Source organism: Cupriavidus laharis (assembly GCF_914271435.1).
GTDB lineage: Bacteria > Pseudomonadota > Gammaproteobacteria > Burkholderiales > Burkholderiaceae > Cupriavidus > Cupriavidus laharis.
This window is the reverse complement of record NZ_CAJZAI010000006.1, coordinates 1-56,333: the sequence shown is the minus strand read 5'-3', so window position 1 is coordinate 56,333 and position 56,333 is coordinate 1. Positions and strand designations below refer to the sequence as shown.

The following is a 56,333-nucleotide window of genomic DNA, read 5'->3' as shown; positions in this document are numbered from 1 at the left end:
TCGAGCAAGTGCGGCCATCATCATCTGCTGATCGATGTGGACCTGCCGCCGCTGGACAAGGAAATCCCTTCCGACAAGAACCACCTGCACTTCGGCGCGGGGGAAACGGACGCGCGCATCGAACTGCCGCCGGGCAAGCACACGCTGCAGCTCCTGCTGGGCGATGCCAAGCACGTGCCGTTCGACCCGCCGCTCTACTCCAAGAAGATCACCATCACGGTGAAATAGCGCGAGGGGGGATCCACCATGTTCAAGCTGCTAGCCGCCACCTTGCTCGGCGCGAGTCTCCTGCTGCCGGCCGCGGCCATGGCTGGGGAAACGCCGGCTCCGCCCAACGCCTACCTGTACATCGGCTATCCGAACAACGGTCAGGTGCTCCCGGCAGGCAAACCGTTCCGCGTATGGTTTGGCCTGCGCAACATGGGCGTGGCGCCGAAGGACGTCAAGTATCCGAAGACCGGCCACCACCACTTGCTGATCGACGTGGACCTGCCGCCCATGGACAAGGAAATTCCGAACGATCGCAACCACCTGCATTTCGGTGCCGGCGAGACCGAGACCATGGTCGAACTGCCGCCCGGCAAGCATACCCTGCAGCTGCTGATGGGCGACGACAAGCACATCCCGACCAATCCCCCGGTCTACTCCAAGAAGATCACCATCTACGTGAAGTGATCGCATCCGCGCGGCGGCGCGCATGCCGCCGCGCACATCATGCCCGCGCTGTTGCCTGACAGCCGACAGATATCGCGCAACTGTTGGTCATAGCCCGTCATCCATATGGGCGTGGCCACTGCTCCATCTCGCAGGCGACCATTCGCGATGCCGCTGAAATCCGCTTGTTTTCAGGCATTTGCAGCCAGGACAGCGCGCGCATTGCGAGGCTGGCACAACCTATGCGTCAGTGCTCCGGAAAGCGACACCAGCAATACCATCCTACCGGAGCCCGACATGACCACGCTGCAGAACAATATCTTCAGCTAGGCCGCCGCCGCCGCCGCCGCTGCCGATATCCACGCCGTTGCCGCCGCCCCCATTTCGGGGTTGGAGCGTGCGCCGGCGCGAACCACAATACAGACACGCAATGCAGGTCCGGCCACCACGGTGGCCGGGGTCCCGCGCGTGGTTGCAGGAAGACATCGTGACCAACGCCTCTACCGAATCGCCACTGACTGTTTCGCGGCCGCGCCGGGCTGCTGCATGGGTTGCCGCCGCTGCCTGCGCGGGTTGGCTGGCCGGCTGTGCGGACTTCCGGCCGCCGGTGTACGAACGTCCCGAAACGCCTGCCAAGGCAGAATGGACGCGACAGGAGTCGATCACCGTATCGCCATCCGAGACCGTGCAGCCGAACTGGTGGCAGGGCTTCCGGGATCCGTATCTCGACAAGCTGATCACACAGGCACTGTCCGGCAACTACGACATCAAGGTGCTCGCCGCGCGCATCCGCGTGGCGCAGGCACAGATCGGCGAAGCCAAGGCCGGCGCGCTGCCCGTGGTCGATCTCAACGCGGGCGCAAGCATCACGAAGACAACCAGCCAGCCGACCTTGCGCAGCTTCAACGCGGGCGCCCAGTTGAGCTGGGACATCGATATCTGGGGCAAGGTCGAGAAGGGCGTGCAGGCGCAGACCGCCGAGTTCCATGCCACCGAGGCGGACTGGCGCGCCGGCTACCTGACGCTCGCCGCCAATGTATCGACGACTTACTTCCAGATCCTGCAGTTCGACGAACAGATCGATCAGCAGACGCGCACTGTGCAGAAGAATGGCCAGATCCTCGGCACGTACCAGGCCATGTTCCAGAACGGCCTGGTGCCGAAGATCCGCGTCATGCAGCAGCAGGCGGAAATCAACCGGCTCACCAAGGACCTGATCGAACTGCGCCGCTCGCGCGACGTGACGGAGAACGCGCTGGCCACGCTGGTTGGCGTGCCGGCGGGCAATCTCAAGGTGCCGCCCGGCAAGCTGCAGGACCGCGTGCAGCCGCCGCCGGTGCCGGCGGGCCTGCCGTCGCAGCTGCTGGCGCGCCGGCCCGACATCGTGGCCGCGGAATATCGCGTGCTGGCGGCGTACAACATTGTTGGCCAGGCCCGGCTCGCGCAGCTGCCGAGCATCAGCCTGACCGCGAACGGCGGTGCGGCCAGCTTCGCGCTGAGTAGCCTGCTGAAAACTTTCACATTCGGCCTCGCGCCGAGCATCAGCCTGCCGATGCTGGACCCGAACGTTCGCGCCCGCATCAAGACCACCGAGGCGCAGGTCAAGGTCGTGGAAAGCGACTACGGCCGCACCGTGATGAACGCGTTCGAGGAGGTGGAATCCGCGTTGGTCAATGTCGACGCGCACAAGAAGCAGCGCATCGAGTTGCAGCAACAGGTTGACCAGCTGCGCGTGGTGTCGGCACAGATCGAGGCGCAGCTCAAGGAGGGCGTGGTGTCGCAGCTCGAAGTCTTCGAGACCGAGCGCTCGCTGCTGACCGCGCAACTGTCCTTGTTGGCTGTCCACCAACAGATCCTTGCCGATACTGTCACGCTCTACAAGGCGCTCGGCGGCGGCTGGTCCGACGTGCAAGTGCGCAACGCCGCGTCGAACAGCGCGCCCTGACGGCCGCACGGCGCCGGCGCGCCAGGCAGCGTTCACGATACATCGGTTCCGGAGAGTGCAGGGCACGCCCGCGGTTTGCGCCGCATGGGCGACACCCTGCGCACAACGGCCGGCACTCAGCCAATTGACTAGCGAGAGGCGTCGCCTACTATGTTGATTGACGATTCATCCCCCCGGTGCGGCAGCGGTCAAGGCTGCGCTGTTGGTTTCTTGGAAACATGGCTCCTGACGATGCACTGATCATGGAAATGCCGGTGAGGATGGGTCAGGAGTTCGATATTCTGCTGACGCCCGTCTCCCGTCCGGAGCTGGGCGAGATCCGCATCGGCGAGGACTTGTTCGCCGTCGGCCGGACTGAAGCACCGTTCGTTTCCTACCCCGAAGAGCTGACCGCGGCGCTGTCGCGCCGGCATGCGCGCATCTTCGCCGAGCACGGCGCGGTCTACGTGGCCGACCTGGGCAGCAAGAACGGCACGCGCATCAATGGCGCCGACGTCGCCGGGCACCCGCTGCGGCTGAGCGATGGCGACGAGCTTTCCTTCGGCACGGCGCTGTCGTTCCGTGTACGGCTTTCGCCGCGCGTGCCCGCGCCGGAACCGCCGCGCGTGGCGGTCACGCTGCAGCCCGAGCGCAACGACCTTGGCCTGCAGCCGATCGAGCTGAACGGCTTTCCATACCTGATCAGCAAGGCTGACAACGCGTTTGCGCGCTACCGCGACAGCCATCCGCAGCAGGTCAATTACCTGTCGCGGCGCCACGCGCATATCTACCTGAAGTGCGGCATCCCGTTCCTGGAGGACCTGGGCAGCACCAACGGCACCTTCGTCAACGGCCATCGGCTCGCCGACCACGGCCTGCCGCTCAACGATGGCGACCTGATCGCGTTCGGCGGCAGCCACTTCGTCTACAAGGTGGAAGTGCAGCGCGAAGGCGATGCCGACGCAACCGCCACGCGCACCGTGCTGGCCGGGCCGGAGATTGCCTCCGACGTCGAGCCGGTGGCCGAGCATGCCGTGGCGCCGGTTCCGGACGTGGCAGACGAGGGCGGGGACAAGACCACCTTTGTCGGCGCGGCCGACTCGTTCCTCGACATCTTCTGCGTCGACTACGCGGCTCGGCAGGAAGATGAGGTCAACGCCGATGCCGAGGCGCAAGCCGCCGCGGCTACCGACGCGTCGGCGCGCAAGGGGAACCGCCCGCGCAGCCGCATGGCGCTGCTGGCGGCAGAGATCGCCGGGCGCTTCGGCCTGAACGACCCGGCGCGCTTGCGGCGAGCCGGGCGTTGGGGCGTGGCGCTGGTGGCGCTGGTCGCGGTGGGTCTGGGCGTACTCTACCTGCGCGGCATGCCCGAGCGCGACGTGAAGTCGCTGCTTGCCGACGGCCAGTACGCGCAAGCGGCGAAGGCTGCGGATGCCTATCTCGCCAGGCATCCCGATGATGCGCCGTTCCAGGCCATGGGGACGGAAGCGCTGCTGCGCGCCTACGTGCCGCAATGGGCAGGCAAGCTCAAGGCGCAGGATTTCAACGGCGCCGCCGCGGTACTTGCGGACATGGTCGCGGGCAGCCAGCACAACGCGGACGCTCGCCCCCTGGTGCGCGAGCTCGAGTGGATCGGCAACCTGGAGCGTTACTTCGCGCAGCGCGGCGGTGCCGATGCGCCGATCCACCTCTACACCGACGAGGCAGTGATTCGCGGCCTGCTGACGTACTGGAACCAGGACACCGCCGCGCACCAGCGCGCGCTGGGACGCATCGCCGGCTATGAGCCGGCATTCCGCGACGTCTATGCGAGTGCGCTGAGCGATGTGCGCAAGCTGCAGACGGACGAGTCGGTCTACCTGGCCGCTATCGAGCGGCTCAATGCGACGATCGCGACCGAGCTCGCGCGCGACCAGCCCGAGGCCCTGCAACCGGTGCTGGCCGACTACAGGGAGAAGTACCCGCGGCTGTCCGGGATGGACAAGCTCCAGGACGATCTGCGCCGCTACACCGCGCTGATGCAGCCGCTGCGGGCACGCAACCCGGGGCCGTTGGTGGCGCGCATGGCCGAGGCGAAGTTCGTCACGCCGCCGTTCCAGGCCCAGTACGCGCGGCTCGCGCAGCGCCTGCCCGGTACGGACGTGGCGCGCCAGTACGCGGTGGCCGCGCAGGCCTGGCAGCGCGGCGACAGCGCCACGGCCATCGCGGGCCTGCGCCGCATCAGCGCCGGGCCCTGGGGCGACGACGTGGCGAAGGATGCCGCGCACAAGCAGCAGGTCGCCGCACAGTACGCGGCGCTGCAGGGCGCGCGCGGCGCCGGCGGCTACGAGGACAAGCTGCTCGGCTTCTATGCCATGCTCGATCCCGACGAGGACAAGTACTACGCCAGGGCCGTGGAGGCCGATGTCACGGCCATCCGCGACAGTGCCCTGCGGCGCGCGCGTGAGCTGGTGAGCCGGGCCATCGCCGGGTGGAAACAATACCGCGCCAACGGACAGATCGGCGGCGACCAACGGCTGGAACCCGGCATTTCGCCGAAGTTCCGTGACCAGGCGCGGCGGCTGGCGCAGGCGCAGGAAGACGCGCGGCAGGGGATCCGCATCGTCAGCCAGCTCAAGGCGGGCGAGAGTGCGGATCTTGCGCAATGGAACAAGGCGGAGGAGGAGATCCGCGCGGAAGTCGATCAGCAGCGCCGCGCCTTGCAGGAACTGCGCATGGTGCTCGATCCGGCCGTGCTCAAGGCAAAGCTGGAGCTGCTCGGCGGCGAAGGGCAGGGTGCCGAAGCGCAAGCCGCAGCGGCACCGGACAAGCCAAACGAGGGGCGGCCATGAACGACGCGCAGGGCGGCAACCGCCTCAAGCCCCTGTCCGAGGCGCTCGAGGACCACGGCGGCGAAGGCCTCGCCATCCTCACCGCCGAACCGTGGCGGCTGAGCCTGCTGACGGTGGTGACCACGTTTGCGCTGGTGGTGTGCGCGCTGATCTGGTCGTTCTTCGGCCATGCGGATGTGATCGTCACGGCCGAAGGCACGCTGGCGCCGGAATCGGAAGTCAGGCGCTTCTACGCACCTGTCGATGGCGAACTCGCGGACCTCTACGTCGCGGAAGGGCAGCCGGTATCGAAGGACGACGTGCTGGCCCGCCTGAACGCGCGCGGCGCAATCGAGGCCGCGGCCAATGCATTGGAAGCGCAGCTCAAGCTCGAGGACTCGGAGCGCGAGTGGAAGCAGTTTCCGGAAAAGAAGGCATTGATGGAGCGCCGCGCCGCCGCGCTCAAGCAGCAGATCGACGTGGCCACGCGCCAGCACGAGACGCGCATTGCCGAAGGCACGACACGGCTCACCGAGCAGCAGCGCGCGCAGATACAGGAGGCGCGCAGCAACGTGGAGAACTCGCGGCGCGCACGCGACTTTTCGCGCCAGGAACAGGACCGCTATGCGCGCCTGTTCGCGCTGCCGGGCGGCGGCGGTGTGTCGCAGTCGCAGGTGGAAGCCAAGCGCGCAGCGACGCAGGAGGCCGAGAACAGCCTGCGCGTAGCGCAGTCGCGGCTGGCCGAACTGGAAGCCCGGCAGAGCCAGGAACTGACGCAGGCCAACGTGCAGCTCGAAAGCAGCGGGCAGGAGCTGGCCGGGCTGCGGGTGCAGTATGAGGCCGCGCTGCGCGAAATCGCCAGCACGGAGGACAAGCTGCGCCTGCAGGTGCAGACCGCTCGCCTGGTGGCCGACGCGGCTGCGCGCATCCGCTTCGAGAACATCGACAAGGACAATTTCCTGCTGATCCTGGCGCCGGTGTCGGGCGTCATCACCGACGTCACCTCCACGCAGCGCGGCGACAAGATCCAGGCCAATACACCGATCGGCGGCATCGCTCCCAACGACGCACGCCCCGTGCTCAAGATCGCCATTGCCGAGCGCGACCGCGCATTCCTGAAGGAAGGCCTGCCGGTCAAGCTCAAGTTCAACGCGTTCCCATACCAGCGCTATGGCCTGATCGAAGGCACGCTCGAATACATCTCGCCAGCCACCAAGCCAGGCGGGCCGGACAGGCAGCCGGTCTATGAGGGCCGCATCCGCCTGGCGCGCGACTACTACACCGTGGGCGACACCCGTTATCCGCTGCGCTACGGCATGACCGCCACCGCCGAGATCGTGGTGCGCGAGCGCCGGCTGATCGACCTGGGCCTGGATCCGTTCCGGGAGGTGGCGGGCTAGCGGGAAACGCGGATCTCGTGGAGCACGTGGAGCACGTGGAGCAAATCGCGACTGCCGCAGTGCGGCAGTCAAAGGAGGCAGGGCCATGACTGGCATTGTGCGTATCGACGACGAGGTACTGGGCGTCGAGGAATTCATCCGACTGCTCAAGTTCACCGGGCAGTTCGAAGGGCTGGTCGAGCAGATGGTGCGCGACAAGCTGACCGTGCACGCGGCAAAGCGTGCAGGCCTGACCCTGGCGCAGGAAGAGATCCAGGAGCGCGCCGACCAGTTCCGGCGCGTGCAGGGGCTGCACCGCGCGGCGGACATGAACCACTATCTCGACGCGCTGGGCGTGAGCCTGGACGAGTTCGAGGTCTTCATCACCGACAGCCTCTACCAGGAGCGGATGATGGAGCAGGTCTGCAGCGACGACGCGGTGCATGAGTACTTCCAGCTCAATTCGCCGCGCTTCGACAGCATTGAAGTCAGCCATATCGTGGTGGACAGCGAAGGCAAGGCCAAGGAGCTGATCTCCTACCTGCAGGACGATCCGGACAGCTTTGCCGAGATGGCACGCGAGCATTCCATTGCCGATACGCGCGAGCGCGGCGGCGACATCGGCAAGGTCCTCCGTGGCTCGCTCAAGACCGATATCGAGGCGAAGGTGTTCAACGCCGAGGCCGGCGACCTGCTCGGGCCGTTTGCCGCGCCGGACCGCTCGTTCTTCGAGGTGTTCCTGGTACGCGCCAAGCATCCCGCCACGCTGGACAGCGACGTCGCGGTGGAAGTGCGCCGGCTCCTGCGTGAAGAGTGGCTGATGGCCAGGGCGCAGGAACATGTCATCGAAGCCCGCTAGCGAAGGCGGGGCGGCGGCTGAGCTGCCGCCGCCGTCGGCCACTGCCGCCACGCCGCCTGCCGCATCGCTCGCCGATTTCCTGGCGACGGTGGAGATCCTGTCCGCCCTGATGCGCGACGAGCTGGAACAGCTCGCGGCCGCGGCCCAGACACAGACGTTCGGCTTCGGCGATACCGTGTGCAATGCCGGCGAGCCGGCGCCCGGCCTGTATATCGTCAAGACCGGTTCCGTGCGCGTCTTCAACGAGGAGCACGGCAAGGAAATCAGCATGGGCGTGCGCAAGACCGGCGAAGTGTTCGCCGACATTGCGCTGCTGCGCGAGTACCACCACGAGTCGTCGGTGCGCGCGTCGGGCAAGACCGAGCTGCTGATGATTCCGCGCAGCATCGGCGAGAAGGTGGTAGCGGGCAACCAGGCCGCGCTGGCCTTTATCACGAGCTACGTGGCCATCAGTTCGGCCGGCGGCTTCGTGGCGCGGCTGTTCGACCTGCGCGGCAAGCTGGACCGGCGCGAGCTTGAGGACGCCGTGCGCAGCGTGGGCGTCAAGCGTGTGGCCGCGGGCAAGGAGATCCTGAAGCAGGACGGACGGGACGACCGCCGGCTCTACGTGGTGCGCCAGGGAACCGTGCGCATCGTGCGCAGTGAAGAGGGCGACGAGTACCCGCTTGCGATGCTTGGGCAGGGCGATATCTTCGGCGAACGCGCATGCGTGATGCGGCAGGAGCAGATCGCTTCGGCCGTCGCCGAGACCGACGTGCGCCTGCTGGTGATCCCCGAGAAGACGGTGCAGCTGATCCTGGAGCGCAACCCGCGCCTGCGCGAGGTGCTGGAAGAGCGCATCCGCGTCGTGGACCGCGAACTGCACCGGCAGAAGAAGCTGGCCGAGCGCCGCAAACGGCCGGTGCTGCTGGACCTTCAGTCCAAGCCCGAACTGGGCGAACGGCTGATCCGGCGTTTTGCGCTGGTGGAGCAAGCCGAAGAGATGGATTGCGGCGCCGCGTGCCTGGCCATGATCTGCCGGCACTACGGCATTCCGATGTCGCTGGGCAAGCTGCGTGAGCTCGCCAACGTGACCACGCAGGGCGCGACGCTGGAAAGCCTGGCGCGCGCCGGCGAATCGCTGGGCTTCACCACGCGCGGCGTGCAGTGCACGCGCGATTCGCTGATGGGCTTCGATCTGCCGTTCATCGTGCACTGGGAGGGCTACCACTACGTGATCGTGTACGGCGTGTCGTCGCGCTGGGTATGGGTGGCGGACCCGGGCATCGGCTTCCGCAAGATGAGCACGGAAGAGTTCGAACGCGGCTGGAGCGGCACGTGCCTGCTGTTCAGCCCCGGCGAGAGCATGACGCAGCTGTCGGTGCAGCGCTCGCCGTGGCTGCGCTTCATCAGCTACCTGGCGCCGTACAAGAAGATTCTCGCGCACCTGTTCCTGGCCACGTTCGTGATCCAGGTGCTCGGCGTGGTGCCGCCGCTCATCATCCAGAACATCCTGGACGGCGTGGTGGTGCACCAGAACATCGGCCTGCTGCACCTGCTGATCGTCGGGCTGATCATCGCCAATGTGTTCTCGCAGCTGATGGCGACCATTCGCGCCTACCTGGCCAACTTCATGGTGCGCAACATGGATTTCGCCATGATGTCGCACTTCTTCAAGCACACGCTGTCGCTGCCGCTGTCGTTCTTTGCCAAGCGCAAGACCGGCGACATCTTCGCGCGCTTCCAGGAGAACCAGACCATCCGCGCCTTCCTGACCGAGTCCACGGTGACCACGGCGCTGAACCTGCTGATGGTGTTCATCTACTTCACCATCATGTTCCTCTACAACGTCAAGCTCACGCTGCTGCTCATCGCGTTCGTGATCCCGATCGCGGCCTTGACAGTGGTGGTCACGCCAAAGGTGAAGACCTACGCGCGCGAAGTCTTTGCCGCGTCGACCGACGCCAAGGCCTATCTCATGGAGACACTGGGCGGCGCCGAGACGGTCAAGGGCATGGGCATCGAGCGGCCGGTGCGCCTGCGCTGGGAAGCCAAATACGCCAAGGCGCTGGAGAAGCAATACCAGGCGCAGGCCTTCCATATCCTCATCGGGATGATCAGCCAGCTGCTCAACGCTGCCACGACCATCGCCGTGCTTTGGGTGGGCGCCACACTGGTGTTGCAGCGCGAGCTGACCATTGGCCAGCTCATCGCCTTCAATGCCTTCATGGGCAGCGTGCTCGCGCCGCTGATGGGCCTCGTGGCGCTGTGGGGGCAGCTCAACGATGCCGGCGTGGCGATGGAGCGGCTGGGGGACGTACTGGACCTCGAGCCCGAACAGAAGCCGCAGGACGTGATGTCGCGCGTGATGCTGCCGGACCTGCAGGGCGAGATCGAGATGGACGGGCTCTACTTCCGCTATGGCGGCGAGGATACGCCCTATGTGCTCGAGAACATCAGTCTGCATATCAGGCCGGGCGAGATGGTGGCCATCGTCGGGCGCAGCGGCTCGGGCAAGACCACGCTGGCCAAGCTGCTGGTGGGCTTCTACCGGCCGACCGACGGTTCGATGAAGGTGGACGGCTATGACATCGGCGTGATCGACACCGAGTTCTACCGGGCCCAGGTGGGCTACGTGATGCAGACCAACCTGCTGTTCTCCGGCACCATCGCCGAGAACATCGCCTGCGGCGACGAAAGCCCCGACCGCCGCCGCATCGAGGAAGTGGCGCGGATGGCCGACGCGCATCCGTTCATCACCAAGCTGCCGCTCGGCTATGAGCAGATCGTGGGCGAGCGCGGCATGGGCCTGTCGGGCGGGCAGATCCAGCGGCTGTGCATTGCGCGCGCGCTGTACCACGACCCGCGCCTGCTGGTGTTCGACGAGGCCACCTCCGCGCTCGATACGCAGTCGGAGAGCAACATCCTGGCGAACATGCAGGAGATCCTGCGCGGGCGTACGGCGGTGATCATCGCGCACCGCCTCAGCACCATCATGCAGGCCGACAAGATTTTGGTGCTGTACGAGGGCGCCGTCGTCGAACAGGGCCGTCACGAGGAACTGCTCGATCGCAAAGGCATGTACTACCAGCTGGTGCAGAAGCAACTGAGTGCAGCATGAAGCTATATAACCAGGGCGCCAGGCCGCCAGCCGCTACCTCCGCGGTTTCTTTCGCCGGGCTGATCGAGAAGCTCGAGATCCTGCGTTCTACGCTGCGCTGGTCTTCGCGGCTGGAGCGTGCGGATATCGAGAAGCTGCTCAAGCAGGCCACCACGCTGCGCGACGAGGTGATGGGCCTGTCGCACAAGGAGCGCTTCGTGCAGGCCGCCGGCGGCAGCGAGGCGCCGGCGCCGGAAGAAGTCGAGCGCATGCCGCGCGAGCGGCGCCAGGCACTGCTGGAGCGCAGCTTCATCTTCGAAGGCACGTTCGGCGACAACCCGAAGCTGCTTGAATCGCTGGAAATCGCGGAGAAAGCCGCACCCACCGACCTGCCCGTGCTGATCGACGGGGAAAGCGGCACGGGCAAGGAACTGATGGCCAAGGTGATCCACGCCAACGGCTCGCGCCAGGACCGGCCGTTCATCTCGGTCAACTGCGGCGCCATCCCGGACAGCCTGCTGGAGTCCGAGCTGTTCGGGCACAAGAAGGGCGCGTTCACGGGTGCCAGCAACGACCGGCGCGGCAAGTTCGAGAGCGCCCATACCGGCACCATCTTCCTGGACGAGATCGGCGAGCTGCCGCTGACTGGCCAGGTCAAGCTGCTGCGCGTCCTGGAAGCGCATGAGATCCAGCGCGTGGGCTCGGACGAAGTGATTGCCGTCGATACGCGCATCGTCGCCGCGACCAACAAGGACCTGCGGCGCATGAGCCAGGAAGGCACCTTCCGCGAAGACCTGTTCTACCGGCTCAGCGTGATCCACGTGTCCCTGCCCGCGCTGCGCGAACGGCGCGACGAGATCCCCTTGCTGGTTGCGTATTTCAGCGACGAGGCGGCCGGCATGCTCAAGCGGCGGCCGGTCAGGCTGACGCCGCGGCTGCGCGACTTCCTGATGCACTACGACTATCCGGGGAATATCCGCGAGCTGCGCAACCTGCTGTACCGGGTGTCCTGCCTGGCCGGTGATACGGCAGACCTGGCCCACCTGCCGCAGGACATCCGCCCGAAACCGGCGGCGCTGGCCGTGGTGCCGATCGGCCCTGTCGGCGCCGTGTCAGCGCTGGCCACGTCGCTGAGCGAAGCCAAGCGGGCTGCCAGCGACGAGGCGGAACGGGCGTTTCTGGAGCGGGGCCTGCAGGAAGTGGGCGGCACGGTGGCGGAGCTGGCGCGGCGCTGCGACATGAACCGCTCGCATCTGCAGATGCTGCTCAAGAAGCATGGGATTCATTCGAAGGATTTTCGGGGGGCGAAAGCGTGATGCCGGAGGGAGCGGGGTTGTAGTGACGGGATGCAGCACCCGGCAAGATCGACAACGACAACCCGCTACACCTCTGGATTCACCAACGTCATATCCCCTCCGTAGGGGTCCTCCGCCCGTACTACCACAACGGTGACGTTGTCATGGCCGCCATGGTCCAACGCCATCTTCACAAGCGTCTGCGCGGCGGTGGCAAGGTCGCCGCCGGCCGCCAGCACGGACGCGATGGCGTCGTCCTCGACTTCGTTGGTCAGCCCATCGCTGCAGAGCAGGAACAGATCGCCGTCGGCGACATCGACGAACAACTGCTCGGGCAACAGCGTATCGGCCGCGCCGACCGCCCGCGTGATGGTGTTGTGCGCGGGATGGTGGCGCGCTTCCTCGGCCGTGATCAGGCCGCGTGCGAGTAGCCGCTCCACCTGGCTGTGGTCGCGCGTCAGCCGCTGCAGCCGCTCGCCGCGCATCCGGTAGAGCCGGCTGTCACCGGCCCAGAGGCAGCCGCAGCGTCGGTCGCCGGCGGCCAGCGCCACCACGGTGGTGCCCACGCAGCGCACCTGCAGGCGCGCGGCTTCCGCGATCAGGGCGCGGTTGACATCCTGCAGCGCGGCGCCCACGTCGGACAGCCGTTCTTCCAGCGATGGCCGTGCCGCCAACGCCGCCAGCGCCTGCGTGACGGCCTGGCTGGCGAAATCGCCGACGGCGTGGCCGCCCATGCCGTCGGCCACGACCCAGATGCCCTGGTCAGGCAGATCCAGGCAAGCGTCCTCATTGCGCTCGCGTACCCGGCCCACGTCGGTGCAGGCCGCCGATGCCCAGCGGAATTGCGTCACGCCAGTCAAGATGCCCTCCGTCTGCGCAGGATCCGGCCACGTCCGGGTCCTGCGGCACAGTGCTCAGTTCAGCCGGCCGTCATTGCGCGTGCCCTGGTCGACGTTGACGCTGATGCTCGAATCGGGCGCGCTGTTCCTGACGTCCACGGCCTGGAACGGGTTGTTTATCTGATCAGCATAGAAGTTGTTGCTGGTCTCGTAAAAGTTGATCACCGTGGCGCCCAGGGTGGCCATGGTGAGACCTCGGGTCTTCTGGAGCGGATGCCCGTCGTGCCATCGATCACGCAAGCACTGTGCCATCGGCGCCGGCGATGGCGCCGCAGTGGCGGGCGCCTTGTCAGGAGAGGGATGGTTGGCGGCTAACCAACAGAATGGCCGTCATGTCGTTGGTTGCCAGGCAACAGTCGCTGGGACTCTACGACGACACATTCCCCGCAATCGTTGAAATGGCGGGAGGGAAACGCACTGGCACACCTCATGCAGAGGGTCTGGCAACGACGCAGCAATGACTGCAGCAACCAGACACCCGAGGCCAGCCATGCCACTCGAGCACGCACAACAAGACAAACACCGCCACAGCGAGAGCGATACCGTTGACCTGCCGCTGGGCGCCCATCTGATGACGGGGCGCCACGGCTATGTGCATCACGGCATTTACGCCGGCCAGGGCCGCGTCATCCACTATGCCGGCTTCGCCCGCGCGCTGCAGGCGGGGCCGGTCGAGGAAACCAGCCTGGAAGCGTTTGCGGCGGGTCGTGCCGTCATCGTCCGGCTGGAACCATGCGCCCGTTTTGTCGGCATCGAGACAGTAGCGCGTGCCCGTTCCCGCCTGGGCGAGAACCGCTACCGCCTGTTTTCCAACAACTGCGAGCACTTCTGCTCATGGTGCCTGTCCGGCGAAAGCCGCAGCGAACAGGTGGAAACCTGCCTGCGCCACCCTCGTGCCGCGCTGCGCGCCATGCTGCGGCTCGTGGGTACCGTCCTGCAGGTCAGCCTGCGGGCGGCCTGAAACGTTTCCTGTTACAGACACGAAGGAGCCAGCCATGTCCGGACTGATCGTCAGAGCAGATTGCGCCGTGTATGGCGGGCGCCAGTGCCACCGAAACGGCCAGCCTGCCGTCGCTGCCACAGGCGGCCGCCACGCCGGTAGCAGGGCGGGGCGTCATGCACCGCGCCGCGCGCGGCTCGCTTCCCAGGGGCGGCCCCCGATCGCGGGCGAATGCCGGCGGCGGTGACTAGTGGCGCTTGGGGAAGATCCGGTGTGGATGGAGCGAGGGCTTGGTCCCGCCGACAGGAATCGAACCTGTATCTAGCGCTTAGGAGGCGCTCGTTCTATCCATTGAACTACGGCGAGGGACAGAGCTGTCAGGACCGTCGTTCCGCAGGGCTGCGGTGATCCTGAAGACGGGGCGGAGTATATCAAAAACCTCCCGCCCGGGGCATGTTCCGGGGGCGGGGAGCCAGGGCGGGCGGCGCAGGGTGCTGCTGCTCCCGGCGTCGAGGATGTTGCCGGGGATCCTTGGTTCGCGGTTGCCAGTACAGGCCGTACGGAACCGCTATGGCGGCTTTCGCGCCGCCGCGTCAGAAGTGCCAGCTATTTCTTGTGATGCACCAGCCGGTTCCACCAGTACTGGACTGGGTGTTCATGTTCCGGATAGAACGGCGATTTGTGGAAGAACTCGGCCCTGACGGCAAGGATGTACAGGACAATGATGGCTGCGGCGAAGAGCAGGGCGGTAAGCATGGCAGTCTCCCGTGGCACATACAAGATTCATTCTAGGCGCCACAGCTGCTAGTGCCCGCTGGTTTTCGAGAAAAGCTGGATCACCGCCACGCCGGCGATGATCAGCCCGATGCCCACGCAGGCCGCCACATCCGGCACCTGGCGGTACAGCACCATGGCGATCAGTGTGACCAGGACGATGCCGGCGCCGCTCCAGATGGCATAGGCCACCCCGACCGGCACGGTCTTCATGACCAGCATCAGCAGGTAGAAGGCGCAGGCGTAGCCGGCCACGACCAGGATGCTGGGCACCAGCCGGGTGAAGTTTTTTGCAGCCTTGAGGCTGCTGGTCGCGATGACCTCGGCAATAATGGCCAGGGCGAGGAGCAGGTATCCGTTCATTGGTGAAAAAAGCTGAAACAAGCGGTGCGGGTGGCGGGCAGCCCCAGTGGCTGGTGACCGCCGCAAATGTTGCATAGTCACCGCTCGGGTGCTTGTATGCCCTCCCTTGCGGTGGTTGTGCGAAGCGGTATTGCAGTCTTGAATGATAGTGTGCAGTCTGCGTGACATGCGGGCAGTCACGGCACTCACGGCAGTACCCGACCAGGCCGGTCATCCATAACAACGGCGGCGGGTGTTTTTGGTTCCTGGGGGGAGCGGTATGAGCAATCAAGGCATTGACGGGGTGACCGTCTGGCCCGCGACACGCACGGCAGCCGCCGAGGCTGACGAATCGGGCGTCTGGCAGAACACGATCGCGGCGGCGGACTATGCGCTGGAGGAAGCGACCCGCATCCACCGCGGGGTGCAGAGCAATCTCAAGCTGATGCAGGAAGTCCGGGCGCTGCGCGAGGAATTGCGCAAGGCGCATGCTGAGGCCGATCGCTACCGCGGCATGCACGCGCGCGTGGTGGTCAGCATGCGCCAGCTCGAGGAAGAGCATGCCGTCGAGGTAGGCCGTCTGCAGACCGAGAACGAGATGCTGCTGGTGCGCCACCGCGTCTACAAGCTCCTGGCCGAGCACTATGGCATGGCGGCGCTGCGCTTCGACACCCCCACGTTCTGCGAGCACCGCGACCGCGTGCTCCAGCACGTGCTGTTCCAGCGCCGCAAGGGCGTGGCGCTGGAAGACATCCGGTTCCGGGACATCGCCTTCCTGCTGCTCTGAGCCGGCAGCGCGTCAGGCGGCTTTCCGGCGCAGCACGAACAGCGCCAGCATGCCGCCGGCCACGCCCCAGAAGGCCGAGCCCACGCCGACGAGCGTCATGCCGGACGCGGTGATCATGAAGGTGATCAGCGCGGCTTCGCGTTCATCCGGCGTCTGCATGGCCACGGTCAGGCCGTTGGCGATCGATCCCAGCAGCGCAAAGGCGGCCAGCGCCACCACCACGGCCTTGGGGAAGGCTGCGAACAGCGCCGCAATGCTGGCGGCCAAGACGCCCGCCACCAGGTAGCCCACGCCACAGACGACGGCGGCGGTATAGCGCCGCGCCGGGTCGGTATCGGCCTGCGGCCCGGTGCAGATGGCCGCCGTGATGGCAGCGAGGTTGATGCCGTGCGAGCCAAACGGCGCTAGCACGGCGGAGGCGAAGCCCGTCACGGCAATCAGCGGCGATGCCGGCACGTGGTAGCCGTCGGCGCGCAGCACCGCCAGGCCGGGGATGTTCTGCGAGGCCAGCGCCACGATGAAGAGCGGAATGGCGATGCTGACAAAAGCCTGGAGCGAGAACGCCGGGGTGGTCCACACTGGCACTGCCACTGCCAGGCGGAACCCTTCGAAATGCAGCTGGCCCAGCGCGCCTGCCAGCGCCACGCCGACCAGCAGCACGCCCGGCACGGCGTAGCGCGGCCACCATCGGCGGCCGGCCAGGTAGGCGGCGAACATCGCCAGCATCAGGAAGGTCTGGTCCTGGGCCAGCACGAACACGTCCACGCTGATCCGGAACAGGATGCCGGCCAGGAGGGCCGATGCGATGCTGGCTGGCAGCGCGCGCATCAGCTTGTCGAACCAGCCGGTCAGCCCGGCCGCCGTCATCAGCAATGCCGCCATCAGGAACGCGCCGATCGCTTCCGGGTAGGGCACGCCGGGCAGGCTCGCGATCAGCAGCGCGGCGCCAGGCGTAGACCACGCCACCACCACGGGCACGCGCATGGCCAGCGACAGGCCGATGGTGGTCACGCCCATGCCGATGGACAGCGCCCACAGCCACGACGAGATCTGCGCGCTGCTCAGGTGCGCCGCCTGCCCGGCCTGGATCATCAGCACCAGGGAACTGGTGTAGCCGGTCAGCGTGGCGATCAGGCCCGCAACGAGCGCGGAAACGGACAGATCGGAGAGCTTGAGGGAGTTTGCGGGCATGGGCGGTAGGGCGGGGAGACGTAAGCGGCACAGCCGACATCTTCGCATGAGTGCCGGCCGCGCGGCCATTGCTCCGGAATTTGCCTTCGCTGCCTCAGTCCGCCACTTTGTCGCTCGGGAAATGGAACGAATCGCGCAGCAGATTGCTCATGGCAATGTCCAGCGCGATCCCCAGCGGCGGCACCGGCGACTGGAACCACCGGCGGTAGAGCTTCTGCGTTTCCTGCTCGTTGATGGCCGCCGTCAGGGTCTTGTCGACCAGCTTCTTGAAGTCGTCGTTGTGCGGGGGCAGCATGATCGCATAGGGTTCGACGGTCAGCATGGAGCCGGTAATGCGGTAGTCGGCGGGGTTGCGCGCGCGGGTGCGCTGGCTTGCCAGCAGGACGTCGTCCATCACGAACGCATCCGCCTGGCCGGATTCGATCATGGCGAAGGCCTGGCCGTCGTCCCGCGCTTCGACAATGCGGCCGGTGTCGACCAGTGCGCGCAGCATGGCCAGCGACGTGGTGCCCGCCGTGGACACCACCGTCTTGCCGCGAAGGTCCGCCCATTTGGCGATGGCCGAATCGCTCCTGACCAGCATGCGCGTGCCCGCGATGAAGTGTGGGATAGTGAAGGCCACCTGCTCGCGGCGCTGCCGCGTGTTGGTGGTCGTGCCGCATTCCAGGTCGGCCTTGCCGTCGACCATGGCCGCGAAGCGGGTCATGCTGGTGACGGACACCCATTCGACCTTCAGGGCGGGCATCCGGAGTGCCGAACGCACGGCGTCAACAACCTTCAGGCACAGGTCGATGGAATAGCCGGCCGGCTTGCCATCCAGCAGGTAGGAGAACGGGACTGCGTCCTCGCGATAGGCCAGGCGGATGGCGCCCGACTGATGGATGCGCTGCATGACTGGCGCATGGGTTTGTGTGGCCGCGGCCGGAGGTGCCGCGAGGAAGGCGGCGCAGGCCGCGGAAACAAAGACAGACGCCGGCTTCCGTAAGGAAGCGCGGCGCGGCAGACCCGGATTCATGAAAAAACACCCCGCAAGAAAGTCGACTGGCCATGGCTCAGGCGTGCGGCCTTGTTGGGGATGTGTCCCCTGGCTCTGCTCTGATGCCCTGCGCTCCACCCCTGGAGGATCAGGGGCGAGAGGCGCGCATTCTCCACGTGCGATGGCGCATCGGCAAGTGTCGCTCACGCAGGCGTGGCCCGCGCGAGACGACATTTCCTGGGCGGGTTGACGGGCTGCGGACCCGCTTCGGTGTCAGTCCGCGTGGGGCATGACACTCAGTCCGCGACCTTGTCGCTGGGGAACTTGAACGAATCGCGCAGCAGGTAGCTCATCGGGATGTCGAGCGTAATGCCGTGCGGCGGGATCGGTGCCTGGAACCACTTCTTGTAGAGCTTGGGCGTTTCCTGGTCGTAGACCGCGGCGATCAGCGTCTTGTCCACCAGCTTCTTGAATTCCAGGTCCTGTTTGGAAAGCATGATGGCGTAGGGCTCGATGGTCAGCATCTCGCCCGTGACCTTGAAATCGGCCGGGCGGCTGGCATTGGCGCGCAGGCCGTAGAGCAGCACGTCGTCCATCACGAAGGCGTCGGCCTTGCCGGATTCCACCATGGCAAAGGCCTGCGCATGGTCCTTGGCCTCGATCAGGCGCCATTGCATGACGCCGCCTTCATCCATCTTGCGTAGCATGGCCAGCGGCGTGGTGCCAGACGTGGACACCACAGTCTTGCCGCGCAGGTCGGCCCACCTGGCGATGCCTGACTCGCTCTTCACGATCATGCGGCTACCGGCGATGTAGTGCGGGATGGTGAAGGCCACCTGTTCGCGCCGCTCGCGGTTGTTGGTGGTGGAGCCGCATTCGAGATCCGCCTTGCCCTCGACGATCGCGGGAATGCGGTTGGCCGGCGTGACCGGCACCCATTCGACGCGCAGGCCGGGCAGGTGCAGCGAGGTGCGCACCGCATCGGCAATCTTCAGGCACAGATCCACCGCGTAGCCGACCGGCTTGCCGTCGGCCACGAACGAGAACGGCACCGAGCTTTCGCGGTGGGCGATGCGGATAACGCCGGTTTGCTGGATATGCTGCAGGACCGGCGCAGTGGCGGCCTCGGTGGAGCCGGTGGCCAGGACGCCGGCGCAGGCCAGCAAGGACAAGACAAAGGCGGCTTTCGGGCGCGAAGCCCGGCGCAACAGACCCGTTTCGATCATGGAAACCCCCGTCAAAAGAAAGCAAGAATCAAGTGGCGGCCGTTAGGTGTGGTTCCGTGCGGCTCTGAGTTGTCGTTGTCGCGCTGTACCCCGGGGCAAGACTCATGCCGAGAAGGATGCTGCCGGAACACGAGTGCTGCGCGGGCTATTGTTCCATGTGCGCCGGGGTGCAGACAACTATGGGACAGGATGGCCGTGCAACGCATGCAACGGCAGTCCGCAGATCTCGTTGACGGGGGCTTTCCCTTACGGATATTTCCGAACTGGAGAGACGCGGCGGCGGTTGTTATGCTTCGTTCCGTGCCTTGCGAGCAGGGCACCGAGGAGAGACTCTTGGGCCCGCGCAGCGGGCCCTTTCTTTTGTGCCGGCCGCCTGGCGATCGGTACCCGGGCGGGCACCCGCGCCGGTGTTCTACAATGCGGCCTGCTTCGCGCCGAAGCCGCCAGACCGTTGGCCGCCGGCGCGCCTTCCGAATCTGCCGCCCGATTTCCTCCCATGGCCCTGTTTTCCATTACCGATGCCCAGCTTGCTTTCGGGCACGTGGCCTTGCTCGACCACACCGATTTTTCGCTGGAAGCCGGCGAGCGCGTCGGCCTGATCGGCCGTAACGGCTCGGGCAAGTCTTCGCTGCTGAAGATTGTGGCGGGCCTGGCTGCGCCGGATGACGGCCTGATCGCGCGCCAGTCCGGCGTGACCTCGGCCTACGTGCCGCAGGAGCCCCAATTCGAGCCAGGCATCACGGTGTTCGACGCCGTGTCGCAGGGCATGGGCCAGGCGCACGACCTGCTGGTGCGCTATGAAGCCGCGGCCGAGCGGCTGGCCGACAGCCATGACGAGGCCGCGCTGGCCGAACTGCACCGGCTGCAGTCCGAACTCGACGCTGCTGGCGCCTGGCACCTGCGCACGCGCGTGGAAACCACGCTGGCCAGGCTGGGCCTGGATCCGCACACGCGTGTCGATGCGCTATCCGGCGGCCTGCAGAAGCGTGTGGCGCTGGCGCAGGGCCTGGTGGCCGAACCCGACATCCTGCTGCTGGACGAGCCGACCAACCACCTCGACGTGGAAGCGATCCGCTGGCTTGAGGATCTGCTGCTCGGTTTCCGGGGCAGCGTGCTGCTGATTACCCACGACCGCGCGTTCCTGGACCGTGTGGCGACCCGCATCGTCGAACTGGATCGCGGCCGCCTGTTGTCCTTTCCCGGCAACTTCGCTGCCTACCAGGCACGTAAAGAGGAGCTGCTGGCCGCGGAACAAGTGGAACAGGCCAAGTTCGACAAGCTGCTCGCGCAGGAAGAGGTTTGGATCCGCAAAGGCGTGGAGGCACGCCGCACGCGCAGCGTGGCGCGCATCCAGCGCCTGGTGACGATGCGTGCCGAGCGTGCGGCGCGGCGCGAGGCGCAGGGCAACGTCAAGCTGGAAGTCTCGCAGGCCGACCGCTCCGGCAAGATCGTGGCCGAGTTGACCGACGTGAACAAGTCGTATGGCGACAAGGTCGTGGTGCGTGACTTCACCGCCACCATCATGCGCGGCGACAAGGTCGGCCTGATTGGCCCCAACGGCGCCGGCAAGACCACGCTGCTGCGCCTGATCCTCGGCGAGCTGCCGCCCGACAGCGGCACCGTGCGCAACGGCAGCAACCTGCAGGTCGCGTACTTCGACCAGATGCGCAGCCAGCTCGACCTGGAAAAGTCGCTGGCCGATACCATCAGCCCGGGAAGCGACTGGGTCGAAGTCAACGGCCAGCGCAAGCACGTCATGAGCTATCTGGGCGACTTCCTGTTCGCGCCGGAACGCGCGCGCTCGCCGGTCAAGTCGCTGTCCGGCGGCGAGCGCAACCGCCTGCTGCTGGCGCGCCTGTTCGCCCGCCCGGCCAATGTGCTGGTGCTGGACGAGCCGACCAACGACCTCGACATCGACACGCTGGAACTGCTGGAAGAGTTGCTGCAGGACTACAGCGGCACCGTGTTCCTGGTTTCGCACGACCGTGCCTTCCTGGATAACGTGGTGACCTCCACGATTGCTGCCGAGGGCGACGGCCAGTGGCGCGAGTCGGTCGGCGGCTATTCCGACTGGGTCGCGCAGTCCGAGCGCAGCGCCGCGCTGCAGGCAGCGCGCAAGCCCGAGCAGAAGGCCGCCGAGGCGGCGAAGGCAAAGGACTCGCGCGAGGCACGGGGCGCCAACCGCACGGTCAAGCTGTCATACAAGGAGCAGCGCGAGCTGGACGGGCTGCCCGAGCGGATTGCGTCGCTCGAAACCGAGCAAAAGACGATCGCCGCGCAGCTGGAAGACGGCTCGCTCTATGTCAGCGACGCGGCCAAGGCCGCCGAGCTGGCGACCCGGCACGACGAGATCGAGATGGAGCTGCTGGAGGCGCTGGAGCGGTGGGAGGTGCTGGAGGCGAAGACGAAGGGCGAGGGAGCAGGCGCTTAGCTTCCGCTCGCCAATTGTTTGCTCCCTCTCCCCTCAGCGGGAGAGGGGAGCAAACCGGCGTGTCACGACTTCATCCACACCACGCCAACACCATATTGGTCAGGTCGACCATAAACGACGGCCGCAGGTACCCGATAAACCCAAGCCCCAGCGCCGCCGCCAGCACCAGCAGGCCGGCGGCGCGCAGCATGCGCTGGCGTGCGACGGTGGTCATGCCGCGGCCGGCTGCGGGCGCGCCAGCGCGTGCTCGCGGATCGGCAGGTTGACTAGCGCCGCCATCACGCCCAGCGCCATCGCAATCATCCACACGGTGGTGTAGCCACCGGTGCGGTCATACAGGTAGCCGCCCAGCCACGCGCCCAGGAAGCTGCCGATCTGGTGCGAGAAGAACACTACGCCGGACAGCATCGACAGGTATTTCACGCCGAACACCTGGGCGATGATGCCGTTGGTTAGCGGCACGGTCGACAGCCACAGGAAGCCCATCAGCGCCGCGAATACCCAGGTGCTGCCCGTCGTCAGCGGCAGCAGCAGGTAGCCCGCAATGACCACGGAACGCGTCAGGTAGATGGCCGACAGCAGGTAGCGCTTGGGCAGGCGCTGTCCCATGGCGCCGGCGGTGTAGGTGCCAAACACGTTGAACAGGCCGATCAGCGCCAGCGCCACGGTGGCCACCTTGGGGTCGGTCAGGCCCTTGTCCTTCAGGTAGGGCGCCAGATGCACGCCGATGAACACCACCTGGAAGCCGCATACGAAATAGCCCAGCGTCAGCAGCTGGAAATTGCGGTTGCCGAAGGCCTCGCGGATGGCCTGGCCGATGGTCTGATGATGCCCGCCGTCGTGCGCGGCCATCTTCGGCTCACGCAGCGTGAACGCCAGCGGCAGCATGACGCAGGCCATCAGCGCCATCACGAACAGGGCGTTTTGCCATCCCAGCCCGGAGATCAGCGTCTGCTCGACCGGGATCATCAGGAACTGCCCGAAGGAGCCCGCCGCGGCGGCAATGCCCATGGCCCAGATGCGCTTCTCGGCGCTGGCCACCCGGCCGATCACGCCGTACACCACGCTGTAGGTGGTGCCGGACTGGGCGATGCCGATCATCACGCCGGCACCGCCGGCGAAGGCTGTGCCGCTGGTCGACAGTGCCATCACCACCAGCCCGGCGACGTACAGCGCCACGCCGATCAGCATGATGCGCAGTGCGCCGTACTTGTCGGCGAGCGCGCCGGCAAAGGGCTGGCTGGCGCCCCACATCAGGTTCTGCAGCGCCAGCGCGAAGGCAAAGGTCTCGCGGTTCCAGCCATGGGCTTGGGTGATCGGCAGGTTGAACAGGCCGAAGCCATGCCGGATGCCCATGGAAAGGGTGACGAGCAGGCCACCGCACACGAGCACAGTGGTCAGGGAGAGTTGTCGATTCTGCATATCGGGCTCGCTGCGGGCGGCGGGGTGCCTCTGTTGTTGTGGTTCTTGTTGTGCTGGCCGGGCGCGGCATTGGGGGCCGGATCCGGTCTGCGCGAGTTTACCCCGGCTTGCCGGAACGCGCCGGGCACTGCCCGCAAGTCCGGACGGGCGGCATGGTAATCCGGACGGCCGGCAAGGAAGCGCGCTGGCGTCGCGGTCTTTTTGCCACGATTGCCGGTCCGGGCTTCCATTACAATGCAGTGCCCGGCACCCCGGCGCAGCCACGAATGCGCGCCGCAGTGGCCGGGATCTCCACTTTCGTAGCGACTCCATGGCGAGCAAAACCAGTCAGTACAGCGAATCCTCCATCCGGGTCCTGAAGGGCCTGGAGCCGGTCAAGCAGCGTCCCGGCATGTACACCCGCACCGACAACCCCCTGCATATCGTGCAGGAGGTGATCGACAACGCGTCCGACGAGGCGCTGGGCGGCTTCGGTTCCGAGATCCTGGTCACGCTGCACCGCGACGGCAGCGTCAGCGTGGAGGACGACGGCCGCGGCATCCCGGTCGGCATCCACCCGGAAGAAGGCGTGCCGGTGGTCGAGATCGTCTTCACGCGGCTGCACGCCGGCGGCAAGTTCGACAAGGGCAAGGGCGGCGCCTACGCGTTCTCGGGCGGCCTGCATGGCGTGGGCGTGTCGGTGACCAACGCGCTGTCCACGCAGCTGGACGTGACGGTCTGGCGCGAGGGCATGATGTCCACGCTGACCTTCTCCGGCGGTGATGTGACCGCGCCGCTCACTTCGCGCAAGCTCGAGCGCGGCGAGAAGAAAAATGGCACGCGTGTCCAGGTGTGGCCGGACGCGAAGTATTTCGATTCGGCCGCCATCCCGCAGGCCGAGTTGCAGCGCTTGCTGCGCAGCAAGGCGGTGCTGCTGCCCGGCGTGAAGGTGACGCTGGTGATCGAGAAGACCGGCGAGTCCCAGACCTGGCAGTACGACCAGGGCCTCAAGGGCTACCTGGTCGAGGCGCTGGCGCAGGGCAGCGGCGCCGAACTGGTGATCCCGATGTTTGAGGGCGAGCACTTCGCCGACCCGGATGCCAACCCCGGCGAAGAAGGCTTTGCCGACGGCGAAGGCGCTTCCTGGGTAGTGGCCTGGACCGAAGAGGGCGCGCCGGTGCGGGAGTCATACGTCAACCTGATCCCCACGCCGGCCGGCGGCACGCACGAGTCCGGCCTGCGCGAAGGCCTGTTCCAGGCGGTCAAGAGCTTTATCGAGATGCACGCCTTGCAGCCCAAGGGCGTCAAGCTGATGAGCGAGGACGTGTTCGCGCGCGCCTCGTTCGTGCTGTCGGCCAAGGTGCTGGACCCGCAGTTCCAGGGCCAGATCAAGGAACGCCTGAACAGCCGCGACGCGGTGCGCCTGGTGTCGACCTTCAGCCGCCCGGCGCTGGAGCTGTGGCTGAACCACCACGTCGAATACGGCAAGAAGCTGGCCGAGCTGGTGATCCGCCAGGCGCAGGCGCGCACGCGCGCCGCACAGAAGGTGGAAAAGAAGAAGGGCTCCGGCGTGGCCGTGCTGCCCGGCAAGCTGACCGACTGCGAATCGACCGACGTCACGCGCAACGAGATCTTCCTGGTCGAGGGCGACTCCGCCGGCGGCTCGGCCAAGATGGGCCGCGACAAGGAGTTCCAGGCCATCCTGCCGCTGCGCGGCAAGGTGCTGAATACCTGGGAGACCGAGCGCGACCGCCTGTTCGCCAACAACGAAGTGCACGACATCGCCGTGGCCATCGGCGTGGACCCGCACGGCCCGAACGACGAGCCTGACCTGTCCAACCTGCGTTATGGCAAGATCTGCATCCTGTCCGACGCGGACGTGGATGGCGCGCACATCCAGGTGCTGCTGCTGACGCTGTTCTTCCGGCACTTCCCGAAGCTGATCGACGCCGGCAACGTCTGCGTAGCGCGCCCGCCGCTGTTCCGCGTCGACGCGCCCGCGCGCGGCAAGAAGCCGGCGCAGAAGCTGTATGCACTCGATGAAGGTGAGCTGGAAGCCATCCAGGACAAGCTGCTCAAGGACGGCGTCAAGGACGGCAGCTGGCAGATCTCCCGCTTCAAGGGCCTCGGCGAAATGAGCGCCGAACAGCTCTGGGAAACCACCATGAACCCGGACACGCGCCGCCTGCTGCCCGTGGCGCTCGGCGAATTCGACCTGCCGCAGACCGTCGAGATGATGAATATGCTGATGGGCAAGGGCGAGGCCGCCCAGCGCCGCAGCTGGCTGGAAGAGAAGGGCAACGAGGTCGAGGCCGATATCTGAGGCACGCAATGACGACGAGGCTGACACGCGGACCATGGCGACAGGCGGCAGCAGCCGTGCTGGCGCTGGCCGGCCTCGCCTTTGCGCCGGCGGCGCATGCCGAACTCTATGGCTTTATCGATGCCGATGGCGTCGCCCACTTTGCCGACCACAAGCTCGACGAGCGCTACAAGCTCTTCATGAAGGACGGCGGCAGCTTCGATACCTCCCGTGATTCGCGCGAGGCCGGCGCTGCCGCGGTAGATCTCGAGCAGCACAAGCTGTACCGCTATATCGTCAACCACCCGAATATCGCCAAGGTCGAGCCGATGATCCGCCAGATCGCGGACAAGCAGGACGTCGACCCGGCGCTGGTCAAGGCGGTGATGGCGGTGGAGTCCGGCTTCAACCCGTCGGCCGTGTCGCCCAAGGGCGCCATCGGGCTGATGCAGGTCATTCCCGGCACCGGCACGCGTTTCGGCGTCAGCGCCGATGCGCGCCGCAGCGTCGAGGAGAAGCTGGCCGACCCGCGCACCAATATCTCGGCCGGCGTGCGCTACCTGCGCTGGCTGATGGAGCTGTTCCCCGACAACCTGGAACTGGTGCTGGCCGCCTACAACGCAGGCGAGGGCGCGGTGCAGCGCTACAACAACCGGATTCCGCCGTACCCGGAGACGCAGCAATACGTGAGTACCGTGCTGCAGTTCTACCGGCTGTACAAGCCCGGCGGGCCGGTCGTCAGCCGTACCAGCGCGGCAGCCGGCGGGCCGTCACGCGTGAAGATGGTGATCGGCGGACGGCGCAACATGCCCTGACCAGGATTCCCGAACAACAAGCCACCCGGCGCGCCGGCTTTACATCATGGCGCGCCGTCTTCTTGCCAATCCATGGAACAACAAGACATCTCGTTTCAACCTGAAGAGCCGGCGGATTCGCTGACGCTGGCGCGCTACGCCGAGCGGGCCTACCTTGACTACGCCGTCAGCGTGGTCAAGGGCCGCGCGCTGCCCGAGGTCGCGGATGGCCAGAAGCCCGTGCAGCGGCGCATCCTGTTCGCCATGCACGAGATGGGCCTGCGCGCCGACGCCAAGCCGGTCAAGTCCGCGCGCGTGGTCGGCGATGTGCTCGGCAAATACCACCCGCACGGCGACCAGTCAGCGTATGACGCGCTGGTGCGCCTGGCGCAGGACTTCTCGCTGCGCTATCCGCTGATCGACGGCCAGGGCAACTTCGGCTCGCGCGACGGCGACGGCGCCGCGGCCATGCGTTATACGGAAGCGCGCCTCACGCCGATCTCGCGCCTGCTGCTCGACGAGATCGACCAGGGCACGGTCGACTTCATCGCCAACTACGACGGCTCGATGGAAGAGCCGAAGCTGCTGCCTGCGCGCATGCCGTTCGTGCTGCTCAATGGCGCTTCGGGCATTGCCGTGGGCATGGCGACCGAAGTGCCGCCGCACAACCTGCGCGAAGTCGCCGGCGCCACCGTCGCGATGATCCGCAACCCCAACATCACGCTGGCCGAGTTGCTGGCGCTGATGCCGGGCCCGGACTATCCCGGCGGCGGCCAGATCATCTCGCCGGCTTCGGACATCGCCCAGATCTACGAGACTGGCCGCGGCAGCTTGAAGGTGCGCGCGCGCTGGACCATCGAGGAAATGGCGCGCGGCCAGTGGCAACTGGTGGTGACCGAGCTGCCACCGGCCACGTCGGCGCAGAAGGTGCTCGAAGAAATCGAGGAACTGACCAACCCGAAGGTCAAGGCCGGCAAGAAGGCGCTGACCCCGGAGCAGCAGCAGCTCAAGGCCTCCGTGCTGGCCGTGCTGGACGCCGTGCGCGACGAATCGGGCAAGGACGCGCCGGTGCGGCTGGTGTTCGAGCCCAAGAGCAAGAACGTCGGCCAGCAGGAATTCATCCAGACGCTGCTTGCCCATACCAGCCTGGAGTCAGGCGCGCCGGTCAACCTGGTGATGATCGGCACGGACGGCCGCCCGCGCCAGAAGGGCCTGCGCGACATCCTGCGCGAGTGGATCGACTTCCGCTTCGCCACCGTCACGCGGCGCACGCGCCATCGCCTGGGCAAGGTGGAGGACCGCATCCACATCCTCGAAGGCCGGATGCTGGTGCTGCTGAACATCGACGAGGTGATCCGCATCATCCGCGAAAGCGACGAGCCCAAGCCTGCGCTGATGGAGCGCTTCGGCCTGAGCGACCGCCAGGCCGAGGATATCCTCGAAATCCGCCTGCGCCAGTTGGCCCGGCTGGAAGCCATCAGGATCGAGAAGGAACTGCAGGACCTGCGCGAAGAGCAGGCCGATCTCGACGTGCTGCTCAAGTCCGACACCATGATGCGCCGTCGCATCATCAAGGAGATCGAGACCGATGCGAAGCAGTACAGCCCGGAAGACAAGGACCCGCGCCGTACGCTGATCCAGGAAGAGCGCCGCGCCGCCGCCGAAGTGCGTGTGGTGGACGAGCCGGTCACGGTCGTGGTGTCGCAGAAGGGCTGGGTGCGCACGCGCCAGGGCCATGGTCACGATGCGCAGCAGTTCACGTTCAAGGCGGGCGATGCGCTGTACGGCACCTTCGAATGCCGCACGGTGGACGTGCTGCTGGCGTTCGGCACTAATGGCCGCGTGTACTCCGTGCCGGTGGCGGGCCTGCCGGGCGGGCGCGGCGACGGCGTGCCGCTCACCACGCTGATCGAACTGCAGCCGGGCAGCCAGATTGCCCACACCCTTGCCGGCAATGCGGAGCAGCGCGTGCTGATCGCCACGCAGGGCGGCAATGGCTTCCTGACCAAGGTGGGCGACATGACGGGCCGGCAGAAGGGCGGCAAGTCCTTCCTGACGCTGGACGACGGCGATGCGCCGCTCGCGCCCGCGCCGATCGGCGACGAGGCCACGCACGTGGCATGCCTGTCCGGCAACGGCCGCATGCTGCTGGTGGCGCTGGACGAGGTAAAGGTGCTGTCGGCCGGTGGCCGAGGCGTGATCCTGATGGAGCTGGAGCCGAAGGAGAAGCTGCTGCAGGCCATTGGCGTGGGCGCGCCGGGGCTGGTGGTGTCGGGTACCACGCCGCGTGGTGGCAAGCCTGATTCGCAGAAACTGGCTGGTGCGAACCTGATGGTTTATATCGGCAAGCGGGCGCGCAAGGGCAAGGCGCTGGAGACCAAGTTGAAGGGCGTGCGGATCGATCCGTTCAGGGTTGTGCCGCCTTCGGGCAACTAAGGTGCTTCCCGGGTTTCTCCCCTCTCCCGCTTGCGGGAGAGGGGAGTATCGCCGCAGCAGTTGTCACGCCGCCGCTGTTGCTTGCCGTCGCTGTCATTCTCCTTCCCATGTCTTCCCTCGCCCCGCCCCCCACCCCCCGCACCCTCTTCATCGAGTTCGCCCGCATGGGCCTGTCCGGTTTCGGCGGCGTGCTGCCGTTCGTGCGCCGTGCGGTGGTGGAGCGCAACCGCTGGCTCGATGACCGCGACTTTGTCGAACTGCTGAGCCTGGGCCAGGTCCTGCCCGGCCCCAATGTCATCAACCTGGCGCTGATGCTGGGCCTGCGTTTTGCCGGCTGGCGCGGCGCGCTGGCCGCGTTCAGCGGGCTGGTCATGGTGCCGATGGGGCTGGTACTGGGTTTGCTGCTGCTGTACCAGCACTACGAATACGTGCCGGCCGTGCAGCGCATGCTGGCCGGCATGACGGCGGTTTCGGCCGGGCTAATGCTGGCCACGGCCATCCGGCTGGCGCTGAGCCTGTCGCTGACCATGCGTGCCGTGCTGATCGGCGGAGCGGCTTTCCTGGTAATCGGCTTGCTGCGTTGGCCGCTCGTGCCCGTCATGGCTGTGCTCGTGCCGCTGGCACTGGTGCTCGAATGGCGCGCTATCCGCGGAGCGCGCCAATGAGCGCGGCCGAAGTGCTGGGCAGCCTGTTCGCCCATTTCAGCGCGCTGTCGCTGCTGGCCATCGGCGGTGCCAGTTCCACTCTGCCGGACATGCACCGCTACCTGGTCGAGGCCAACGGCTGGCTGACCGATGCGCAGTTCTCGGCCATGTACGCGATTTCGCAGGCGGCGCCCGGCCCCAACGTGCTGTTCGTCTCGCTGTTCGGCTGGCAGGTGGCGGGCTTTGCCGGTTCGCTCGCGGCCATGCTCGGTATGTGCGGGCCGTCCAGCCTGATCGCGCTCGCGTTCGAATATTTCTCTGGCCGCTCTCCGCATGCGAACTGGCCCGGCCTGATCCGGCGCGGGCTGGCCGCACTGACGATCGGCTTGCTGGCCTCGTCGGGATGGGTGCTGGCGCGCAGCGTCGACCACGGCTGGGGCGCGGTGGCCGTCACCGTGGTGACGGTCCTGCTAATGCTGAAGACGCGCGTGCATCCGCTCGTGCTGGTGGCCATCGGCGGGCTGGCCGGGCTGCTCGGCGCGCTCTGACCGGAACCGGATCAGTCCACGCCGACGAAGCCGCCGGTCTGGTGCGCCCACAATCGCGCATATAGTCCGCCATGGGCGAGCAGTTCCGCATGCGTGCCGCTCTCGGCGATATGGCCCTGGTCCAGCACCACCAGCCGGTCCATGCGCGCGATGGTTGAAAGCCGGTGCGCGATCGCGATCACCGTCTTGCCCTGCATCAGCGTCTCCAGGCTTTCCTGGATCGCTGCCTCCACTTCCGAGTCGAGCGCCGAGGTGGCCTCGTCCAGGATCAGGATGGGCGCATTCTTGAGCAGCACCCGCGCGATGGCAATGCGCTGGCGCTGGCCGCCGGACAGCTTCACGCCGCGCTCGCCCACCAGCGCCTCCAGGCCAGTGTTGCCGCTGGCATCCGCCAGGTGCGGGACGAACTCGTCGGCGCGGGCGCGGTGCAGTGCCTCGGCAATTTCGGCTTCGGTGGCATCGGGCTTGCCATAGAGCAGGTTGTCGCGGATCGAGCGGTGCAGCAGCGAGGTATCCTGCGTCACCATGCCGATCTGCGCGCGCAGGCTTTCCTGCGTCACGCCGGCAATGTCCTGGCCGTCGATCAGGATGCGGCCGCGCTCCACGTCATAGAGCCGCAGCAGCAGGTTGACCAGTGTCGACTTGCCCGCCCCGGACGGCCCGACCAGTCCGATCTTCTCGCCGGGCCGCACCGCCAGGTCCACGCCTTCGATCACGCCCGAGCCCTTGCCATAGTGGAACCCGACCTGTTCGAAGCGCACCGCGCCATGGGTGACGCGCAGGGGCTGCGCGTCGGGCCGGTCCGTCACGGTGCGCGGTACCGCAATGGTCTTCATGCCGTCCTGCACCTGGCCGACGTTCTCGAAGATGCCGTTGACCACCCACATGATCCAGCCCGACATATTGTTGATGCGGATCACCAGCCCGGTGGTGAGCGCGATGGCGCCGGTCGTGACCCGGCCCTGGCTCCACAGCCACAGCGCCATGCCGGTCGTGCCGGCGATCAGCGCGCCGTTCATGGCGGTGATGGTGATATCCATGGCGCTCACCATGCGCCCGGCCAGGCGCACCTTGTCGGTCTGGTCGGCCATGGCGTCGCGTGCGTAGTCCTCTTCCTTGCGTGTATGGGCGAACAGCTTGAGCGTGGCGATATTGGTGTAGCCGTCGACGATGCGGCCCATCAGCCGCGAGCGTGCCTCGGTGGCGACGACCGAGCGTTGCTTGACGCGCGGCACGAAGTACGCGAGCGCCGCCACGTAGCAGGCGATCCACAGCAGCAGCGGGATCATCAGGCGCCAGTCGGCCTCCGCGAACAGCACCAGCGACGTGACCGCGTAGATCAGCACGTGCCACAGCGCGTCGACGGCCTGCACCGCGGAGTCGCGCAGCGAAAAGCCGGTCTGCATGATGCGCTGGGCGATGCGCCCCGCAAAGTCGTTCTGGAAGAACGACAGGCTCTGCTTGAGCACGTAGCGGTGGTTCTGCCAGCGGATCAGGTTCGCCAGGTTCGGGTTGATGACCTGGTGCACCAGGATGTCGTGCAGCCCGAAGAACACCGGGCGCAGCACGAGCGCGACCAGCGCCATCCACAGCAGCTCATTGCGGTGGCGGCTGAAGAAGCCTTCGGCGGGCGAGGTCTGGGCCAGGTCCACCAGGCGGCCCAGGAAACTGAACAGCGATACCTCGATCAGCGCGCCGACCAGCCCGACCACCAGCAGGACGCCGAACACCGGCCAGACCTCGCGCAGGAAATAGGCGTAGAAGTGCCACACGTCGCCCGGCGGCTTGCTGTCGGGCATGCGGCGGAAAGGGTCGATCAGGCGTTCCAGGCGGCGTATGGGCATGGCGGTTGCGGCTGGGCCCGCGCGTGCGGCGGACTGGACGCTCCATGATACGCCGCCAATGAAAAAGGCCCCGCCGGGTGCGGGGCCTCTGGTTTGCTTGCCTTGCCTGTCGGCAGCCGGGTCAGTGGATGACCATATGTGTGAACGGCTCCACGTAGGCCTGCAGCGTCACGAAAATGCCCACCATGATCGCCAGCGCGATCGAGTGGAAGAACACATAGCGCAGGATGTCGCCCTCGTGCCCGTACCACTTGGTGGCGGTGGAGGCCACCACGATGGACTGCGCATCGATCATCTTGCCCATCACGCCTCCCGAGCTGTTGGCCGCGGCCATCAGCACCGGCGACAGGCCAAGCTGCTCGGCGGTAGTCTTCTGCAGGCCGCCGAACAGCACGTTGGAGGCGGTGTCGGAACCGGTCAGCGCCACGCCCAGCCAGCCCAGCATGGTGCCGAACAGCGGGTAGAGCACGCCGGTCTGCGCGAAGGCCAGGCCCAGCGTGGCATCCAGGCCCGAGTAGCGGGTCAGGTAGCCGATGCCGAACATGGCGCTGATGGTCAGCAGCGAGAACTTGGTCAGCTTGATGGTTTCCCAGTATTCCTTGACCATGCGCGGCACCGAATAGCCCATCACCAGCCCGCCGACAATGGCCGACACCAGGATGCCGGTACCGGCCATGGACAGCACGTTGAAGGCGAAGATGGCAGGCTCGGCGATTTCCTTGGGCGTGACCGGCGGGTGCTTGAGGATCGCCTTGTCCAGGCCCGGAATGGGGAATTTCCATTGCCACAGGGTATCCATGAACTTCTTGAACTCGGGCACGCCCCAGATGAAGACGAACACGGTCAGGATGATCCAGGGCACCCAGGCCTTGGCCACAGAGATACCGGCGGAGGCAGCGGTGGCGCGGGCGTCGGCTTCCAGCGCCTCGGGATGGTCGACCTTGGAGTCGTCGTGGCGGCCCAGGATCTTGGTTGTCGTCCAGATTTCCTTGGGGTGCCAGATCTTCAGGAACAGCGTGAGCGCGCCCAGCGAGATCAGCGCCGAGATCACGTCCACCAGCCACGGGCCATGGTAGTTCGACACCAGGAATTGCGGGATGGCGAAGCTCACGCCCGCAACCAGGATCGCCGGCCAGATGGCGATCATGCCGCGGAAGCCGGCGAAGGCCCAGATCAGCCAGAACGGCACCAGCACCGAGAAGAACGGGAGCTGACGGCCGATCATGGCCGACAGCGTGACCTGGTCGATGCCGGTCACCGAAGACAGCCCGATGATCGGCGCACCGAGCGCGCCGAAGGCCACCGGCGCGGTATTGGCGATCAGCGCCAGGCCCGAAGCGGCCAGCGGCGAGAAGCCCAGGCCGATCAGGATGGCGCCGGTCACGGCCACCGGCGTGCCGAAGCCGGCGGCGCCTTCGAAGAACGCGCCGAAGCTGAAGGCAACCAGCAGCAGCTGCAGGCGGCGGTCTTCGGTCACGCCGGAGATCGATGTCTGCAATACCTTGAATGACCCGTTCAGCGTGGTGAGCCGGTGCAGGAAGATGATGTTGAGGACGATCCAGCCGATCGGGAACAGGCCCGAGACAATGCCGAGTCCGGCCGCCTTGCCGGCCATGGCCGCGGGCATGCCGAAGACCGCGGACGCCACCACGATGCCCACCACCAGCGCCAGGCCGGCGGCAAGGTGCGCCTGCATGTGAAAGAAGGCCAGCGCTGCAAGCAGCACGGCTACCGGGACGCCCGCGGCAATGGTGGACAGCGCCATATTGCCTAGCGGGTCATAGACTTGACTCCACACGATTGAAATCCTCCTCAGGTTTGGCTCGGGCGGCCCGGGCGATCTCCGTGCCCTTGGCTGCCGTTGTACATCGCGTACAGACGTGCGGCGCCAGCCGCACTCGCGAGTCGAACAAGGATTGTAAGGATGGGTTCCCGCAACGCCGCCTTAAATCCAGTCATGGCATACATGAGCCAGATTCAGGGATCAGGGTTTGCCTGGGGGGCAGCATGGCGCACGTGCTACCCAAAGCCCAGAGTACTCTAAACGGCGCCTATTAGAAATGTATGCCAGCCAGGGAATGGCCATAATGTCAGCTTGGCAACGGTGCACGGCCTGCGTAGCCTGTCTGCCGAATGCCATATGAATCCGACAACAAGAGAGAGATATAAGGAGACACCATGCCAGAGTTCCTTCCCCCGTGGCCGCTGCTCGGCGCCTTCGTGCTGGCCAGTCTGGCGCTGGCCGTGACACCGGGCCCGGCCGTGGTCTATATCGTGACGCGGACGCTGGCGCAGGGTTGGCGTGCCGGGCTGGCCTCGGTCGCCGCCGTGGCGCTGGGCAACCTCGGCAACGCGGCGGGGGCAGCACTCGGACTGGCCGTGCTGTTCTCGGTATCGGCGCTGGCCTTTACAGTGGTGAAGTACGCCGGGGCGGCATACCTGATCTGGCTGGGGATTCGCACCTTGCGCGCCGCGCCGGCGGTGGCCACGGATACACCGCCGCCCGCGCGTCCGCTGCGGCAGGTGCTGCGCGATGGCTTCGTGGTGGCGCTGCTGAACCCCAAGACCGCGATCTTCTTCGCCGCCTTCCTGCCGCAGTTCATGAACCCGGCCGGTTCCGCGCTGGCGCAGAGCCTGGCACTGGGCGTGGGTTTCGTGCTGATTGCGGCGACCACCGACGTCTGCTACGTGACCGCGGCGGCGGCCGTGATGCCGGCGCTGCGCCGCGCCGGACGGGCGAGGGCGGCGGGCCGCTACCTGACGGCGGCAGCCTTTATCGGACTCGGGGTGTTCACGGCGGCGTCAGGCTCGCGCGCCGGAAAATAAGGACGGGCCTGCCGCCGCACTCTCAGCGCAGCGGCAGCTCCAGGATACCTTCGGCTGCGGGGCGGGCGCGCATGGCGGCCAGCCAGCGCTCCAGCTCGGGACGCGGTTCGTGGGCGACCGGTGTGCCCATCCAGCGATGGGCGGCGCAGGCGAGCGAGATGTCCGCCATGGTGAAACGGTCGCCGCCGATGAACTCGCGCCCGGTCAGCGCCTTGTCGAGCAGCGCCGCCAGCGGCTCCGTACGCGCGCATGACGCGGCCACGGCGGCATCGTCGCGCTGCCCGGGCGCGACGCGGACCATATTGAGGAAGGCGGTGACCATGGCCGGGCTGAAGGTGGTGGTCTGCCAGTCCATCCAGCGGTCGGCCGAGGCGCGCGCCTTGACGTCTTCGGGCCACAGCGTGCCTTCCCCATATCGCGCGCACAGGTAGCGCACGATCGCGTTGGACTCCCACAGCACGAAGGGCTCGCCGCCTACGTCCGTGCCCCGGAAATCCTCGATCACGGGGATCTGCCGGTTGGGGTTCAGGCGGACATAGGCCTCGGTATCCAGGTCGCCCTGGCTGACGCCGATGTCCACGCGCTCATGGTCCAGGTGCAGCTCGCGCGCGCACCAGACCACCTTCTGTACATTGATCGATGACAGTCGACCCCAGATCCGCAGCATGAAGATTCTCCCCCTGATCTCTTGCGGTTGCCGTTGGGTTGTCCGTTGTGGCTCTTGCCGCTCAGGCAGCGCGGGCCTGCGGCGCCGAGGCGATGGCTTCGCGGAACAGCGTGCCCAGGATCGCCACGCCCTGCTCGATGCGCTCGGGTGGCACCGTGACGAAGGCCAGGCGCAGCGTGTTGCGCTGCGGGTTGCTGGCATAGAAGGGCGCGCCCGGCACATAGGCCACGTTGCGCTTCACCGCTTCTTCCAGGATCGCCATGCTGTCCAGGCCTTGGGGCAACTGCACCCAGATGAACATGCCGCCTTCAGGCTGATTCCAGCTTACGCCTTCGGGCATGTGGCGCGCCAGCGCGTCGAGCATGACCTGGCACTGCTTGCCGTACAGTTCGCGGATGGTGGGGATGTGGCGATCGAGCAGCCCGTCGCGCACGGTCTCGTAGGCTACGCGCTGCGTGAAGCTGGGCGTGTGCAGGTCCGATGCCTGCTTGGCCTGGCACAGCTTGAAATGCAGTTCCGGCGGCGCGATCACGAAGCCAAGGCGCAGGCCCGGTGCCAGGATCTTGGAGAACGAGCCCATGTAGATCACGCCGTCGGGGTTCATCGACAGCAGCGTGGGCAGCTGGTCGCCGGTATAGCTGAGTTCGCCGTAGGGATCGTCCTCGACCAATAGCACGTCCAGTTCCTTCGCTCGGGCCACCAGCGCCTGGCGGCGCTCCAGCGGCAGGCGGCGGCCGGTCGGGTTCTGGAAGTTGGGCAGCGCGTACAGGAAACGCGCGCCGGCCGTCAGTTCGGCGGTCAGCGCTTCAGGCTGCAGGCCCTTGTCGTCGGCGGGCACGGACGTGAACTCCGGCTCGAACAGCGAAAACGCCTGCAGCGCGCCGAGGTAGCTCGGTGTTTCGACCAGCACCTTGCTGCCCGGGTCGATCATCACCTTGGCGATCAGGTCCAGCGCCTGTTGCGAGCCGGTGGTGATCAGCACGCGTTCCACGCCCACGTTGTACCGCTTCGCGATGAATTCGCGCAGCGGCAGGTAGCCTTCCGTGGCCGCGTACTGCAGCGCGGCGGCCGGGTTGTCGGCGAATACACGGGCCGTCGCCGCCTCCATGGCCGCTACCGGGAAGGATGCCGGCGAGGGCAGGCCGCCGGCGAAGGAAATGACTTCCGGACGCTCGGTCACCTTCAGGATTTCGCGGATGGCCGAGCTGGTCAGTTGCTGCGCCCGGCGGGAGATGGCCCATTTCATGATGTTTCTCTTTTGTCTGGGGGGAGAGCCGCCTGGCGGGCGGCTCAGTCAACGATGAATAGTCTGGCCCCGGTCGGCGTCGACGATCGGTGCGGTTCCGCCTGGTCGGCGACCTGGTAGCTCATGCCCGCGCGGAGCACGAACTGGCGGCCGTCTTCCAGTTCGGTATGCAGTTCGCCATCCAGCACGAACAGGATATGGCCCTTGGTGCACCAGTGGTCCGCCAGGTAGCCGGCCGAATACTCGACCATGCGCACCCGGATGTCGCCGAACTGGCGCGTGCGCCACAGCGCCTCGCCCTGTTCGCCGGGATGGCGCGTGGGCGCGACCGCGGACCAGTCGGTGGTGCCGAAGGGCAGGTTGTCGATGCGCATCGCGAAAGCGGCTGTCCGGTCGGTTCGATTGGTTCGGTCAGTTCACTTCGACGATCATTTCGATCTCGACACAGGCGCCCAGCGGAATCTGCGCCACGCCGAACGCGCTGCGTGCATGCTTGCCCTTGTCGCCGAACACCTCGGCCAGGAACTCGGAGGCGCCGTTGGTCACGAGGTGCTGCTCGGTGAATTCCTGCGTGGAATTCACCAGGCTCATCACCTTGACGATGCGCGTGACGCGGTTGAGGTCGCCCACGTGCGCATGCAGCGTGGCCAGCAGGTCGATGGCGATGGCGCGCGCGGCGGCCTTGCCGGTTTCGGTGTCGATGTCCTTGCCCAGCTTGCCGGCCCATACCTTGCCGTCCTTGCGGGCGATGTGGCCCGACAGGAATACGGTATTGCCGGTCTGTGCGGCCATGACGTAGGCGGCGGCAGGGGCGCCGGCGGTGGGCAGTTCGACGCCAAGGCGTGCAAGGGTGTCGTAGACGGACATGTGATCTCCTGTCAGTGAGTGCGTTCGGGGAGGATGGAGGGCGTTTCCGTGGCGGTCGTGGGAGCCGCCTGTTGCACGGCGGCGTGGCGGCCCACGGCCACCACGGCAATCACGGCCACCGCGAACGCGATGGTGGCACCGTCAAGCGGCTCGGCCAGCAGCACGGCGCCGCCCGCGAGCGTCAGGAACGGCTGCAGCAATTGTATCTGCCCGACACGCGCCACGCCGCCTTTTGCGAGCCCCACGTACCAGAACAGGAAGCCGATGAACATCGAGAACACCGACACATAGGCCATGCCGAGCCAGGCGCGCGGCGATGCGGCCGCGATGGCAGCGCTGTCGCGCCAGCCCAGCCAGCCCACCACGGGCAGCAGGACCGGCAGCGACACCACCAGCGCCCAGCTGATCGTTTCCAGCCCGCCGAGCTCGCGCGACAGCTTGCCGCCTTCGGCATAGCCAAGCGCGCCGAGCACCACGGCGGCAAACAGGTACCAGTCCGCATGCTGCAGGGCACCAGCGCCCTGCCACACGGCAAAGCCGATCACGAGCATGCTGCCGGCCACGGCCGACAGCCAGAACGCGGCGGAAGGCCGTTCACGGCCGAACCATGCGGCGAACACCGCGGTGGCCAGCGGCAGCAGGCCGACCACGATGGCGCCATGGCTCGACGGCACTTCGCGCATCGCCTGCGACGAGAACAGCGGAAAGCCGACCACCACGCCCAGCGCGGTCACGGCAAGCCTGGCCCACTGGCCACCGCGCGGACGTCGCCGCGCGTCCAGCGCGCCGCGCAGGCCCAGCAGCGCCAGCGCCAGCACGGCCGCGATCACGGCACGCGACAGCGCGACAAAGGTCGCGTCCAGTTCCGTCACGGCCATGCGTGTGAATGGCAGCGTCTGGCTGAAGATCGCCACGCCGATGAAGCCGGGCAGCATGCCACCGGAATGCGGCGCGTGTGGCGGGTGCGGCGAGGTGGCGGTTGGGTGGGGAGAAGTCATGGTCGCTCTGGCTGCAAGGGTCGGGTCACACTGCCGATGGCCGGACGCTGACGGCAATCCACGCCGCAGTGAGCGCCAGCGCCAGGCCCATGGCGCGGTTGAACCAGCGCACGCGGTTGCCCTGCATCAGCCATTGCCTCAGCGACGCGCCCAGCACGCCGTACAGGCTGTTGCTGACAAAGCCGAAGATGCCAAACGTGGTGCACACCAGCAGCACGCGCTGCGCGGGCGAGGGCGCACCGGCCATGTAGGACGCCGCGGTGGCCAGCGCCATCATCCACGCCTTGATGTTGGCGTACTGCAGCACAGCCGATTGCCACACATTGAGCGGGCGCAGGACCTGCTTCTCCGCGAGCACCGTGCTGCGCGCGAGCTTCGCCGCCAGCCACAGCAGGTAGGCCACGCCGGCCATGTGCACGATGGTCGCCAGTGCCGGGTTGCTCAGGATCAGCGCGCCGACGCCGACTGCGCACAGCGCGAGGATGCTGGCAAAGCCGAACGCCACCCCCACGCAATGGGGCAGCGTGGCGCGCAGGCCGAAATTGGCGCCGGTCACCGCGGCGATGGTGGTGTTGGGGCCCGGCGTGAACGAACCCACCGCGAGCAGCGTCACGAGCGCCAGGAATTGCGCGGCCGACAGGCCGGTCAGGAAATCTCCGGTCATGGCGCTCAGGCGAAATTGACGACCACGCGCCGGTTGGTGCGGCTCTTTTTCTCGATCTTGGTGACCACCACCGCGCCGATCTCGCTGGTGTTGGCCACATGCGTGCCGCCGCAGGGCTGGCGGTCCACGCCCGGGATCTCGACGATGCGGATGCTGCTGGTGCCCGCCGGCGGCGCGGCGCCGATGGTGCGCACCAGCTCGGGCTGCGCGGCCAGTTCCTGCGGCGTGATCAGGTCGATGCGCACGGCGGTATTGGCGCGGATCAGCGCGTTGAGCTGCTCGGTCAGTACGGCCTTGTCCAGCGTTGATTCGGGCAGGTCGAAGTCGATGCGGGCCGAATCGGGCGAGATGCTGCAACCCGTCACAGGGACGGGGATCAGCGAGCCCAGCAGGTGCAGGCACGTGTGCAGGCGCATCAGCCGATGGCGGCGTTGCCAGTTGATCGTGACCGTGACACGCCCGCCCGGCCGCGGCAGCTCCGCACCCGCCGTGGGAACGTGCAGGATGCGGGTGCGGTCGTCGGCATAGACGGTGTCCGCGATCTCGATGGTGCGGCCATCCGCCAGGGTCAGCGTGGCCGTGTCGCCGGCCTGGCCGCCGCTGCGCGCATAGCAGACGGTCTCGTCGAGTTCGATGCCGGCCTCGCTTGCCGACAGTACGGTCGCGCTGCAGTGGTCGAGGTAGGGGTCGTCATCGAAGCGTTTGCGGGTGGCGGTCATCGGTGGGAGTCTCCGTGGTGCTGTTCTTGTGTTCTTGTTGATGTTTGGCTCTAGCGCAGGATACGGATGCCCTGCGGAGTTTCGATTTCTGCGATGAGCTGCGGCGGCTCGTCGGCCTGTTCCAGCGCAATCAGCGCCTCGCCGCCCAGCCAGGCCAGGCCCTGGCGCAGCAGTTCCGCGTGCGGATGGCGGCCCGTGAGCCGGCGCAGCGCCAGGTCCTGCCGCGGCAGGCTCATGCCCGGGTGGCGGGCCACGTCCCACTGGATCAGGCTCGGCAGCAGGCCGTCGCCGGCGCTGGCGGCTTCACCGTGCCAGGCTGGCAGGCTGCCGTCCTCCGGCACCGTGATGCGCCAGTGCAGGTCGCCGCGCTGCATGGGAATGACCGGCGCGATCCGATCGGGATACTGCGCCTGCCAGCGCGACAGGTCGGCGGGGCGTGCTACGCGTGCTGCCCAGTGCAGCAGGCAAGGGCCAGCCTGCAGGCGCTCGCGCACGCTGTCGCTGTCCAGGCCGAACCAGCGCGGGCGCTGCGGTGCGGGAGCGTCCGGGTCAGCCGCGATCACTTCCAGATACATCCCGCCAAAGAGGCCGAGCACACGGTTGTGTGTGCCCATGGCCGCATGGGCGCCGCCACCTTGCGGGGCAACGCCAAGCACGTCGGCGACGTATTCCGTGCCGGCGTCGAGCGTCTGGGCGGCGATGACGAGGTGATCGAGGGCGAGCTTCATCTTGGCTTGATGGTAGACAAGGTAGTCGGTACAGTACCGGTACAGTTGTGCGGATCGTATTCAGTACAGTTGCAGGAGCACCACATGGACGGCAGCCACCCGCAGGATCCAGTCGCCGCGCCAGACCGCAAGGATAGCGGAGGCGGCGCGCAAGACACACCCGCCCGCGCGTTGCGGCTGGTCGTGCCGCCGGGCGCGGCGGGCAGCACCGAGCGCATGCCGGACCCGGTCCCGTCGGCCCAGATGACGCTGGTCGAGCAGCTGACCGAATGGGCCCGCATGCGCATCGACGAACGCGTGTTCCGCGCGGGCATGCGCATGCCGTCGATCCGCCAGCTGGCGCAGGAGAAGGGGATTTCGCGCTTCACTGTGGTGGAGGCGTATGAGCGCCTGGTGGCGCTCGGCTACCTGGAATCGCGCCGCGGCTCGGGCTTCTACGTGCGCGAACGCGCGGCGCAGGCCTCGGCCGCGCCGGTGGCGCCCGTGGCGGTGGCCGCGCGCAATATCGACGTGACCTGGCTGCTGCGCAGCATGTTCCATACCGCCGAAGCCCACAAGGCGCCCGGGCTCGGTTTCCTGCCCAATGACTGGCTCGATGGCGAACTGATCGCCAGCGCGCTGCGCGGGCTCGGCCGCCAGCCCGGCAACCATTTCCTGGCCAGCGGCACGCCGCAGGGCTTCCTGCCGCTGCGCCAGCAGCTGCGCACGCGGCTGGAAGAGCTCGAGATCGGCGCCACGGCCGAGCAGATCGTGCTGACCTCGGGCATCACGCAGGCGCTGGACCTGATCGCCCGGCTCTACCTGTGCCCGGGCGATACCGTGCTGGTCGGCGACCCGGCCTGGTTCGTGATGTTCGGTCGCTTTGCCGCGCAGGGCGCGCAGGTGATCGGCGTGCCCTACACGGCCGAAGGCCCGGACCTGGAGGCGCTCGAGCGCATCGTCCAGGCGCACCGCCCGCGGCTGTTCGTCATCAACTCGGTGCTGCACAACCCGACCGGCACCTCGCTGTCCGCCGCCATGGCATTCCGGCTGCTGCAGATGGCCGAGCATTACGATTTCCTGATCGTCGAGGACGACATCTACTGCGACCTGTGCCCGCCCGGCCACGCCGCGACGCGGCTGGCCAGCCTGGACCAGCTGCGCCGCGTGATCTACCTGGGCAGCTTTTCCAAGACGCTGGCGGCCAACCTGCGCGTGGGCTTCATCGCCGCCCCCCCGGAACTGGCCGCGGCGCTGACCGACAGCAAGCTGCTGGCCGGCCTGGCCACGCCGGAAATCAACGAGCGCGTGCTGTACAAGGTGCTGACCGAAGGCCATTACCGCAAGCACGTGGAGCGCGTGCGCACCCGGCTGGACCGGGCCCGGGACGAGACCCGGCGCGAGCTGGAGCGCCGCGGCCTGCGCCTGTTTCCCGGGCAGCACGCGGGCATGTACCTGTGGGCCGATACCGGCCGCGATACCAACGCTATTGCCACTGCCGGACACGAAAAGGGCTATCTCTTCGCGCCCGGCAGCCTGTTTTCGCCGTCGCAGATGCCGTCGGGCTGGATGCGCTTCAACGTCACCAGCAGCGGGGACCCTGAGGTGCTGGATTTCCTGTCGCGCCAGCTCGACCGGCTCTGATCGGGGGCAAGGGTCTTGAAATCTGCCGGTGCCGGCCCTATTTCCGGTGGCATTGGCGACGCGCCAGACCCTAATTCCCTGATTTTCCGGATTCGAAGAGGAGAACCATGACCGCACCGCACGAGACGATGAGCTTCCAGGCGGAAGTGAAGCAACTGCTGCACCTGATGATCCACTCGCTGTACAGCAACAAGGAAATCTTCCTGCGCGAGCTGATCTCGAATGCTTCGGACGCCACTGACAAGCTGCGCTTCGAGGCGATCGCGAACCCCTCACTGCTCGAGAACGACGCCGATCTGGCCATCCGCATCGAGGCCGATACCGCGGCCCGCACGCTGAAGATCACCGACAACGGCATCGGCATGAGCCGTGACGAGGCCATCCGCAACCTGGGCACCATCGCCCGTTCGGGCACCAAGGAATTCTTCCAGCAGCTTTCCGGGGACCAGCAGAAGGACGCCGCGCTGATCGGCCAGTTCGGCGTGGGCTTCTACTCGGCCTTCATCGTGGCCGACAAGGTCACCGTCGAAACCCGCCGCGCCGGCCTGGCAGCCGACGAAGCCGTGCGCTGGGAAAGCACCGGCGACGGCGAGTTCAGCGTTGACGCCATCACGCGCGCCGAGCGCGGTACCACCATCACGCTGCACCTGCGCGAAGGTGAGGACGATTTCCTCTCGGCCTGGCGCCTGAAGAGCATCATCCAGAAGTACTCGGACCATATCTCGCTGCCGATCCGCATGCCCAAGGAAGTGTGGGATGCCGACACCAGCGCCTACAAGCGCACCGACGAGTGGGAAAGCGTCAACCAGGCCAGCGCGCTGTGGACGCGTTCGAAGTCGGACATCACCGACGAGCAGTACAACGCGTTCTACCAGCACATCGCCCACGACAACGAGGCGCCGCTGGCCTGGACCCACAACCGCGTGGAAGGCCGCAGCGAATACACGCAGCTGCTGTACATCCCGGCGCGCGCGCCGTTCGACCTGTGGGACCGCAACCACAAGCACGGCCTCAAGCTCTACGTAAAGCGCGTCTTCATCATGGACGACGCCGAGCAGCTGCTGCCTTCGTACCTGCGCTGGGTCAAGGGCGTGATCGATTCCGCCGACCTGCCGCTGAACGTCTCGCGCGAACTGCTGCAGGAAAGCCGCGACGTCAAGGCCATCCGCGAAGGCAGCACCAAGCGCGTGCTGTCGATGCTGGAATCGCTGGCCGACAGCGAGGAAGAAGCCGATCGCAGCAAGTACGCGACCTTCTGGCAGCAGTTCGGCCAGGCGCTCAAGGAAGGCATGGGCGAAGACCAGGCCAACCAGGAGCGCATTGCCAAGCTGCTGCGCTTCACTTCGACGCACAACGACAGCGCCGAGCAGAGCGTGTCGCTGGCCGCGTACGTGGGCCGAATGAAGGAAGGGCAGGACAAGGTCTACTACGTGACGGCCGACACCTGGGCCGCAGCGAAGAACAGCCCGCACCTCGAAGTCTTCCGCAAGAAGGGCATCGAAGTGCTGCTGCTGACCGACCGCGTCGATGAGTGGATGCTGTCGTTCCTGCGCGAGTTCGACGGCAAGGAACTGGTTTCGGTCGCCCGCGGCGACCTCGACCTTGGCACGCTTGCCGACGAGGCCGAAAAGGCCGAGCAGGAGAAGGCCGAAACCGAATGGAAGGACGTTGTTGCCCGCGCCAAGACCGTGCTCGAAGGCAAGGCCAAGGACGTGCGCGTGACACTGCGCCTGACCGAATCGGCGTCGTGCCTGGTTTCGGATGAAGGCGACATGAGCGGCTACCTGCAACGCCTGCTGAAGCAGGCCGGCCAGAAGGCGCCGGACGCCCAGCCGATCCTGGAACTCAATCCCGAGCACGCGCTGGTCAAGAAGCTGCGTGATCTGGCTGAAGGGGATGGGTTCAATGACCGCCTGCTGGTGCTGTTCGATCAGGCACTGCTTGCCGAAGGCGGTATGCTCGATGATCCTGCCGCCTATGTGCAGCGTGTGAACAAGCTGCTGGCCTGAAGGCAGGCATGAAGAGAAGGGCCGGGGGACCGGCCCTTCTTGCTTCTGGCACGCATGAACGTGAAGACATAGCCGAAGACGATTGATGATGCTGAAGCGCTGCTTTCCCCCTGTGGCCGATGCTGACACCCGGGTGCTGATTCTTGGCAGCCTGCCGGGCGAGGCATCGCTGGCACAAGGCCAGTATTACGCGCACAGGCAGAACCAGTTCTGGCGGCTCGTCGGCGATACGATAGGCGTGAACCTGCCTTCACTGGACTACGATGCGCGGCTGCAGGCGCTGCTCGCACATCGCATCGGCTTGTGGGACGTGGTGGCCGAGGCGCGGCGCGAGGGCAGCCTCGACAGCAACATCCGCGACCACGCAGGCAACGACCTGATCGGTCTCATCGAGGCTTTGCCCGCTCTCAAGGTGATTGCATTCAATGGCGGAACGGCAGCGCGTATCGGCGGGAAGCGGCTGGCGCGGCACGCGGATCAGCACCGACTCGTCATGCTTCCTTCGAGCAGTCCTGCCTACACATTGCCCTATGCCGAAAAACTGCATGCCTGGAAGGCCTTGCATGCGTGGCTGCTGCCTGCCAGGCCGCTCCAGTCCTCACTCGACTGATCACTCCAAATCCGGCTGCGTGGCCGCGTAGCTTGGCCGCGCGCGCATGACTGCGTGACCACGCCGGATATTCGGCCGCGTCTCCAGCATCGCCGCGCTTTCCGGGAATCGCCCCAGGTATTCGACGATCGGCGCGAAGAACAGGTCGGCCATCGACAACGTATTCCCGACCAGGAAATCGCGCCCGCCGTAGGCCTGCTCCAAGGCATCGAGCTGCCGCTCGATGTCGGGCAGGGCCGCCTCGATAGTGACGCGATCGGGCTTGCCGTCCGGGCCCTTCGGGAACACATAGTGCAGCACGTAGCGGCGCACCATCGCATCGTAGCCGTGGCAGTTGATCAGGCTGATCCACTGCTCGCAGCGTGCGCGGGAAGCCGGGCCGGTTTGCGGAATCAGGTTCGGGCCGCCAAAGACCTCGTTGATGTAGCTCAGGATGGCGCGCGTCTCATAGAATCCGATTGGACCGTCGGTGAATACCGGGATACGGCCGAACGGGTTGTGGGCCAGCAGTTCGTCGCTGTGCGGCGCAAGTGGCTTGAGTGTGTAGCGCACGCCCTTCTCTTCGAGCGCCAGGCGTACCGTGCGAACGTAGGTGCTGCGCGCATCGCCGTAGACGGTCAGCGTGCCGGCGCTGCCTTCGGCATCCACATAGTCGCTGAGGTTGTTGAAGACCGATTGCCAGCCGCTGTCGTGCGAGTCGCGCGTGGCGGCGTCGGGGAAGCCGCTATGGCGCATATGCAGGTGCGTACCGCCGTCCTTGTCGGTCAGCGTGATCTCGATGAGCGTGCGCACGCCGGCGGGCAGCTCGCTGCCTTCCCATTGCCACGTATAGGCCAGGAAGTTGGCGCGATCGATCTTCTGATACTCGCCGCCGACGATGTGCTGCTCGCCGTCCTTCGCACCCATCACAAGTCGATAGCGGCCGCCCACGCGCGCATCGGCGCTGGCTTCCAGCACCTGCATGCCACGCGGGCAATGCCAGACGGCCAGGGCGGCCTGGTCGGTGAATGCATCAAACACCCGCTCGCGCGGCGCGCGGATCTGGCGGGTCATCTCGAGATGGAACGTTGCAGCTTCGGTCATGACTTGATCCCCTTTTTACGATGGGTGACAGCGGTCTCGCTTTGCGGCTGCTCGACAAAGGCCACCAGCCTGTCGAGATTGCCTTCCCAAAGCCGGCGATAGGTCTCCAGCCAGCCATGCGCATCGCGCATTGCGCCGGGGCGCAGATGGCAGATGCGCCAGCGTGCGTTGACTTCCCGCTCGATCAGCCCCGCCTCGGCCAGCACACGCAGATGCCGGGAGATGGCGGGGCCGGAGATATCGAACGGGCGCGCCAGTTCGCTGACGGGGGCGTCACCCTCGGATAGCCGCGCAAGAATCGCGCGGCGTGTCGGATCGGCCAGGGCAGCAAAGATGGTGGAGAGAGGGTCGCTGGGATTTGGCATGAGCTCATTTAACGCATTGGTTAAATGAAGATCAAGGGCTGTTACATCTGGGCTCCGAGACGCGGTGTCGTGATGGTGGATCGCCCGGGCACTTCCTGTACGATGGCGGCTCGCCCCACAACTCCGGGCCGTCTGCCGCCCGGCCCGCCACCTGCAGTTTCCCCGGGGAAGTGCCATGCCGCATTCAGACTGGACCCACGAAGCGATCCACAAGATCGAGGCCGATTTCAACCGGTCTTCCGACACCCACCTGATTCCGCTGGATCTGCCGGGCTATCCGGACATCCGCTTCTACTTCAAGGATGAATCGAGCCATCCGACCGGCAGCCTCAAGCATCGGCTCGCGCGATCGCTGTTCCTTTACGCGCTGTGCAACGGGTGGCTGCACGCGGGCAGCACGGTCGTGGAGGCCTCCAGTGGCTCGACCGCGATTTCGGAAGCGTATTTCGCGCGCCTCCTTGGGCTGCCGTTCGTCGCGGTCATTCCGGCGGGCACCTCGCGCGCGAAGGTGGAGGCGATCGAGTTCTATGGCGGGCGCTGCCATCTTGTCGACAACCCGTCGGAGATCTACACGGAATCGCACCGCATCGCGCGCGAGTCGGGCGGGCATTTCATGGACCAGTTCACCTACGCCGAGCGTGCGACGGACTGGCGGGCCAACAACAATATCGCGGAGTCGATCTTCAAGCAGATGGGACAGGAAGCCCATCCGGTGCCGGCGTGGATCGTGGCCAGTGGCGGCACGGGTGGCACCGTGGCGACGCTGGGCCGCTACGTGGCGTACCGCCGGCATCAGACGCGCATCCTGTGTGCCGATCCGGAGAACTCGGTGTTCTTCGACTACTTTCGCGGTTGCCTCGCCGGCCAGCCCGATCCGGCACTGACGCTCGACACGGGCTCGCGCATCGAAGGCATCGGCCGCCCGCGCGTGGAGCGGTCGTTCATCCCGACCTGCATTGACGCCATGCTCAAGGTGCCCGACGCGCTCTCGTTCGCGGCCATGCGCTACCTGGCGCAACGTTTCGGGCGGCGCGTGGGCGGATCGACAGGTACAAACTTTGTCGGCGTGCTGTACCTCGCGCAGCGCATGCGCGCGGCAGGGCAGGCTGGCTCGATCGTCACGCTGCTGTGCGACAGCGGCGAGCGCTACGCGACGACCTACTATGACGACGATTGGTATCAGGAACAGCGCATCCATGTGGACGTCGCGGACGCCTTGATCGGCCGTGCCGTGAGAGGCGAGCCGGTGCTGACACCGCAGGCAGCGGCCGGACTCGCGGCGGCGGGTTCGGGCATCCTCGGCGGCGCCGGACAATGACCGCGCGCGTTTCTGTCACAATCGCGGCTTTCCTGCGCTGGCTGCTGGCCCGCCCGAACAAGCAAGACATGACCCTACTGAAACGCAAATCGATCGAGGCCGTGGCCTCGCGCCGCCCCGCGCGCGGCACCCGCACCCGCGGCGAACGCCCGGTAAAGGAAGAGAAGCGCATGACGCCGCGCTTTGCCCCCGTGACTTTCTCCGAGATGGACGGTGTGCGCTACCTGCACTTCGGCACCGAGTGGGTGCAGGGCGCGATGCGCCTGCGCAAGCCCGATGCGATCGAGCTCGAATATGCCCAGCAGATGATGGCCTGGCTGCTGTTCCTGTCGCCGTCGGCGCCGGATTTCCACGTCGTGCAGCTGGGGCTGGGGGCGGCGGCGCTGACCAAGTTCAGCCACCGGCATTTCGCACGTGCCCGCGTGACGGCGGTGGAGCTGAACCCGGCGGTGATCGTCGCCGGCCGCAGCATGTTCGCCCTGCGCGACGACGATGCACGCCTCAGCGTGCGCGAGCAGGATGCCTGGGACTACGTGATGGACGCCGCCAGCACGGCATCGGTCGACGCGCTGCAGGTGGACCTGTACGACGCCACGGCGCGCGGCCCGGTGCTCGATACCACGGCCTTCTACCGCGCCTGCCGCCGCACCCTGAAGGCGCCGGGCGTGATGACCATCAACCTGTTCGGCGACCACGACAGCTTCCCGAAAAACATCGAACGCATCTGCGATGCTTTCGACAATCGCGTGCTGGTGTTCCCGGAAGTCCACGACGGCAACATCATCGCGCTGGCATTCAACGGGCCGGCCATCGACGTGTCCTGGGAAACGCTGGACGCGCGCGCCGACGTGGTGGAAAAGACCACCGGGCTGCCGGCGCGCGACTGGGTGAAGAAGCTGCGCGCGGCCAATGCGCGGCAGGAAGCGAAGCTGGTGATCTGACGGTCCGACCTGATGCCCGGAGCAAGGCTCCGGGCTCGGCTGGCCGTCACTCCTTGTGGAAGAACTGCGCCAGCGACCACTCGTCGGTGCGCGCTTCGTACTTGAGTCCCTTCTTCATCGCCCACATCGCAAGCTGGCTGTGCGACGGGATGATGGCATGGTCGTCCAGTGCGAACTTCGCGGCAGCCTTTGCGTTCTCTTCGCGCGCCTTGTCGCTGCTTATCGTGGTGAGCGACTTCTCGATCAGCTTGTCCAGTTGCGGATTGCTGTACTTGCCCCAGTTCCAGGTGCCGTAGCCGGTCTTGGCATCCGGCGTGCCGGTGATCGAGCGTAGCGCCACGTCCGCGGCTGCTGAGCCCCATCCAAGCATCTCGAACGAGAAATCGCCCTGGCGCGCACGCGTGAAATACACCGCCACGGGCATGGTTTCCACCTTGGTCTGGATGCCCACGCGCGTCAGCATGCTGGCGGTGGCCTGCGCCACCGCCGCATCGTTCAGGTAGCGGTTGTTGGTCGCGTGCAGCGTCAGGCCGAATCCGTTCGGATACCCGGCCGCGGCAAGCAGCTTTTTCGCGCCTTCAGGGTCGTAGGCCTCGGGTTTGGTGCCCGGGTGGCCGAAGATCTGCGGCGACACCAACGAAGAGGCTGGTACCGCCAGGCCCTCCATGATGCGGCTGACAATGGCGTCGCGGTTGATGGCCTTGGAGATGGCGGCGCGCACGCGCGCATCCTTGAATGGATTCTTGCCCAGCGGCTTGCCGGCCTTGTCGGTGACGTAGGGCGGGTTGTCGCGTGACTGGTCCATCTGCCAGAAGATCGTACGCCATGACACGGTCTGCTCGATGCGGAACTTCGGGTTCTGCTTCAGCTTGGCCACGTCGGCGGCCGGCACGCTTTCGATGACGTCGACGTCGCCGGCCAGCAGGGCGGACGTGCGGGCGCCGTTGTCGGTGATGATGCGGAAGATCGCGCGGTCCCACTCCGGCTTGGGGCCCCAGTAGTCGGGATTGCGCGCCATCACGATCTCCTGGCCGCGCGCAAAGCGCACGAACTTGAACGGGCCGGTGCCGATCATGGCCTTGCCCGAATCGAATTCGGCCTGCGTGAGCGTGGCGGCCACTTTCTTCGGCATGATCGGCACGCTGTTCAGGTCATTGGCCAGGTTGGCGTAGTTCGGCACACTCATGGTCAGGCGCACCGTGAGCGCGTCGGGGGTGTCGATGCGCGCGATCGGCTTGGTGTAGCTCGTGAACGAGCCAGGGCTGTTGACCAGCTTCTCGGGCCGCTCCAGCGAGGCCTTGACGTCTGCGCTTGTGAATGGCGAGCCGTCGTGCCATTTCACGTTCGGGCGCAGCTTGATTTCCCATGTGGTGGGGTTGAGCGGCTTCCAGGACAACGCGAGTCCCGGGATGTAGCGCGCGTTCTTGTCCATGAACACCAGCGACTCGAAGATATGCAGCGCGATGGCGTTGTTCGGGCCGGCGTTGTTCCATTGGGGATCCATGGACGTGACGTCGGCCGCCAGGCCGATGCGCAGGTCTTCGGCGTGCGCACTGCCGGCAGGCGACAGCGTGAAGACGGTGCTGCACAGCAGGGCGGCGCCGGCTGTGCGCAGCAAGGCGCGGGCGGAGCGGAAGGTGGTGGAAGGGCGGCGGAAAGGCATGGCGCTAGGCTCCTCATGCTGGCCCGGGCGGCCGCGGGCGAGGAGGGCGCGCGGCCATGGGCGGTTCTCGGGCGGTTCTCAGGCAATTTGCCCGCATTGTGCCGGCAAAACGACATCCATGCAGGCTTTCCGCTCAGGCGTGACTGACCGGCGCCGTTAAAATGGCGACCATGTTTGCCAATTCCCCCACCATTGTCTCGGCGCAGTCCGACGTACACGAACATCTCGCGGCGCGCGTGGCGCGCCATCTCGCCGAGCCATTCCGCAAGCCGATCGGCGATGTGAGCCGGCGTGCGCTGGACCAGGCGCTGGCGCGCTGGCGGCAGGCCGGGGATGTGCCGCTGATCCTGGACGCCGGCTGCGGTGTGGGCGAAAGCACACTGCGCCTGGCCACGGCCTTTCCGGATCATTTCGTGATCGGCGTGGACCAGTCGGAAAAGCGCCTGGGCGCTGGCAAGGACTGGTGGGGCGGCGCCCCGATGCCCGGCAATTTCTGCTGGGCACGGGCCGACCTCGTCGATGTGTGGCGCCTGCTGCAGGAAGACTGCGTGCCGGTGGCGCGGCACTATGTGCTTTATCCCAATCCCTGGCCGAAGATCGGGCATCTCGGGCGGCGCTGGCAGGGGCATGCGGTGTTTCCAGCACTGGCAGCCTGTGGTGATTATCTTGAGTGCCGCAGCAACTGGAAGGTGTACGTCGATGAATTCGTGACGGCGCTGGGCATGCTCGGCCGTCCGTCCGTGACAGAGGCGTGGCAGCCTGAAACCGCCATGACGCCGTTCGAGCGCAAGTACGCCGCGTCGGGCCACAGCCTGTGGCGCTGCGTGACGCAGCGCCAGCCGGGTTAGCCGGAAAGCACAACGGCCCGCAGTGCGGGCCGTTGCATCGGTCTGGAAAAGGCGCCCTGGCGCCTCTTTGCGTCAGTGGAACAGCGGCTGCTGCGTCGGCGCATCTTCCGGCAGCTCGGCATGGACGATCTCGCCGTTGCGATCCGCGTAGAGCGGTGTGCCGCAGTCTTCGCAGTACTCCGGATCGAACAGCGCGGCGTGGCGGAAGATGTCCTCGACACCGGCGTTGCGCAGCTCCTCGCAGATCTGCTCGAGCGGGTTGCCCTTTTCGTCGGCATCCACTTCGCCGGCTTCGCGGCCGTAGACAGGCCAGACGATGCCGTAGATCACATCCTTCTCGCCGCGCATCGTGAAGCCGACGCGGTACTCTTCCACCACTTCCTCGCCGAACGCCGCCACTACCGCGGCAAGCTGGCCGGCCGGAACATCCAGCGTGCCGCTCAGGTAGTTCACGGCCGCGCGCACGGTCAGCGGGCGGATGCTCTTGTCGGATTCGCGGCAGGACAGGAAGAAGGCGTCCGGCAGCAGCAGTTCGAACTCGCAGCCCGGCAGCAGCAGGGCCACGGTGGCCTGCACCTGGCTGCGCCACTGTTCCAGGCAGGTCGAGCGCTCGGCGTGGTGTTCCTTGGCGTCTTCCTGCCAGCGGAACAACGCCTGCTCATGCGGCGCGACGACCACGGCCAGCAGGTAGCGCGGATCGGCCAGGATGGGCGCCGTTTCCGGCAGGTCGCGCAGGTCCACCTTGGGCACGGTACCGCTCAGCGCGGCGGCCGCGAGCTTGTGGGTCAGGGCGAACGTGTCGCTGTGCGTGCGCGGCAACTGGTCGATGCTGTACAGGTACGGCGACAGCGAGACCTTGGTGCCGGTGGCCAGCACGTGCGCCTGCAGGTGCACGGCCAGGGTCTGCGCGAGATCCGGCTTCAGCGAGCCGGATGGAATCGCGTAGCGCGTATGCGCAAGGATCGGGGCGGCCACCAGCAGGGCGTCATAGCGCACACCATCGACTTCCAGCGTGGCCGATTCGGCAAGCGTCTCGGCCTGCTCGGCCAGGACGTCGGAGGCGTCCGCATTGTGCTTGAACAGGTGTTCGAGCGCCGCATCGAGCGCGGTCTGGCTGCCGTTCTTCAGCAGCCGGCCCAGGCGTTGCGAGAGCCGCCGTTCCCAGTACGCGTCCTCCATGCGGCTGCCCGATGCGTCGAGGGCGAGCGCATCGGCCACCAGTCGCTCGGCATCGGGCGAAAGACGCGGGGAAGCCTTGGGGCGAAAACCTGCCATATAGAGAAACCGTCCGTTTTTTCGTAAAACGGTATTCTACTCGTTGCGTTGACAGGAATGATGCCAGTCCGCACCGGTCGGCCGGCATGTCCTGCCGGCGGTCTTATTTTTCCGCGGGGGCAGCCGGTGCGTGGGTCTCGGTGCCGTGCTGCTCGCCGCCCATCGACACGTCGCTGCCGCCCTTGCTGAGCAGGTAGAAGGCGGCGCCGGCGATGACGACGAACGCGATGATGATCTTGGCCATGGTGTCTCCTGTAACGGTGGGCTGGGGGACGGTGGCCGGATGGCTGTCCTCCGGGCGTTGAACGCCATTCTTGTGAGACACAGTGTGGCAGCGCTGGCTTGCGTGGAACTTACACGCGGGGCATGCCGTCAAGTGACGGACTGGGCGCCTCCAGCGCCAATGAAAACCGCCCGCCATGCCCGGCGCCGGGGCATGGCGGGCGGCGGCGTCAGTACGCGGGCCCCAGTCAGGCAGCCAGTAGCTGGCGCAGCACGAACGGCAGGATGCCGCCGTGGTTGTAGTAGTCGACCTCGATCGGCGTGTCGATGCGCAGCAGCACGGGCACGCGCTGCACGTCGCCGTTGGCGCGGTGGACCACCAGGACCACGTCCTGCTGTGGCTTGAGGTCGCCCTCGATGCCTTCGATGTCGAAGGTCTCGTTACCGGTGATACCCAGCGTCTGCGCGCTGTCGCTGCCCTTGAACTGCAGCGGCAGCACGCCCATGCCGACCAGGTTGGAGCGGTGAATGCGCTCGAAGCTGCGGGCGATCACAGCCTTTACGCCAAGGAGCTGCGTGCCCTTGGCGGCCCAGTCGCGCGACGAGCCGGTGCCATATTCCTCGCCACCGAACACCACCGTCGGCGTGCCTTCGGCGATGTACTTCATGGCGGCGTCGTAGATCGACATTTCCTCGCCGGTCGGCTGGTGGAGGGTCAGGCCGCCTTCCACGCGCGAGCCGTCGGCCTTGGGCGGGATCATCAGGTTCTTGATGCGCACGTTGGCGAAGGTGCCGCGCATCATCACCTCATGGTTGCCGCGGCGCGAGCCGTAGCTGTTGAAGTCCGCCTTGAGCACGCCGTGCGAGAGCAGGTACTTGCCGGCGGGCGACGTGTCCTTGATCGAGCCGGCCGGGGAAATATGGTCGGTCGTCACGGAGTCGCCGAAAATGCCGAGTGCCCGCGCGCCCTGCACGCTGGCGCTTGCGCCGGACGGCTCCAGGCTGAAGTCCTGGAAGAAGGGCGGCTCGGCGATATACGTCGACGTAGGCCAGTCGTAGACCTGGCCCTTGGTGCCCTTGATCGCGCCCCACAGCTTGCTGGGCTTCTTGACCTGCTCGTAGTTGCCCTTGAAGGTCTTGGCGTCCATCGCGAACTTCATCAGCGCGTGGATTTCCTCCGAGCTCGGCCAGATGTCGCCGAGCCAGATGTCCTTGCCGCCCTTGCCCTTGCCGACCGGCTCGGTCATCAGGTCGCGCGTGACATTGCCGGCGATGGCATAGGCCACCACCAGCGGCGGCGAGGCCAGGAAATTGGCGCGGATGTTCGGGTGGATGCGGGCCTCGAAATTGCGGTTGCCCGACAGCACGGCAGCCGCGACCAGGTCGTTCTTGACGATGGCCTCGTTCAGTTCCGGCGTCAGGTCGCCGGCGTTGCCGATGCACGTGGTGCAGCCGTAGGCGGTCACGCCGAAGCCCAGCTTTTCCAGGTAGGGCAGCAGGCCAGCGGCCTTCAGGTATTCGGTCACCACGCGGCTGCCGGGAGCCAGCGAGGTCTTGATGTGCGGCGCCACCGTAAGCCCGGCTTCTACCGCCTTCCTGGCCAGCAGGCCGGCGCCCAACAGCACGCTCGGGTTCGAGGTGTTGGTGCAGGAGGTGATGGCCGCGATCAGCACGTCGCCGTTCTTCACGTCGATGCCGTCGGCGGTCTGGTAGGTGCGGTCCAGCTCGGCCGGATCCTTGTTGAAGCCGTTCTCGGCCACGGGCTTGCTGAACAGCGAGCTGAACGTGCTCTTGACGTTGCCGATCTCGATGCGGTCCTGCGGGCGCTTCGGGCCTGCCAGCGACGGGGCCACGGTGCCGAGGTCCAGCTTGACCACCTTGCTGTAGTCGATCTCGCCGGCCTTGGGGATGCCGAACATCTTCTGTGCGCGGAAATAGCCCTCGAACGCGGCGATTTCCTCTTCGGTGCGGCCGGTGCCCTTGAAGTAATCGATGGTCTTCTCGTCCACCGGGAAGAAGCCCATGGTCGCACCGTATTCCGGCGCCATGTTGCCGATGGTGGCGCGGTCCGGCAGCGCCAGGCTGGCGGTGCCTTCGCCAAAGAACTCGACGAACTTGCCGACCACCTTTTCCTTGCGCAGCATCTCGGTGATGGTCAGCACCAGGTCGGTCGCGGTCACGCCTTCGCGCAGGCGGCCAGTCAGTTCCACGCCCACCACGTCCGGGGTCAGGAAGTACACGGGTTGCCCGAGCATGCCGGCCTCGGCCTCGATGCCGCCCACGCCCCAGCCCACCACGCCGATGCCGTTGATCATGGTGGTGTGGCTGTCGGTGCCGACCAGGGTGTCGGGGTAATACACGCCGTCCTTCTTGTGGACGCCGCGCGCCAGGTACTCCAGGTTGACCTGGTGCACGATGCCGAAGCCCGGCTGCACCACGCCAAAGGTGTCAAAGGCCTGCATGCCCCACTTCATGAACTGGTAGCGCTCGTTGTTGCGCTGGAATTCCAGTTGCATGTTCAGGTCCAGGGCCTTCTTCTCGCGGAAGTGGTCGACCTGCACGGAGTGGTCGACCACGAGGTCCACCGGCACCAGAGGCTCGATCTGCTTGGGGTTCTTGCCCATCTTCTCGGCCACGTTGCGCATGGCAGCCAGGTCGGCCAGCAGCGGCACGCCGGTGAAGTCCTGCAGGACAACGCGGGCCACCACAAACGGAATCTCATCGACGCGGTCTGCGTTCGGCTTCCAGTTGGCAAGCTGGCGGACATGTTCCTCGGTTACCTTCTTGCCGTCGCAGTTGCGCAGCACGGATTCGAGCACCACGCGGATCGACACCGGCAGGCGTTCGATCGCCACGTCCAGTTCCTCGCCCAGTTGGGGCAGGGAATAGTACTGGCCCTTGCCTGAAGAGCCGATCTTGAATTCTTTTAGCGTCTTATTGAGATTGTGGGGCATTGCCATACTCCAATCGAGGAACCAAGCGAGGAATGATGCAGTGGCGTTGACTCGGACCTGACCCCTGTGTGCGCCGCCACGGCGATCACCGCGGTCCGATGTCGGCTGCGCACTGCGTACTCTAACCGCCGCGCGCGATGCCCGCCAGCATCAGGCCGGCGAACGCCGCGTTCGCGCGATGATTGCCATGCCGGCAACCATTCCCCGCCGGCATGGCAATCCCGGTCCGGCCCGGGTGGGCAGGGCCGGAAGCCGCCCGGTTTACTGCTTCGGTGCAGCCGATTGCTGGGTGGCCTCGGGCTGTTGTTGCTGTTGCGGCGTAGCCAGCAGCGGCGTGGTCACCGGCGCGCGCAGGCCGCCTGCCTGGGTCGGCGCGGCGCCGCCGGCCAGCATGTCGGCGTTCTGGCATTCGTCGGCCAGGCGCTGGCCGAGGTTCTTGTTGAACAGCATGGCCTTGTTCGGGATCACCACCAGGTCCAGGCCGGAGCGGGCATCGAAATAGCGGTCGGCGCCGGTCACCGTGGACTGGCGCGGCAGCTTGTAGTCGCGGCCCTGCCAGTGGACGGTCAGGATCTCGTCGCGCAGCATGTTGCCCGAGATGTAGAGGACGTTGCCGAGTTCGCACTGCCACTTTTCGCCGGTGGGCGTCACGGCGGCCGCTGCAGCCGGAGCCGCCTTGCTGCTCTTCTTGGCGGGCGCCTTCTTCGTGGTGGTCTTCTTGGCCGGTTCCTGGGCCATCACGGTGCCGGCGGTACCGAGGGTGAACGCGCCGATGCACGCTGCGAGGATGAGCTTTTTCATAGGAATAACCTTTCAGGGTCTGTGTCTTTATGGTCTGGCACGCCCCGGAGGGATCCGGGGCTCGGGCAAGATTCCGCCGCTATTCTCTACGATTTGCGAGACAGGGCAAGCAGCCTGCCCTTTCGTTACATAATCGGGCCACATTCGGGGGAATGTGGCGGACGCGAGCCTCACATGCGCTTTACTTCCGCTTGCCGATCGGCACGAATTTCAGGTTCTCGGGACCAGTGTAGTTGGCGCTCGGGCGGATGATCTTGTTGTCGATGCGCTGCTCGATGATGTGCGCCGCCCAGCCCGACGTACGCGCGATCACGAACAGCGGCGTGAACATCGCGGTCGGCACGCCCATCATGTGATAGCTCACCGCGCTG

General features: G+C 66.5%; 50 protein-coding genes and 1 tRNA gene (1 of these 51 running past the window's edge). 23 read left to right on the top strand and 28 right to left on the bottom strand.

Annotated features, from left to right (window positions below; translation table 11 throughout):
• The 8 genes from LDO29_RS13995 to LDO29_RS13960 form a co-directional block, all read left to right on the top strand.
• Positions 1-228 carry the 3' portion of a DUF4399 domain-containing protein gene (locus tag LDO29_RS13995; RefSeq protein WP_224080390.1) on the top strand. It extends 198 nt beyond the left edge of the window, so only the last 228 of its 426 coding nucleotides appear in the window; its start codon lies off the left edge, out of view; the stop codon is at positions 226-228.
• Positions 229-246: 18 nt separating this feature from the next.
• A complete protein-coding gene (locus tag LDO29_RS13990; RefSeq protein ID WP_224080389.1) occupies positions 247-675 on the top strand; it encodes a DUF4399 domain-containing protein in 429 nt (142 codons plus the stop codon).
• A 409-nt stretch (positions 676-1,084) separates the two neighbouring features.
• The gene (locus tag LDO29_RS13985; protein ID WP_224080388.1) at positions 1,085-2,599 is read left to right on the top strand and encodes an efflux transporter outer membrane subunit; all 1,515 of its coding nucleotides are present in this window, start codon (positions 1,085-1,087) and stop codon (positions 2,597-2,599) included.
• A 218-nt stretch (positions 2,600-2,817) separates the two neighbouring features.
• Entirely contained in the window at positions 2,818-5,409 is a 2,592-nt protein-coding gene (locus LDO29_RS13980) for an FHA domain-containing protein (protein ID WP_224080387.1), read from the top strand.
• Positions 5,406-6,788 (top strand): HlyD family efflux transporter periplasmic adaptor subunit, encoded by a 1,383-nt coding sequence (locus LDO29_RS13975; RefSeq protein WP_224080386.1) that lies wholly within the window; start codon positions 5,406-5,408, stop codon positions 6,786-6,788. The genes LDO29_RS13980 and LDO29_RS13975 overlap by 4 nt, the downstream gene beginning before the upstream one ends.
• 85 nt (positions 6,789-6,873) lie before the next feature.
• A complete protein-coding gene (locus LDO29_RS13970; protein ID WP_224080385.1) occupies positions 6,874-7,626 on the top strand; it encodes a peptidylprolyl isomerase in 753 nt (250 codons plus the stop codon).
• Entirely contained in the window at positions 7,607-10,726 is a 3,120-nt protein-coding gene (locus tag LDO29_RS13965; RefSeq protein WP_224080384.1) for a peptidase domain-containing ABC transporter, read from the top strand. Before LDO29_RS13970 ends, LDO29_RS13965 begins: the two co-directional genes overlap by 20 nt.
• On the top strand, positions 10,723-12,021 hold the full coding sequence (locus LDO29_RS13960) for a sigma-54 interaction domain-containing protein (protein ID WP_224080383.1): 1,299 nt from the start codon (positions 10,723-10,725) through the stop codon (positions 12,019-12,021). Before LDO29_RS13965 ends, LDO29_RS13960 begins: the two co-directional genes overlap by 4 nt.
• Positions 12,022-12,086: 65 nt before the next feature.
• Here the strand turns inward: LDO29_RS13960 and LDO29_RS13955 are convergent, their stop codons facing one another.
• A complete protein-coding gene (locus LDO29_RS13955) occupies positions 12,087-12,860 on the bottom strand; it encodes a PP2C family protein-serine/threonine phosphatase (protein WP_224080382.1) in 774 nt (257 codons plus the stop codon).
• A 54-nt stretch (positions 12,861-12,914) separates the two neighbouring features.
• Positions 12,915-13,085, bottom strand: coding sequence for a hypothetical protein (locus LDO29_RS13950; protein ID WP_224080381.1), 171 nt, complete (start codon positions 13,083-13,085; stop codon positions 12,915-12,917).
• Between the two features lie 304 nt (positions 13,086-13,389).
• Between LDO29_RS13950 and LDO29_RS13945 the strand changes: the two genes are divergently transcribed.
• A complete protein-coding gene (locus LDO29_RS13945) occupies positions 13,390-13,860 on the top strand; it encodes a lecithin retinol acyltransferase family protein (RefSeq protein WP_224080380.1) in 471 nt (156 codons plus the stop codon).
• 270 nt (positions 13,861-14,130) lie between these two features.
• Here the strand turns inward: LDO29_RS13945 and LDO29_RS13940 are convergent.
• The 3 genes from LDO29_RS13940 to LDO29_RS13930 form a co-directional block, all read right to left on the bottom strand.
• A tRNA-Arg gene (locus LDO29_RS13940) sits at positions 14,131-14,205 on the bottom strand.
• A gap of 240 nt (positions 14,206-14,445) precedes the next feature.
• Positions 14,446-14,595 (bottom strand): hypothetical protein, encoded by a 150-nt coding sequence (locus tag LDO29_RS13935; protein ID WP_224080379.1) that lies wholly within the window; start codon positions 14,593-14,595, stop codon positions 14,446-14,448.
• A gap of 48 nt (positions 14,596-14,643) precedes the next feature.
• Positions 14,644-14,976, bottom strand: a complete 333-nt coding sequence (locus LDO29_RS13930; RefSeq protein WP_224080378.1) for a DMT family transporter — start codon at positions 14,974-14,976, stop codon at positions 14,644-14,646.
• Positions 14,977-15,235: 259 nt separating this feature from the next.
• Between LDO29_RS13930 and LDO29_RS13925 the strand changes: the two genes are divergently transcribed.
• On the top strand, positions 15,236-15,742 hold the full coding sequence (locus tag LDO29_RS13925; RefSeq protein ID WP_224080377.1) for a hypothetical protein: 507 nt from the start codon (positions 15,236-15,238) through the stop codon (positions 15,740-15,742).
• A 12-nt stretch (positions 15,743-15,754) separates the two neighbouring features.
• Here LDO29_RS13925 and LDO29_RS13920 read toward each other — a convergent pair whose 3' ends face one another.
• The 3 genes from LDO29_RS13920 to LDO29_RS13910 all read right to left on the bottom strand — a co-directional run bounded on the left by LDO29_RS13920 (position 15,755) and on the right by LDO29_RS13910 (position 19,135).
• Positions 15,755-16,933, bottom strand: a complete 1,179-nt coding sequence (locus LDO29_RS13920; protein WP_224080376.1) for a benzoate/H(+) symporter BenE family transporter — start codon at positions 16,931-16,933, stop codon at positions 15,755-15,757.
• Between the two features lie 94 nt (positions 16,934-17,027).
• The gene (locus tag LDO29_RS13915) at positions 17,028-17,948 is read right to left on the bottom strand and encodes an amino acid ABC transporter substrate-binding protein (RefSeq protein ID WP_396022665.1); all 921 of its coding nucleotides are present in this window, start codon (positions 17,946-17,948) and stop codon (positions 17,028-17,030) included.
• Between the two features lie 257 nt (positions 17,949-18,205).
• Positions 18,206-19,135, bottom strand: coding sequence for an amino acid ABC transporter substrate-binding protein (locus LDO29_RS13910; RefSeq protein WP_224080374.1), 930 nt, complete (start codon positions 19,133-19,135; stop codon positions 18,206-18,208).
• 496 nt (positions 19,136-19,631) lie between these two features.
• Between LDO29_RS13910 and LDO29_RS13905 the strand changes: the two genes are divergently transcribed.
• The gene (locus LDO29_RS13905; protein WP_224080373.1) at positions 19,632-21,566 is read left to right on the top strand and encodes an ATP-binding cassette domain-containing protein; all 1,935 of its coding nucleotides are present in this window, start codon (positions 19,632-19,634) and stop codon (positions 21,564-21,566) included.
• A gap of 70 nt (positions 21,567-21,636) precedes the next feature.
• Here the strand turns inward: LDO29_RS13905 and LDO29_RS13900 are convergent, their stop codons facing one another.
• A complete protein-coding gene (locus LDO29_RS13900) occupies positions 21,637-21,780 on the bottom strand; it encodes a hypothetical protein (RefSeq protein WP_224080372.1) in 144 nt (47 codons plus the stop codon).
• Entirely contained in the window at positions 21,777-22,988 is a 1,212-nt protein-coding gene (locus LDO29_RS13895; RefSeq protein ID WP_224080371.1) for an MFS transporter, read from the bottom strand. Before LDO29_RS13895 ends, LDO29_RS13900 begins: the two co-directional genes overlap by 4 nt.
• A gap of 310 nt (positions 22,989-23,298) precedes the next feature.
• Here LDO29_RS13895 and LDO29_RS13890 point away from each other — a divergent pair, with 310 nt between their 5' ends.
• From LDO29_RS13890 to LDO29_RS13870, 5 genes are all read left to right on the top strand, one after another.
• Positions 23,299-25,290, top strand: a complete 1,992-nt coding sequence (locus LDO29_RS13890; protein ID WP_224080370.1) for a DNA topoisomerase IV subunit B — start codon at positions 23,299-23,301, stop codon at positions 25,288-25,290.
• Between the two features lie 8 nt (positions 25,291-25,298).
• Positions 25,299-26,084 (top strand): lytic transglycosylase domain-containing protein, encoded by a 786-nt coding sequence (locus LDO29_RS13885; RefSeq protein WP_224080369.1) that lies wholly within the window; start codon positions 25,299-25,301, stop codon positions 26,082-26,084.
• Positions 26,085-26,156: 72 nt separating this feature from the next.
• Complete coding sequence (gene parC, locus LDO29_RS13880) at positions 26,157-28,499, top strand: DNA topoisomerase IV subunit A (protein ID WP_224080368.1); 2,343 nt, start codon at positions 26,157-26,159, stop codon at positions 28,497-28,499.
• Between the two features lie 107 nt (positions 28,500-28,606).
• Positions 28,607-29,164 carry a chromate transporter gene (locus LDO29_RS13875; protein WP_224080367.1) on the top strand — a complete coding sequence of 186 codons (558 nt, stop codon included), beginning with the start codon at positions 28,607-28,609 and terminating at the stop codon, positions 29,162-29,164.
• Entirely contained in the window at positions 29,161-29,691 is a 531-nt protein-coding gene (locus tag LDO29_RS13870) for a chromate transporter (protein WP_224080366.1), read from the top strand. The genes LDO29_RS13875 and LDO29_RS13870 overlap by 4 nt, the downstream gene beginning before the upstream one ends.
• Positions 29,692-29,702: 11 nt before the next feature.
• Here LDO29_RS13870 and LDO29_RS13865 read toward each other — a convergent pair whose 3' ends face one another.
• Entirely contained in the window at positions 29,703-31,535 is a 1,833-nt protein-coding gene (locus LDO29_RS13865; RefSeq protein WP_290369572.1) for an ABC transporter ATP-binding protein, read from the bottom strand.
• Between the two features lie 121 nt (positions 31,536-31,656).
• Positions 31,657-33,333: an L-lactate permease gene (locus tag LDO29_RS13860; RefSeq protein ID WP_224080365.1), complete on the bottom strand. Its 1,677-nt coding sequence runs from the start codon at positions 33,331-33,333 to the stop codon at positions 31,657-31,659.
• 380 nt (positions 33,334-33,713) lie between these two features.
• On the opposite strand from LDO29_RS13860, the gene LDO29_RS13855 reads away from it, so the two are divergent.
• Positions 33,714-34,361 (top strand): LysE family translocator, encoded by a 648-nt coding sequence (locus LDO29_RS13855; RefSeq protein WP_224080364.1) that lies wholly within the window; start codon positions 33,714-33,716, stop codon positions 34,359-34,361.
• Between the two features lie 22 nt (positions 34,362-34,383).
• Here the strand turns inward: LDO29_RS13855 and LDO29_RS13850 are convergent, their stop codons facing one another.
• From LDO29_RS13850 to LDO29_RS13815, 8 genes are all read right to left on the bottom strand, one after another.
• Positions 34,384-35,028, bottom strand: coding sequence for a glutathione S-transferase family protein (locus LDO29_RS13850; RefSeq protein WP_224080363.1), 645 nt, complete (start codon positions 35,026-35,028; stop codon positions 34,384-34,386).
• A gap of 61 nt (positions 35,029-35,089) precedes the next feature.
• Positions 35,090-36,274 (bottom strand): aminotransferase-like domain-containing protein, encoded by a 1,185-nt coding sequence (locus LDO29_RS13845; protein ID WP_224080362.1) that lies wholly within the window; start codon positions 36,272-36,274, stop codon positions 35,090-35,092.
• A gap of 44 nt (positions 36,275-36,318) precedes the next feature.
• The gene (locus tag LDO29_RS13840) at positions 36,319-36,648 is read right to left on the bottom strand and encodes a DHCW motif cupin fold protein (protein WP_224080361.1); all 330 of its coding nucleotides are present in this window, start codon (positions 36,646-36,648) and stop codon (positions 36,319-36,321) included.
• Positions 36,649-36,685: 37 nt separating this feature from the next.
• Entirely contained in the window at positions 36,686-37,141 is a 456-nt protein-coding gene (locus tag LDO29_RS13835) for a RidA family protein (protein WP_224080360.1), read from the bottom strand.
• A gap of 11 nt (positions 37,142-37,152) precedes the next feature.
• Positions 37,153-38,139, bottom strand: coding sequence for a DMT family transporter (locus LDO29_RS13830; RefSeq protein WP_224080359.1), 987 nt, complete (start codon positions 38,137-38,139; stop codon positions 37,153-37,155).
• A gap of 25 nt (positions 38,140-38,164) precedes the next feature.
• Positions 38,165-38,803, bottom strand: a complete 639-nt coding sequence (locus LDO29_RS13825) for a LysE family translocator (RefSeq protein ID WP_224080358.1) — start codon at positions 38,801-38,803, stop codon at positions 38,165-38,167.
• A 5-nt stretch (positions 38,804-38,808) separates the two neighbouring features.
• Positions 38,809-39,522: an alanyl-tRNA editing protein gene (locus LDO29_RS13820; RefSeq protein WP_224080357.1), complete on the bottom strand. Its 714-nt coding sequence runs from the start codon at positions 39,520-39,522 to the stop codon at positions 38,809-38,811.
• A gap of 50 nt (positions 39,523-39,572) precedes the next feature.
• Positions 39,573-40,250 (bottom strand): VOC family protein, encoded by a 678-nt coding sequence (locus LDO29_RS13815; protein ID WP_224080356.1) that lies wholly within the window; start codon positions 40,248-40,250, stop codon positions 39,573-39,575.
• A gap of 84 nt (positions 40,251-40,334) precedes the next feature.
• On the opposite strand from LDO29_RS13815, the gene LDO29_RS13810 reads away from it, so the two are divergent.
• From LDO29_RS13810 to LDO29_RS13800, 3 genes are all read left to right on the top strand, one after another.
• Positions 40,335-41,873 carry an aminotransferase-like domain-containing protein gene (locus LDO29_RS13810; protein ID WP_396022664.1) on the top strand — a complete coding sequence of 513 codons (1,539 nt, stop codon included), beginning with the start codon at positions 40,335-40,337 and terminating at the stop codon, positions 41,871-41,873.
• A 107-nt stretch (positions 41,874-41,980) separates the two neighbouring features.
• Complete coding sequence (gene htpG, locus LDO29_RS13805) at positions 41,981-43,882, top strand: molecular chaperone HtpG (protein ID WP_224080355.1); 1,902 nt, start codon at positions 41,981-41,983, stop codon at positions 43,880-43,882.
• Positions 43,883-43,967: 85 nt separating this feature from the next.
• The gene (locus LDO29_RS13800) at positions 43,968-44,492 is read left to right on the top strand and encodes a DNA-deoxyinosine glycosylase (RefSeq protein WP_224080354.1); all 525 of its coding nucleotides are present in this window, start codon (positions 43,968-43,970) and stop codon (positions 44,490-44,492) included.
• Here LDO29_RS13800 and LDO29_RS13795 read toward each other — a convergent pair whose 3' ends face one another.
• Entirely contained in the window at positions 44,493-45,575 is a 1,083-nt protein-coding gene (locus LDO29_RS13795) for an SRPBCC domain-containing protein (protein WP_224080353.1), read from the bottom strand. It lies immediately after the preceding gene.
• Entirely contained in the window at positions 45,572-45,940 is a 369-nt protein-coding gene (locus tag LDO29_RS13790) for an ArsR/SmtB family transcription factor (RefSeq protein WP_224080352.1), read from the bottom strand. Before LDO29_RS13790 ends, LDO29_RS13795 begins: the two co-directional genes overlap by 4 nt.
• Before the next feature lie 175 nt (positions 45,941-46,115).
• Here LDO29_RS13790 and LDO29_RS13785 point away from each other — a divergent pair, with 175 nt between their 5' ends.
• Both LDO29_RS13785 and LDO29_RS13780 read left to right on the top strand, forming a co-directional pair.
• Entirely contained in the window at positions 46,116-47,258 is a 1,143-nt protein-coding gene (locus LDO29_RS13785; protein WP_224080351.1) for a PLP-dependent cysteine synthase family protein, read from the top strand.
• A gap of 68 nt (positions 47,259-47,326) precedes the next feature.
• The gene (locus LDO29_RS13780) at positions 47,327-48,199 is read left to right on the top strand and encodes a class I SAM-dependent methyltransferase (protein WP_224080350.1); all 873 of its coding nucleotides are present in this window, start codon (positions 47,327-47,329) and stop codon (positions 48,197-48,199) included.
• Between the two features lie 46 nt (positions 48,200-48,245).
• Here LDO29_RS13780 and LDO29_RS13775 read toward each other — a convergent pair whose 3' ends face one another.
• Complete coding sequence (locus LDO29_RS13775; protein WP_224080349.1) at positions 48,246-49,862, bottom strand: ABC transporter substrate-binding protein; 1,617 nt, start codon at positions 49,860-49,862, stop codon at positions 48,246-48,248.
• Between the two features lie 161 nt (positions 49,863-50,023).
• On the opposite strand from LDO29_RS13775, the gene trmB reads away from it, so the two are divergent.
• Complete coding sequence (trmB, locus tag LDO29_RS13770; RefSeq protein WP_224080348.1) at positions 50,024-50,710, top strand: tRNA (guanine(46)-N(7))-methyltransferase TrmB; 687 nt, start codon at positions 50,024-50,026, stop codon at positions 50,708-50,710.
• A gap of 72 nt (positions 50,711-50,782) precedes the next feature.
• Here trmB and LDO29_RS13765 read toward each other — a convergent pair whose 3' ends face one another.
• The 5 genes from LDO29_RS13765 to LDO29_RS13745 all read right to left on the bottom strand — a co-directional run.
• Positions 50,783-51,985 (bottom strand): DUF2863 family protein, encoded by a 1,203-nt coding sequence (locus LDO29_RS13765; RefSeq protein ID WP_224080347.1) that lies wholly within the window; start codon positions 51,983-51,985, stop codon positions 50,783-50,785.
• 103 nt (positions 51,986-52,088) lie between these two features.
• Positions 52,089-52,229 carry a hypothetical protein gene (locus tag LDO29_RS13760; RefSeq protein ID WP_224080346.1) on the bottom strand — a complete coding sequence of 47 codons (141 nt, stop codon included), beginning with the start codon at positions 52,227-52,229 and terminating at the stop codon, positions 52,089-52,091.
• A 226-nt stretch (positions 52,230-52,455) separates the two neighbouring features.
• The gene (gene acnA, locus LDO29_RS13755; protein ID WP_224080345.1) at positions 52,456-55,161 is read right to left on the bottom strand and encodes an aconitate hydratase AcnA; all 2,706 of its coding nucleotides are present in this window, start codon (positions 55,159-55,161) and stop codon (positions 52,456-52,458) included.
• Positions 55,162-55,422: 261 nt separating this feature from the next.
• Positions 55,423-55,962: a hypothetical protein gene (locus LDO29_RS13750; RefSeq protein WP_224080344.1), complete on the bottom strand. Its 540-nt coding sequence runs from the start codon at positions 55,960-55,962 to the stop codon at positions 55,423-55,425.
• A gap of 181 nt (positions 55,963-56,143) precedes the next feature.
• Positions 56,144-56,333, bottom strand: a 190-nt coding sequence (locus LDO29_RS13745; RefSeq protein WP_290369570.1) for a citrate/2-methylcitrate synthase, incomplete at its 5' end; no start/stop codon positions are given.

Excerpts from the sequence above, each read along its gene's own strand:
- LDO29_RS13890 (WP_224080370.1), top strand. The coding sequence starts at position 23,299 with ATGGCGAGCAAAACCAGTCAGTACAGCGAATCCTCCATCCGGGTCCTG.
- LDO29_RS13905 (WP_224080373.1), top strand. The coding sequence starts at position 19,632 with ATGGCCCTGTTTTCCATTACCGATGCCCAGCTTGCTTTCGGGCACGTG.
- LDO29_RS13990 (WP_224080389.1), top strand. The coding sequence starts at position 247 with ATGTTCAAGCTGCTAGCCGCCACCTTGCTCGGCGCGAGTCTCCTGCTG.
- LDO29_RS13795 (WP_224080353.1), bottom strand. The coding sequence starts at position 45,575 with ATGACCGAAGCTGCAACGTTCCATCTCGAGATGACCCGCCAGATCCGC.
- LDO29_RS13985 (WP_224080388.1), top strand. The coding sequence starts at position 1,085 with ATGCAGGTCCGGCCACCACGGTGGCCGGGGTCCCGCGCGTGGTTGCAG.
- LDO29_RS13855 (WP_224080364.1), top strand. The coding sequence starts at position 33,714 with ATGCCAGAGTTCCTTCCCCCGTGGCCGCTGCTCGGCGCCTTCGTGCTG.
- LDO29_RS13885 (WP_224080369.1), top strand. The coding sequence starts at position 25,299 with ATGACGACGAGGCTGACACGCGGACCATGGCGACAGGCGGCAGCAGCC.
- LDO29_RS13910 (WP_224080374.1), bottom strand. The coding sequence starts at position 19,135 with ATGATCGAAACGGGTCTGTTGCGCCGGGCTTCGCGCCCGAAAGCCGCC.
- LDO29_RS13830 (WP_224080359.1), bottom strand. The coding sequence starts at position 38,139 with ATGACTTCTCCCCACCCAACCGCCACCTCGCCGCACCCGCCACACGCG.
- LDO29_RS13820 (WP_224080357.1), bottom strand. The coding sequence starts at position 39,522 with ATGACCGCCACCCGCAAACGCTTCGATGACGACCCCTACCTCGACCAC.
- LDO29_RS13930 (WP_224080378.1), bottom strand. The coding sequence starts at position 14,976 with ATGAACGGATACCTGCTCCTCGCCCTGGCCATTATTGCCGAGGTCATC.
- LDO29_RS13785 (WP_224080351.1), top strand. The coding sequence starts at position 46,116 with ATGCCGCATTCAGACTGGACCCACGAAGCGATCCACAAGATCGAGGCC.
- LDO29_RS13840 (WP_224080361.1), bottom strand. The coding sequence starts at position 36,648 with ATGCGCATCGACAACCTGCCCTTCGGCACCACCGACTGGTCCGCGGTC.
- LDO29_RS13845 (WP_224080362.1), bottom strand. The coding sequence starts at position 36,274 with ATGAAATGGGCCATCTCCCGCCGGGCGCAGCAACTGACCAGCTCGGCC.
- LDO29_RS13945 (WP_224080380.1), top strand. The coding sequence starts at position 13,390 with ATGCCACTCGAGCACGCACAACAAGACAAACACCGCCACAGCGAGAGC.
- acnA (WP_224080345.1), bottom strand. The coding sequence starts at position 55,161 with ATGCCCCACAATCTCAATAAGACGCTAAAAGAATTCAAGATCGGCTCT.
- LDO29_RS13950 (WP_224080381.1), bottom strand. The coding sequence starts at position 13,085 with ATGGCCACCCTGGGCGCCACGGTGATCAACTTTTACGAGACCAGCAAC.
- LDO29_RS13780 (WP_224080350.1), top strand. The coding sequence starts at position 47,327 with ATGACCCTACTGAAACGCAAATCGATCGAGGCCGTGGCCTCGCGCCGC.
- LDO29_RS13915 (WP_396022665.1), bottom strand. The coding sequence starts at position 17,948 with ATGAATCCGGGTCTGCCGCGCCGCGCTTCCTTACGGAAGCCGGCGTCT.
- LDO29_RS13790 (WP_224080352.1), bottom strand. The coding sequence starts at position 45,940 with ATGCCAAATCCCAGCGACCCTCTCTCCACCATCTTTGCTGCCCTGGCC.
- LDO29_RS13975 (WP_224080386.1), top strand. The coding sequence starts at position 5,406 with ATGAACGACGCGCAGGGCGGCAACCGCCTCAAGCCCCTGTCCGAGGCG.
- LDO29_RS13775 (WP_224080349.1), bottom strand. The coding sequence starts at position 49,862 with ATGCCTTTCCGCCGCCCTTCCACCACCTTCCGCTCCGCCCGCGCCTTG.
- LDO29_RS13765 (WP_224080347.1), bottom strand. The coding sequence starts at position 51,985 with ATGGCAGGTTTTCGCCCCAAGGCTTCCCCGCGTCTTTCGCCCGATGCC.
- parC (WP_224080368.1), top strand. The coding sequence starts at position 26,157 with ATGGAACAACAAGACATCTCGTTTCAACCTGAAGAGCCGGCGGATTCG.
- LDO29_RS13835 (WP_224080360.1), bottom strand. The coding sequence starts at position 37,141 with ATGTCCGTCTACGACACCCTTGCACGCCTTGGCGTCGAACTGCCCACC.
- htpG (WP_224080355.1), top strand. The coding sequence starts at position 41,981 with ATGACCGCACCGCACGAGACGATGAGCTTCCAGGCGGAAGTGAAGCAA.
- LDO29_RS13960 (WP_224080383.1), top strand. The coding sequence starts at position 10,723 with ATGAAGCTATATAACCAGGGCGCCAGGCCGCCAGCCGCTACCTCCGCG.
- LDO29_RS13970 (WP_224080385.1), top strand. The coding sequence starts at position 6,874 with ATGACTGGCATTGTGCGTATCGACGACGAGGTACTGGGCGTCGAGGAA.
- LDO29_RS13900 (WP_224080372.1), bottom strand. The coding sequence starts at position 21,780 with ATGACCACCGTCGCACGCCAGCGCATGCTGCGCGCCGCCGGCCTGCTG.
- LDO29_RS13810 (WP_396022664.1), top strand. The coding sequence starts at position 40,335 with ATGGACGGCAGCCACCCGCAGGATCCAGTCGCCGCGCCAGACCGCAAG.
- LDO29_RS13825 (WP_224080358.1), bottom strand. The coding sequence starts at position 38,803 with ATGACCGGAGATTTCCTGACCGGCCTGTCGGCCGCGCAATTCCTGGCG.
- LDO29_RS13925 (WP_224080377.1), top strand. The coding sequence starts at position 15,236 with ATGAGCAATCAAGGCATTGACGGGGTGACCGTCTGGCCCGCGACACGC.
- LDO29_RS13875 (WP_224080367.1), top strand. The coding sequence starts at position 28,607 with ATGTCTTCCCTCGCCCCGCCCCCCACCCCCCGCACCCTCTTCATCGAG.
- LDO29_RS13850 (WP_224080363.1), bottom strand. The coding sequence starts at position 35,028 with ATGCTGCGGATCTGGGGTCGACTGTCATCGATCAATGTACAGAAGGTG.
- LDO29_RS13935 (WP_224080379.1), bottom strand. The coding sequence starts at position 14,595 with ATGCTTACCGCCCTGCTCTTCGCCGCAGCCATCATTGTCCTGTACATC.
- LDO29_RS13750 (WP_224080344.1), bottom strand. The coding sequence starts at position 55,962 with ATGAAAAAGCTCATCCTCGCAGCGTGCATCGGCGCGTTCACCCTCGGT.
- LDO29_RS13815 (WP_224080356.1), bottom strand. The coding sequence starts at position 40,250 with ATGAAGCTCGCCCTCGATCACCTCGTCATCGCCGCCCAGACGCTCGAC.
- LDO29_RS13965 (WP_224080384.1), top strand. The coding sequence starts at position 7,607 with ATGTCATCGAAGCCCGCTAGCGAAGGCGGGGCGGCGGCTGAGCTGCCG.
- LDO29_RS13920 (WP_224080376.1), bottom strand. The coding sequence starts at position 16,933 with ATGCCCGCAAACTCCCTCAAGCTCTCCGATCTGTCCGTTTCCGCGCTC.
- LDO29_RS13760 (WP_224080346.1), bottom strand. The coding sequence starts at position 52,229 with ATGGCCAAGATCATCATCGCGTTCGTCGTCATCGCCGGCGCCGCCTTC.
- trmB (WP_224080348.1), top strand. The coding sequence starts at position 50,024 with ATGGCGACCATGTTTGCCAATTCCCCCACCATTGTCTCGGCGCAGTCC.
- LDO29_RS13980 (WP_224080387.1), top strand. The coding sequence starts at position 2,818 with ATGGCTCCTGACGATGCACTGATCATGGAAATGCCGGTGAGGATGGGT.
- LDO29_RS13800 (WP_224080354.1), top strand. The coding sequence starts at position 43,968 with ATGATGCTGAAGCGCTGCTTTCCCCCTGTGGCCGATGCTGACACCCGG.
- LDO29_RS13870 (WP_224080366.1), top strand. The coding sequence starts at position 29,161 with ATGAGCGCGGCCGAAGTGCTGGGCAGCCTGTTCGCCCATTTCAGCGCG.
- LDO29_RS13895 (WP_224080371.1), bottom strand. The coding sequence starts at position 22,988 with ATGCAGAATCGACAACTCTCCCTGACCACTGTGCTCGTGTGCGGTGGC.
- LDO29_RS13865 (WP_290369572.1), bottom strand. The coding sequence starts at position 31,535 with ATGCCCATACGCCGCCTGGAACGCCTGATCGACCCTTTCCGCCGCATG.